Annotated in this window: 32 protein-coding genes (1 of these 32 running past the window's edge); 11 read left to right on the forward strand and 21 right to left on the reverse strand. The window is 62.5% G+C overall.

Annotation, left to right across the window (positions count from 1 at the left end):
• From ACLEJR_RS11570 to pssA, 6 genes are all read right to left on the reverse strand, one after another.
• Nucleotides 1-1,395 carry the 5' portion of an ArnT family glycosyltransferase gene (locus ACLEJR_RS11570; protein ID WP_440814034.1) on the reverse strand. It extends 171 nt beyond the left edge of the window, so the window shows 1,395 of its 1,566 coding nt (coding positions 1-1,395); the start codon lies at nt 1,393-1,395; the stop codon falls past the left edge of the window.
• On the reverse strand, nt 1,358-1,651 hold the full coding sequence (locus ACLEJR_RS11575) for a lipid-A-disaccharide synthase N-terminal domain-containing protein (RefSeq protein ID WP_440814035.1): 294 nt from the start codon (nt 1,649-1,651) through the stop codon (nt 1,358-1,360). Before ACLEJR_RS11575 ends, ACLEJR_RS11570 begins: the two co-directional genes overlap by 38 nt.
• Before the next feature lies 1 nt (nt 1,652).
• Nucleotides 1,653-2,396 carry a glycosyltransferase family 2 protein gene (locus ACLEJR_RS11580; protein WP_440814038.1) on the reverse strand — a complete coding sequence of 248 codons (744 nt, stop codon included), beginning with the start codon at nt 2,394-2,396 and terminating at the stop codon, nt 1,653-1,655.
• A 34-nt stretch (nt 2,397-2,430) separates the two neighbouring features.
• Nucleotides 2,431-3,402, reverse strand: a complete 972-nt coding sequence (locus ACLEJR_RS11585; RefSeq protein WP_440814039.1) for an NAD-dependent epimerase — start codon at nt 3,400-3,402, stop codon at nt 2,431-2,433.
• A 212-nt stretch (nt 3,403-3,614) separates the two neighbouring features.
• A complete protein-coding gene (locus ACLEJR_RS11590; protein WP_440792129.1) occupies nt 3,615-4,631 on the reverse strand; it encodes an AraC family transcriptional regulator in 1,017 nt (338 codons plus the stop codon).
• 11 nt (nt 4,632-4,642) lie between these two features.
• Complete coding sequence (gene pssA / locus ACLEJR_RS11595) at nt 4,643-5,986, reverse strand: CDP-diacylglycerol--serine O-phosphatidyltransferase (RefSeq protein ID WP_440792069.1); 1,344 nt, start codon at nt 5,984-5,986, stop codon at nt 4,643-4,645.
• A 220-nt stretch (nt 5,987-6,206) separates the two neighbouring features.
• On the opposite strand from pssA, the gene ACLEJR_RS11600 reads away from it, so the two are divergent.
• Complete coding sequence (locus tag ACLEJR_RS11600; protein WP_440814041.1) at nt 6,207-6,776, forward strand: TetR/AcrR family transcriptional regulator; 570 nt, start codon at nt 6,207-6,209, stop codon at nt 6,774-6,776.
• A gap of 169 nt (nt 6,777-6,945) precedes the next feature.
• Here ACLEJR_RS11600 and ACLEJR_RS11605 read toward each other — a convergent pair whose 3' ends face one another.
• Nucleotides 6,946-8,016, reverse strand: coding sequence for a M42 family peptidase (locus ACLEJR_RS11605; protein ID WP_440814044.1), 1,071 nt, complete (start codon nt 8,014-8,016; stop codon nt 6,946-6,948).
• Nucleotides 8,017-8,239: 223 nt separating this feature from the next.
• On the opposite strand from ACLEJR_RS11605, the gene ACLEJR_RS11610 reads away from it, so the two are divergent.
• Entirely contained in the window at nt 8,240-8,641 is a 402-nt protein-coding gene (locus tag ACLEJR_RS11610; protein ID WP_440814046.1) for a hypothetical protein, read from the forward strand.
• A gap of 35 nt (nt 8,642-8,676) precedes the next feature.
• Here ACLEJR_RS11610 and ACLEJR_RS11615 read toward each other — a convergent pair whose 3' ends face one another.
• From ACLEJR_RS11615 to ACLEJR_RS11645, 7 genes are all read right to left on the reverse strand, one after another.
• The gene (locus tag ACLEJR_RS11615) at nt 8,677-11,100 is read right to left on the reverse strand and encodes a TonB-dependent siderophore receptor (protein ID WP_440814047.1); all 2,424 of its coding nucleotides are present in this window, start codon (nt 11,098-11,100) and stop codon (nt 8,677-8,679) included.
• 67 nt (nt 11,101-11,167) lie between these two features.
• On the reverse strand, nt 11,168-12,115 hold the full coding sequence (locus ACLEJR_RS11620; RefSeq protein WP_440814050.1) for a FecR family protein: 948 nt from the start codon (nt 12,113-12,115) through the stop codon (nt 11,168-11,170).
• A complete protein-coding gene (locus ACLEJR_RS11625) occupies nt 12,112-12,621 on the reverse strand; it encodes a sigma-70 family RNA polymerase sigma factor (protein WP_440792079.1) in 510 nt (169 codons plus the stop codon). Before ACLEJR_RS11625 ends, ACLEJR_RS11620 begins: the two co-directional genes overlap by 4 nt.
• A 192-nt stretch (nt 12,622-12,813) precedes the next feature.
• A complete protein-coding gene (locus tag ACLEJR_RS11630; RefSeq protein ID WP_440814052.1) occupies nt 12,814-13,254 on the reverse strand; it encodes a CBS domain-containing protein in 441 nt (146 codons plus the stop codon).
• Nucleotides 13,255-13,431: 177 nt separating this feature from the next.
• A complete protein-coding gene (nirD, locus tag ACLEJR_RS11635; protein WP_440792083.1) occupies nt 13,432-13,818 on the reverse strand; it encodes a nitrite reductase small subunit NirD in 387 nt (128 codons plus the stop codon).
• The gene (nirB, locus tag ACLEJR_RS11640; RefSeq protein ID WP_440792084.1) at nt 13,818-16,379 is read right to left on the reverse strand and encodes a nitrite reductase large subunit NirB; all 2,562 of its coding nucleotides are present in this window, start codon (nt 16,377-16,379) and stop codon (nt 13,818-13,820) included. The genes nirD and nirB overlap by 1 nt, the downstream gene beginning before the upstream one ends.
• A gap of 536 nt (nt 16,380-16,915) precedes the next feature.
• On the reverse strand, nt 16,916-18,478 hold the full coding sequence (locus ACLEJR_RS11645; protein WP_440792085.1) for a L,D-transpeptidase family protein: 1,563 nt from the start codon (nt 18,476-18,478) through the stop codon (nt 16,916-16,918).
• 162 nt (nt 18,479-18,640) lie between these two features.
• On the opposite strand from ACLEJR_RS11645, the gene ACLEJR_RS11650 reads away from it, so the two are divergent.
• Nucleotides 18,641-19,318 carry a murein L,D-transpeptidase catalytic domain family protein gene (locus tag ACLEJR_RS11650; RefSeq protein ID WP_440792131.1) on the forward strand — a complete coding sequence of 226 codons (678 nt, stop codon included), beginning with the start codon at nt 18,641-18,643 and terminating at the stop codon, nt 19,316-19,318.
• A gap of 161 nt (nt 19,319-19,479) precedes the next feature.
• On the forward strand, nt 19,480-20,436 hold the full coding sequence (locus tag ACLEJR_RS11655; protein ID WP_440792087.1) for a class I SAM-dependent methyltransferase: 957 nt from the start codon (nt 19,480-19,482) through the stop codon (nt 20,434-20,436).
• On the opposite strand, the gene ACLEJR_RS11660 is transcribed toward ACLEJR_RS11655, so the two are convergent.
• The 5 genes from ACLEJR_RS11660 to ACLEJR_RS11680 all read right to left on the reverse strand — a co-directional run bounded on the left by ACLEJR_RS11660 (nt 20,405) and on the right by ACLEJR_RS11680 (nt 28,988).
• A complete protein-coding gene (locus ACLEJR_RS11660) occupies nt 20,405-25,522 on the reverse strand; it encodes a dermonecrotic toxin domain-containing protein (protein WP_440814055.1) in 5,118 nt (1,705 codons plus the stop codon). The genes ACLEJR_RS11655 and ACLEJR_RS11660 overlap by 32 nt on opposite strands.
• Nucleotides 25,523-25,660: 138 nt before the next feature.
• Entirely contained in the window at nt 25,661-26,263 is a 603-nt protein-coding gene (locus ACLEJR_RS11665; protein ID WP_440814056.1) for a LysE family translocator, read from the reverse strand.
• 54 nt (nt 26,264-26,317) lie between these two features.
• On the reverse strand, nt 26,318-27,154 hold the full coding sequence (locus ACLEJR_RS11670) for an AraC family ligand binding domain-containing protein (protein WP_440792093.1): 837 nt from the start codon (nt 27,152-27,154) through the stop codon (nt 26,318-26,320).
• Between the two features lie 209 nt (nt 27,155-27,363).
• Nucleotides 27,364-27,789 carry a GlcG/HbpS family heme-binding protein gene (locus tag ACLEJR_RS11675; protein WP_440792095.1) on the reverse strand — a complete coding sequence of 142 codons (426 nt, stop codon included), beginning with the start codon at nt 27,787-27,789 and terminating at the stop codon, nt 27,364-27,366.
• Between the two features lie 167 nt (nt 27,790-27,956).
• On the reverse strand, nt 27,957-28,988 hold the full coding sequence (locus ACLEJR_RS11680; RefSeq protein WP_440814059.1) for an Ldh family oxidoreductase: 1,032 nt from the start codon (nt 28,986-28,988) through the stop codon (nt 27,957-27,959).
• Between the two features lie 196 nt (nt 28,989-29,184).
• On the opposite strand from ACLEJR_RS11680, the gene ACLEJR_RS11685 reads away from it, so the two are divergent.
• Complete coding sequence (locus tag ACLEJR_RS11685) at nt 29,185-34,035, forward strand: dermonecrotic toxin domain-containing protein (RefSeq protein ID WP_440814062.1); 4,851 nt, start codon at nt 29,185-29,187, stop codon at nt 34,033-34,035.
• A 201-nt stretch (nt 34,036-34,236) separates the two neighbouring features.
• On the forward strand, nt 34,237-35,241 hold the full coding sequence (locus ACLEJR_RS11690; protein WP_440814065.1) for a FecR family protein: 1,005 nt from the start codon (nt 34,237-34,239) through the stop codon (nt 35,239-35,241).
• A gap of 52 nt (nt 35,242-35,293) precedes the next feature.
• Here the strand turns inward: ACLEJR_RS11690 and pvdQ are convergent, their stop codons facing one another.
• Nucleotides 35,294-37,648, reverse strand: a complete 2,355-nt coding sequence (gene pvdQ / locus ACLEJR_RS11695) for a bifunctional acylase PvdQ (protein WP_440814068.1) — start codon at nt 37,646-37,648, stop codon at nt 35,294-35,296.
• Between the two features lie 241 nt (nt 37,649-37,889).
• Here pvdQ and ACLEJR_RS11700 point away from each other — a divergent pair, with 241 nt between their 5' ends.
• On the forward strand, nt 37,890-38,270 hold the full coding sequence (locus tag ACLEJR_RS11700) for a fe2+ zn2+ uptake regulation protein (RefSeq protein WP_440792104.1): 381 nt from the start codon (nt 37,890-37,892) through the stop codon (nt 38,268-38,270).
• A 9-nt stretch (nt 38,271-38,279) separates the two neighbouring features.
• Here the strand turns inward: ACLEJR_RS11700 and ACLEJR_RS11705 are convergent, their stop codons facing one another.
• Nucleotides 38,280-38,468: a hypothetical protein gene (locus tag ACLEJR_RS11705; protein WP_245145494.1), complete on the reverse strand. Its 189-nt coding sequence runs from the start codon at nt 38,466-38,468 to the stop codon at nt 38,280-38,282.
• 276 nt (nt 38,469-38,744) lie between these two features.
• On the opposite strand from ACLEJR_RS11705, the gene ACLEJR_RS11710 reads away from it, so the two are divergent.
• The 4 genes from ACLEJR_RS11710 to ACLEJR_RS11725 all read left to right on the forward strand — a co-directional run bounded on the left by ACLEJR_RS11710 (nt 38,745) and on the right by ACLEJR_RS11725 (nt 43,567).
• Entirely contained in the window at nt 38,745-40,739 is a 1,995-nt protein-coding gene (locus ACLEJR_RS11710) for a methyl-accepting chemotaxis protein (RefSeq protein ID WP_440814070.1), read from the forward strand.
• 276 nt (nt 40,740-41,015) lie between these two features.
• A complete protein-coding gene (locus ACLEJR_RS11715) occupies nt 41,016-41,462 on the forward strand; it encodes a DUF411 domain-containing protein (protein ID WP_440814073.1) in 447 nt (148 codons plus the stop codon).
• A 99-nt stretch (nt 41,463-41,561) separates the two neighbouring features.
• Entirely contained in the window at nt 41,562-42,593 is a 1,032-nt protein-coding gene (locus ACLEJR_RS11720; RefSeq protein ID WP_440814075.1) for an alpha/beta fold hydrolase, read from the forward strand.
• An 11-nt stretch (nt 42,594-42,604) separates the two neighbouring features.
• The gene (locus ACLEJR_RS11725) at nt 42,605-43,567 is read left to right on the forward strand and encodes a D-2-hydroxyacid dehydrogenase family protein (RefSeq protein ID WP_440814077.1); all 963 of its coding nucleotides are present in this window, start codon (nt 42,605-42,607) and stop codon (nt 43,565-43,567) included.
• Nucleotides 43,568-43,838 lie beyond the last annotated feature (271 nt).

Raw genomic sequence — 43,838 nt, forward strand, 5'->3', positions numbered from 1 at the left:
CAGGGCATAGGCCTGCGGATGGCTGCGCAGCCAGCGGGCCGATTGTTCCAGCGATTGGCGGTTGTAAAAGCCGAAATGGACCAGGGGCTGCCGGGCGAACAACCAATGCCCCTCCCGCCAGCCCACCAGCACCAGTTGCGAATGCGTCGTCAGCCGGGCCACTTCACCCATCAGCGTTTCGTGGGGGTTGGTGCCCTCCTTGTGCGGCTCGGCGAAACCACGGACAAACCAGGCGCCCAACCACAGCACGGTCAGTATCGAGAATATCGCCCGGCCTCGCGCTCGCTGGCGGAACCAGCGGCGCAGCAACCAGGGCACCAGAGGCGCCGCGGCCAGCACCAGGGCGGGTAATGCCGGGAAGATGTACAACTTGCGCTTGCCGCTGCTCAGGCTGAAAAACAGCAGCACCAGCACCACCCAACCGAGCAGGACCAGTACGCGACCGTCGTGCTTGACCAATTGTTTGCGCCAGGCCGGTAGCAGCCACGGCAGCATGAACAGAATCGGCAACCAGTACTTGGGGATCACTTGGACGAAGAAATACCAGAAAGGCTCGCGGTGTTCCCAGGCATTGGCATAACGTCCGGCGGTCTGCTTGAACAGGATTTCCTGGATGTACGCCAGGCTGTCAGGACTGCCCTGCCCGACGACCGCCAGCAACGGCCCGAGCCAGAGCGCGATGGCGAGCAGCGCCACCCCCAGCCCCGACCACCAGGCACCGCCCTTGCCCGGCATGGCCACCACGCCCGTCCAGCCTTTGCGCACGGCATAGGCGTAGGGAATCAGCATCAGCACCGGTAAAAAACCCACGCCCTTGCTGATGACGCCCAACCCCATCGCACCACAGGCCAGGTAATACCAGCGCCAGTGCGGCCCCAGCAAAAGGTGTCGGCACAGGCCGTAGATTGCCAGGATGGTCCAGAGCGCGAGAAAGCCATCGATCTGTCCAGTCCGCAGGATGCTGTAGGTCTGGTAGGTCGCCAGGAACAACAGCGCCGCGATCACCCCGACGCGCCGGCCCCACAAGCGGCGCCCCAGGTCATACAGGCAACCAGTCGTCACTGCGCCGGCGATCAGGGCGGGCAAGTACAAGGCAATTTTTGGCAGCTGGGTCACTTGTACGAACAGCGCCACGGCCCACATGAACAGCGGTGGTTTGTCTGCATAGATTTCCCCGGCGCGATGGGGGATGAACCATGAGCCGTCTTGCAGCATTTCCAGGGCGACGCCAAGAAAACGCTCCTCATCGACGTTCATCGGCTGCCGCCAGCCAAGACCGGCTCCCACCAGGGCCAGCGCCAACAGCACCAGCGCCAGCAGTTCCAGACGCGAGCTGGACAGTCGTATCCGCACCGAATCAGTCCTTGCTATCCAGTTCACCGCCCGCGCGCTCATGCTGCTTGGCGATCAATTGCAGGTTGCGCAGGTAGACGATGAACCCGAAGGATTGACCGAGAATGAACACCGGGTCTTGACGGTAGATGGCATAGGCCAACAGCAACGCGCTGCCGATGATACTCAGGTACCAGAAGCCGACCGGGATCAAGCTGCGCTTCTTGTATTCGCTGTACAGCCATTGCAAGGCGAAACGTCCGGTAAAGGCCAACTGGCCGCCGAACCCAACTACCAGCCATAAGGATTCTCTGCCCATGTCAGACCTCGATTTCCTGTACGTTGACGTCCAGACGGGTGCGCTTGATCAACCACCACACCCCGAACAGATCGAGAATCCCAACCAGGGCCCGGTCGAGGTTGCCGTAGTTGGAAACCCCGGCGCCTCGCTCGCGGTGATTCACCGGTTGCACCAGCATCCGCCCGTTGTGTCGACGGATCAGCGCGGGGATAAAGCGATGCATATGGTCGAAGTACGGCAGACGCAGGAACGCTTCGCGCTCGATCAGCTTGATGCCGCAGCCGGTGTCAGGTGTCTGGTCTTTGAGTAGGCTGGCCCGCAGTCTGTTGGCGAATCGCGAGGCCCAACGCTTGCTCGCCGTGTCCCGCCGGTTGACACGATGCCCCGCCACCAGCTTGACGCCGTCAGGCTGGCCTTCGGAACCGCGGACCAATTCCAGCATTTTCGGTAAGTCGGCCGGATCGTTTTGACCGTCGCCGTCGAGCGTCGCCAGCCAGTGCCCCCGCGCCACCTTGGCGGCGTGGTAAATGGAAGTGCTTTGCCCCAGTGATCGAGCATGACTGAGCACGCGCAATTGTCCATAGCCGCTGTCTTGCAAGGCGCGCAGCTCAGCGGCGGTGGCGTCGGTGCTGCCATCATTGACCACGATGACTTCAAAGGCCTCGCCGGCTAGCGCGGCACGGACTTCTTCCAGTAGAGGGACGAGATTGCCGGCTTCGTTTTTTGCCGGAATCAGCACCGACACATAGAGGTTTTCGTGCATGAGGTTCCAATCAGGATCTGAACGATAAGGGAGGCTAGACGCCATAGTAGTTGCGGTACCAATCGACAAACGACTGCACGCCGACCGGCACCGAGACCTGCGGACGAAACCCCACCCGTTCTTCCAGCTCACGGGTGTCCGCCCAGGTATCGATCACGTCGCCCGATTGCAGCGGCAAGAAGTTTTTGACGGCGCGCCTGCCCAGTGCTTCTTCGAGGCATCCGACAAACTGCAGCAGCTTCACCGGCGCGCCGAAACCAATGTTGTAGAGTTTGTTTCGTACACCGCTTTCATCGGTGGGTGGCAGCGGTATCAAACGCACCAGGCCTTCGACAATGTCATCGATGTAGGTGAAGTCACGAGACATCGCACCGTCGTTATAGACGTCGATGGCTCGACCATTGAGGATCGCCTCGGTGAATTTGAACGGGGCCATATCCGGCCGTCCCCAGGGACCATAGACGGTAAAGAAACGCAGGCCGGTCGTGGGGATGCCGTAGAGGTGCGAGTAAGCGTGGGCCATCAGCTCGTTGGCGCGCTTGGTAGCGGCGTAGAGTGACACCGGCCGGTCGACCGGATCGGTGGTGGCATAGGGCATGCGCTCATTCAATTCATACACCGAACTGCTCGAGGCGAAAATCAGGTGCGCCGACCGATGGGCGCGACACGCTTCCAACAGATTGAGGAAGCCCACCAGATTACTCTGCGCATAGATATCAGGGTTGTCGATCGAATAACGCACGCCGGCCTGGGCGGCCAGGTGAACGACCTGGTCGAAAGGGTTATCGGCGAACACATCCATCAGCGCCTGCTTGTCGGCCATCTCCAGCAGCTTGAATTGGAAGTTCGGGCAAGGCGTCAATTGCGCGAGACGAGCCTTTTTCAACTCGACGCTGTAGTAGCTGTTGAGGTTGTCGATGCCGATAACGTCATGGCCGTCGCTGCACAGGCGTTTGGCCGTATGGAACCCGATGAAGCCGGCAGCGCCGGTGACCAGGACTCTCATACGCTCCGTCCATCCGTATCATGCCCGATAGCGCCGGGGGACAAACCTTTGAAACAGACACAGCCGCTGACCCAAACGACCCCATGCATAAATCACCCTGACCGACCATCCGGCTTTCGCCAGTTCTCCCAGACTTTTATCAAAGAAAAATGACGGTTTTATGAGCGTCTGGTGAGGCTCGCCGAGATGGAGCCAGCGAACCACTCGCGGGGTCAGTTCAGGTCGTTGAGAATCAGGCTGCGATAATGGCCCGGGTTGGACCCGGACCACTTGCGAAACGCCTTGTAGAACGAACTGGCATCGGCAAAGCCCAGGCGCGCGGCAATCTCGACGAAGCTGATGGTGGGTTCGGCCAGCCAGGCAATTGCCAGCTCCTTGCGCACGCTGTCCTTGAGGCCCTGGTAGGTCTGGCCCTCCTCCGCCAGGCGCCGGCGCAGAGTCGACGCGGAGACGCACAGCTGCTGCGCCAATGCTTCGGTTTCCGGCCATTGTTCGGCGGGCAGTTGTCGCAAATCGTGGCGGATACGGCTGGCAAGGCTCTGCGGATTGCGGTATTTGACCAGGATATTGGCCGGAGCCTGGGCCAGGAAGCGCTTGAGCTCGTCCGCATTGCGCCGGATGGGCAGATCCAGGAAGTCGGCTGCCAGGATCATCCGCGTCCGGGAGCGTCCAAAACGCAGATTCTGCGAAAACATCACCCGGTAGTCATCGCAGAAATCCGGCTCGGCACAGCGCAGTTCAACGGACAGGATCGGAATGCGCCGCCCGGCCAGCCAGCACGCCACGCCGTGCACGATCATCCAGTAGGTGAAATAGGTGAAGGCCCGACGCGGCGCCTGGTCATCTTCCAGCAAGACGATTTCAGCCAGGCTCTGCTGGCGAGTGCACTGGGCCGGCAGGTGTTCAAGCATCAGCGACAGGAAGCCCAGCCCGGCCTTCAATCCTGCCGCCAGTGTCGGCTGGGCCATGGCGCACTGGCAGAAAAACGCCAGGCTGCCGGACTTGAGCTTGCGCGGGTCCATGCCGAAGAACTCGTCATCGTTACGCCGGGCCAGCAAGCGCCACAGCCGCGCATAGGCATGGGCCGGAACCCGGGCCTGGGGATCGGCGAGCAATGCCGGGTCGATGCCGACCTTGCTCAGCACCTCATCGGTGGCCGCCCCGGCGGTGCAACTTTGCAGCAGTGCCTCGCGCACCAACTGCACAGAGATGGTGTCTTTTTTCGCCATCGCCTGAGTGTTCACAGGATCCGGTAAAGCAACCGCTCGATCCGGACCCGGCTGACCCGTTTGAGAAACTTGGCCACGGCCGCGGGATAGTCCGGCAGGGTTTCCAGGTCCAGGTACCGCTCGATCCGGCGCGTATGGCGATAGATCTGCTCAAGCTCGGTCCGACGCGGTTCCAGCAGCTCGCCCTTGGGATCGTCCAGCAACAGGGCGTTTTCCAGGTCGAGCCGGAAAGCTCGCGGATTGAGGTTGTTGCCGGTCAGCAAGGTGTAGCGCTCGTCGACCCACATGCCCTTGAGGTGATAGCTGTTGTCGCCGTCACGCCACAGGTGCAGGTTCAATTGGCCGTTGTCGATGTAGCGCTGATGCCGCTTGGCGAAGCGTCGCAGGCTGATCTCATACAGGTAGGGTAGCGCGGCGATGATCTTGAACGGCTCGCTCGGTGGAATGAAGAAATCGTTGGCGGTCTTGTCGCCGACAATGATGTCGATCTTCACCCCCCGCGCCAGGGCGCGGTTGAGCTCGCGGGTCACCGCCAACGGCAGGTTGAAATACGGCGTGCAGATGGTCAGTTGCTGGCGACTGCTGGCGATCAATTCGCCGATCACCCGGCTCAAAGGGTTGTTCTTGCCCACGCCCAGCAACGGGCTTACCGACAAGCCGCTCTTGTCGAGGCTACCGGCTGTGGTGTCGTAGGCCGCGTACTTGAGGCGACTGCGCAGGTCGCCGATGTCCTTGCGCAGGCTGCGCGTGGTCGGCAGGTTCGGCAGGTCCAGGCGATGCACGGCCTTGGACGCGACCAGGCCATGTTGCACCAGGTGCTGCATGGAATCGGCCAGCGCGGCATTTTGCAGCAGGTGGTAGCGGTCGTAGCGGTATTTCTCGAACTTGTGCAGGTAGACGTTATTCAGGCTGGCGCCGCTGTACAGCACGCAATCGTCGATCACGAAGCCTTTCAAATGCAGCACGCCAAACAGCTCGCGGGTCTGCACCGGCACACCGTAGATCGGCACTTCGCTGGCGTGCAGGCGCGTCTGCTCCTGGTACCAGGCCGAGTTGCCCGGCTGCTTCTTGGCACCAATCAGCCCGCGCTGGGCGCGCAGCCAGTCCACCACAACGACCACATCGAGCTCCGGACGCGCGGCTTTGGCGGCGTGCAGGGCGTCTAGAATTTCCTGGCCCGCTTCATCCTGTTGCAGGTACAGGGCGACGATGTAGATGCGTTGGGTGGCCTGGGCGATCTTCTCCAGCAGGCAACGACGAAATTCAGCAGCGCCATCGAGGATGGTCACCGCCTCGGGGGTCAGTGCAAAGCTGCGCAGCTTGGGCAGCAGGGAGCGTTTGAAAAGCGACGGCATAGGGCTCGCAGTAGGTCGATTCCGAAGAGCGAATGAGCTTACACCATGGCGGGCGGGTTTTGGACAACTTACACTTTTCTATTCTGTGAGCGCATGGCTTGCCCGCGATGGCGCCCCGAAGAGTCGGATCGCGGGCGAGCCATGCGCCCACAGGAACGCAACCGGGAATCAAGAGAAAATTGACTTGACCAAGAAGAATGATCGTTCTACTGTCCGCCCCATGAACGAAATCACTGGTAATGAAACCCGAGACATCATCCTCGATGTCGCCGAGAAACTGATCTATCGAAGTGGCATCGCCGCCACGGGCATGGATCTTCTGGTGAAGACCGCCGGCGTCTCCAGGAAAAGTGTCTATCGCTACTTCGCCAACAAGGACGAGTTGATCGTGGCCGCTCTCCAGCGGCGGGACGAACGCTGGATGCACTGGTTCAGCACCGAAGTCGACAAGGCGCCAACGCCCAGGGCTCGCTTGTTCAACCTGTTCACCGTGCTCAAGGGCTGGTTCGAGAGTGAAGGTTTTCGCGGCTGTGCGTTTATCAATACCAGCGGCGAGACGGGAGATCCCCAGGATCCGGTGCGCCAGCTGGCGAAGCTGCATAAACAGAAGCTGCTCGACTATGTGACCCGGCTGTGCCTCGAACAAAGTGTCCAGAACCCGCAGGCACTGGCCCGGCAACTGTTGGTCCTGATTGATGGCGCGATTACCGTTGCCTTGGTCATGGGTGACCACGGCGCAGCCGACGACGCCCGGGATGTACTTGAAAGACTGTTGCCGCCGGATAGGTAAGACACAAGACCGCCGAATCGCTGTGCCATGCCGGTCAAGCGAAGGGAACGCAAGTTCCACTGGTCCTGGACCGCCGGCCGGATAATCATCCTGGGATTCCGAGTTGGGCTTGTAAGCCCTTGTGGCCTGGGAACTTGCTCGCGATGACGGCCGGGAGCGATCCGCCCCCTCAGCCCCCGTCCCGATTGATCAGAAACTCCAGCAGTGTCTGGGCGCAGGCCTCGATGCTGCCTTCCAGGATCAGCTCATATCCATGGGTGTTCTCGGTCGGGATCGCAATGCATCCGCCTTGAGCCGATATTCCGCTGCCCATGACGGCGCTGGCGTCGCTGGCGAAGTCCACCAGCAAGGCGAATTGCGGTGACAGCCCGCAACGCTGGCCGGCGCGGTACAACTGGTCGACGATTTGGCGGCTGTAGCAACCGTCCTGGTCGCCGGTGTTGATGATCGGGTCGACGCACAGCCGGGTGCCGTATTCCTGGACGACCGGCCCGACCTCGACGGCGACGGTCACCTCGCCCGGCAGATGTCCCGCTGCGTACAGGGCGCCAGCATTGGATTCCTCTTCCTGGGTGGTAAAGACGAAATACACGTCACCCTCCAGTTCGGCCCGCCGTTCGGCCAACAATGCGGCGGCCTGCAAGGTGGCGACCATCGGTGCGCGATCATCCAGGAAGTGTGCGGCAATGGCATCGTTGACCCGAAACGGCCGGCGCCAGTGCTGGCTCAACACCACCCGCGTTCCAGGCCGCACGCCATGCTGGTGCAATTGTTCGGCTGAACAGCGGGTGATCACATGGACATCTTCCCAGTGCACATTCCCGGACAGCACGTCCGCGCCCTGGTGGGTTTCATCCGTGCTGTGCATGGAGCCGAACGACAGCACACCGGGGATGAAATCCCGATCTCCCAGGATGTCCACCGGGCACATGCCGAAATTCACCGGGTTGGCCCCGCCCAGCGCGACGATCCGCAATGTACCGTCAGGCTCGACGCGCTTGACCAGCATGGCGATTTCATCAAGGTGGGCCATGACCCTGACGGGGCCAGTGGATTTTCCGGCGGTGCCTGAGCCCTTGATCAGGCCAATGACGTTGCCGGCCGGATCGATCCAGGTCTGGTCACAGAGGGGTTCGAGTTCACGCAGGCAAAGCGTGCGCACTTCATCTTCCTGCCCGCCCGGCCCGCGGGCCATCAGCAGCTCTTCCAACAGTGGCAAGGTCGAGGGATTGACTGGCATTGGGGCTCCTCTTGTTTGTCGGGCACACGTCCCGCTTGCCTTATTGAATCGGTCTGCCAGCATAAATTTGATCGGATCGTCGGATCAGCGGACGAGCGGACCGCACCGGCGGCAGACCGCTGGCCGTCGGACGGGGTTGACCGACGTGCGGCCAGGCATCACATTGCCTGGGCCGGCGATCCGCTCAGCGCCGGTTTCGTTGTGTTGCAGACTTGTGGAGCCTATGACCGCATCGATCCCGATCCGTCCCCCCTGCCCGCCCGGTGTCTGCGACTGCCGGCGTGACGAGTTGCTGCAAACCCCAGGCAGCGACCTGCGCATCCTTTGCCTGAATCGTCAGGAAGAAAAACGCTTGCTCGAACGGCTGGAGAACATCCAGAGCCTGGATGAACTCCAACGGTTGCAGCAGCGCCTGTACGAAAACCTGGGTGTTCGCCTGAGCATCGAGCCCGGCTACAACGAAGTACGAACCATGCGCGGCATCGCCATCGAGTTCCAGGAGCAACCCGGCCTGTGCCGCAAAATCCGTCAGTCGATCCCCGGCGCTATCCGGCGCGGGCTGGAAAAACGTCCGCAAATCGCCTGGCGCCTGCTGGACGCCCACGACCTGTTCCGCGACACCTGAATTCAAGCAGCTCCGTCCTTGGAGCAGCCTCGCGACTAGAAGTCGACGGTGGCTGAAAGCAGGTAGGTGCACGGAGTCGACAATGTCAGGCCCGGCTCGCTGTCATCCGATGCGCCAGCTGAACTCCAGTAGCGCTTGTCCGCAACGTTCTCGACATTGGCCCGCAGGGTGACGGTCTTTTCGTCGACCTTGAAGGCGTAGCGTGCCCCCACATCCAGGCGCACCCAGGAATCGATTTCCTTGTCGTTGGATTGATCCAGGTATTGCGAGCTGGAATAAATGCCTCGGCTGGTCAGGGTTACACCTTGCAAGTTGGGTACGTCCCATTCGGCGCCGAGGTTGACGTTGTATTTCGGCGTGGCCGGCGCCCGGTTGCCATCGAAGGCGCCGCCGGTGGTGTCGGTCAGCTCACTGTCAATGAACATCACGCCGCCCAGCAGGCGCGTGCCCTTGAGCGGCTCGCCGAACACGCTCAGTTCCACGCCGGTGTTCTCGCGCTTGCCGTTCGGCCCGAAGACCCGAGTGGTCGCGTCGGTCGCATAGGCCGGCTGTTTGATCCGGAACACTGCGCCAGTCACTGCGAACGAACCGGCATCATACTTGGCCCCCACCTCCACCTGACGGCTGATGAACGGCGGGAAGATTTCATCTTCGTTCACCGAGGTCGATGGCGCGATCTTGCCCTGGCTCAGGCCTTCCGTGTAGTTGGCGTACAGCGACAGCTTGTCGGTGGCCTTGAACAGGATGCCGCCCGACGGCGAAACCTTTTCTTCATCGTAGGCCGTGTCGCCTTTGACATTGTTGGTCCAGTCATCGACCTTCACCCGCTGCCAGCGCGCGCCGAGGGTCAGCAACAGCCGGTCCTCGAACAGCCCCAGGTTGTCAGACAGCGCCACGCCGCTGAAGCGGTTCTCGGTGTAGACCTTGTCGTCCTGTCGCGTCGGGTTGCTTGGCGTCGGCGTCTGCACCGGGTCATACAGGTTGCTGCGACCGTTGGCATAACGGGCCCCGCCGTTCTCGAAATCCATGTAGAAATAACTGGCCGCCAGGTTCACCTCATGGCTCACCGGGCCGGTATGGAACCAGTTGCGCACGCCGGCCGTGGCCGTGCGGACATTTTCCTCGCGGGTGAAGTCACGGGGCTGCACGGTAAAATCACCGGCATTGTTGGTGACCGAAACGTTATGCCGCAGGAAATCGTGGTCGCTTTTGCGTGCCCCCACGCCACCGTAGAGCATGACCGAGTCACTGACGTCGAACTCCGCATTGAACGTGCCGAAGGTATCCTTGGTCCGGGCCTTGCTCCAGGCCTGGGCGTAGTTGCGGCGCACGTCGCTGGCGTGGGGCACTTGCGCGTTGGCCCCTACCTGCACCCGCTCCTGGGGCGCGTCGGTGTCGCGCTCGGTGTGGCCGATGTCGGTCGAAAGCCGCAGCCGTTCACCGCGAAAATCCAGGCCCAGCACCGCCATGTCACGGTCCACGCTCTGATGATCCCACTCGGTGTCTCCGGATTGCTTCACGCCGTTGAAACGGATACCAAATTGATCCCCTTCGCCAAAGCGCCGGCCCACATCCACCGCGCCACCCAGCTGGTTGTTCGAGGCATAGCTACCGGTGAACGACGTGATGGGCTTGTCGGTGGCGCGCTTGGGCACCACGTTGATCCCGCCGCCAACGCTGCCCCGTGGCGAGATGCCGTTGATGAGCTGGGTCGGTCCCTTGAGGATGTCGACGCGCTCGGCCATCTCCATGTCGATCGTATAGGTCGGCAGGATGCCGTAGAGACCGTTGTAGGCGACATCACTGTTGAACAGGCTGAAACCACGGATGGTGAACTGCTCATAACGCCCGCCCGCCGGGTTGGTGGCGCGCACCGAAGGATCGCTGGCAATCAGATCACCCAGGGTCCGCGCCTGTTGGTTCTTGACCGTTTCACGGGTGTAGGTGGTCATGCTGAACGGCGTTTCCATGAAATCCCGTGAGCCGAGCAGGCCTTGCGAACCACGACGGGCAACCTGGCCGCCGGCGTACGCTTCAGTGTCCGCCGAGTCGGTGGCGCCGACAATCGAGGTGGGTGCCAATTGCAGGCTGCCGCGCTCCGGTACCGGGGTCAGGATGTACGCCTGCTCCCCCACGGCTTGCAATTGCAGGCCGGAACCCTGCAACAACTGGGCAAAGCCCTCCTCTACGCCATACTCCCCCGACAATCCGGCGCTGTTGCGACCGCTCACCAGCGCCGGGTCCACCGACAGGTTGACGCCCGCCAGCCCGGCAAATCGGGTCAACGCCGCGCCAAGGTTCCCGGCCGGCACCTGATAGCTGCGCCGGGCGGACTCTTCGGCCTGGCTGGTGGGAATGAACAACAGGCTGGCACTCAGCCCCATTGCAAGACTCAGGTTCAACAGCGGACGCCAGCCGGCCAGGGCTGGGCGAAAACGCAAAGGTATTGCTGCGGACATTGAAAGGCGCTCTCGTTTTAGTGCAGTTGCCTTGAATGACCGGCGAGACGAAAAAAAGGGACAACACTCAGGCGACATTTTTGCGAAGAGTCAGGGTGACCCAGTACGGGGTGCGCATGTGCACCTCCACCGGCAGACTGGCCGACAGCAGCGCGAGGATGCGATCGGTGTTTGCCAGTCGAAAACTGCCTGTGACGCGCAAGGGCTCCAAGGCATCATCCCAGCGCAGCACGCCCCTGCGATAACGACCCAATTCCCGCAGGAAAGTCCCCAGCGGTTGGTCGTGCGCCACAAGCATGCCGTCCCGCCAGCCCAACTGCGCGACATCGAAGCGGGCAAGCGCACCCGCGCCCGTGGTCTGTACACTGACCTGTTGGCCCGCCTCGAGTCCCAGCAAGGGCCCGCGCAAGGGTTGCAGTTGCGCCGAGCCGCTGATCACCGATATTCGGCAACTCCGGTCACCCAGGCGCAGACAGACCTCGCCACGGCTGACCGTGACCAGCCCGTAAGGCATTTGAATGGACAGCGGCGCGGCGCCGTCGACGTTGAGGGCCATCTCTCCTTGCACCAGCACCAGACGCCGGGCCTTGAGGTCCAGGTTCAATGCACTGTCGGTGTTGAGTTGCACCGCACTGCCGTCGGGCAACGTCCACCGCCGTTGTTCACCGGTGGCGGTGTGCAGGTCGGCGCGCCAGACTTGCAACGGCAACTCTCGGCCCAGGAACCAGGCGGTCGGCACCAACGCGGCGGCGCCCAGGGCACGCTTGAGCACCGTACGCCGCGCCAGCGCCGGGCGATCCAGCGTCGCCATGCCCAACGAGGCGGGAATGCCGACGAATCGTTGGCGCAGCTGCTGGGCCTTTTGCCAGGCAGCCTCGTGGTGCGCATGACTGTCGCGCCAATGCTGTAAGGCCGCCGGGTCGAACTCATCGCCGCCGGACTCCATCAGGATCAACCAACGCGCCGCGGCCCTGGCCGTGTCGCGGGCTTCCGGGGTGGGTGCCGGGCGGCTCATAGGTCCACCAAGAGACAATGCTCGTAGGCCTGAGCCATGTAGCGCTTGATGGTGCGTTCGCTGAGCTGCATGCGCTCACCGATCTCGCGATACCCCAGGCCCTCGAGCTGACTCCACAAAAAGGCCCGCCGCACCAAGGGTGGCAGGCCGTCGAGAAGTTCGTCCAGTGCGTGCAGGGTTTCCAGCAACAACCAACGCTGCTCGGGCGACGGCATGCACGCCTCGGGCAGGCTCGCCAGGGCATCGAGATAGGCCTGCTCCAGGTTGCGCCGGGTGTAGAAGTTGCTCAGCAGGCGCTTGCCGATGGTCAGTAGGTAGGCCCGCGGTTCCTGCAAGTCGGCCAGGGTCTGGGAACTGGCGAGCACGCGCAGGAACGTATCCTGGCGCAGATCCGCGGCATCCCAGGCGTTACCCATGCGTCGACGCAACCAACCTTCCAGCCAACCACCGTGGTCACGGTACAACGCATCGAGGGAGTGCTCCGTTGGCGTCACTGCATCACTCATGTCTGGAAGCCTGCGCAAGGTCTTTAATGAGAGTGATTCTAATTAATACATGAGAGCAGTTCCAGGGTATTGGTGTGATGCGGTTCTTTACGGGTTGAAAGAAGATTGCGAGGGGTCTGCTTCGCAGCCCAGCGGGAGCAAGCTCCCTCGCCACAGGGGAAGCGGCACTCAGTATTGAGTGATCTGCACAGATCAATGTCCGCGAATGTAATGCTCAAGCTGACGAATCAGGTCGGCCTGTTCGACGATGGCCTGTTTCACCAGGTCGCCGATGGACAACAGTCCGATCAGTTGCCCGTTATCCAGCACCGGCAGATGCCGCAGGTGACTGTCGGTCATGACTGACATGCAGCGCTCGATACTCTGCTGGCTGTCGGCGGTGATCACCGGCGTGCTCATGATCGTGCGTACTGGCGTACCTATCGAAGAGCGTCCGTGCAAGACCATTTTGCGTGCGTAATCGCGCTCGCTGAACACCCCTACCACTTGGCCATCTTCGATCACCGGCAGCGCGCCGACATTTTTCTCGGCCATGATCTGCAAGGCTTCCAGCACCGTCTGCTGCGGACCGATGCTGTGGACCTGCTGGTTCTGCACACTTTTGAGTTTCACCAGTTGCGCGGCGGTTTTCATTGCTAATCCCCAGCTTCAGTTAACAGAACAACAGCACACACGTGATTCCTGTGGCGAGGGAGCTTGTCCCGCTCGGCCGAGTTGGCGCACCAGTGCGCAGCGCCCGCAGGGTTTTGGGGCCGCTTCGCAGCCCAGCGGGAGCAAGCTCCCTCGCCACAAAAGCCGGTCGCGCAAGCATCAGTCTTCGCCGATTTCAACCACATCCCCATTCAACCGCACCGGCCAGGTCCGCAGGCTCTGCTCCGGATATTCCAGGCAATGGCCGTCTTCGAGGCGAAAATGCTGCTTGTACATCGGCGAGGCAATTACCAGCTCACCCTTGATACTGCCCAACAGGCCACGCCCGATCACGTTCGCGCCGGACTTGGGGTCGCGGTTGTCGATGGCGTACAGCGGCTTGTCCTCTTGCTCGGGCAGATACAGCAGCGCGACCTGGCTGCCGTCGTGCCAGGCGACCACACCGGAGTTGGGAACCAGGTCCTCCCGACTGCACAGGGCACGCCACTGGATCGGCTGCCGGGCAGCATCGCGGATGGGCATGCGAACGACGTTTGACTGGCTCATCAGAGCACCTCCTCGGTAACGGGAATCAGGTGGAGTTCGCCGGCGTGTACCGGCCGACGCTGGCCGCGCTCACGGACGAAATAAACATCGGGATCGCCACGCCCGTCGTTGACGAAGGTACGGAAACGCTTGAGCTTTTCCGGATCCTTGAGGGCGTTGGCCCACTCACATTCGTAGCGATCGACCACCAGCTGCATCTGGGCTTCGAGTTCGGCTGCCAGGCCCAGGCTGTCGTCGATGATCACTTGCTTGAGGTAATCCAGGCCGCCTTCCAGGCTTTCGCGCCAGACCGAGGTACGCTGCAACTTGTCGGCGGTGCGGATGTAGAACATCAGGAAGCGGTCGATGTAGCGGATCAGGGTTTGGTCATCCAGGTCGGTGGCGAACAGCTCGGCGTGACGCGGACGCATGCCGCCGTTGCCGGCGATATAGAGGTTCCAACCCTTCTCGGTCGCGATCACGCCGACGTCCTTGCTCTGGGCCTCGGCGCATTCACGGGTGCAACCGGACACCGCGAACTTGAGCTTGTGCGGAGAACGCAGGCCCTTGTAGCGATCCTCGAGGGTCAGCGCCATTTGCACACTGTCCTGCACGCCATAACGGCACCAGGTGCTGCCCACGCAGGACTTCACGGTACGGGTGGACTTGCCATAGGCGTGCCCCGTTTCGAACCCGGCCTCGATCAGCTCGGACCAGATATCCGGCAACTGATGCAACTGGGCGCCGAACAGGTCGATGCGTTGGCCGCCGGTGATCTTGGTGTACAGGTCGTATTTCTTCGCGACCACGCCGATGGCGATCAGCTTTTCGGCAGTGATTTCCCCGCCAGCGATACGCGGCACCACCGAATAGGTGCCGTTTTTCTGCATGTTCGCCATGAACGTATCGTTGGTGTCCTGCAACGGCACCAGGGACGGGTCCATGATCGGCTGGTTCCAGCACGACGCCAGGATCGAGCCCACCGCCGGTTTGCACAAATCGCAGCCGGTGTGTCCGCGGCCGTGCTTGGCCAGCAGTTCCTCAAAACTGATGATGCCTTCCACTCGGACCAGGGCGTACAACTCCTGGCGGGTGTAGGCGAAGTGTTCGCACAGGCTTTTATCGACGGTGACGCCACGGGCACTCAATTCGTGCTCGAACACCTGCTTGACCAGCGCCGCACACCCGCCGCAACCGGTGCCGGCCTTGGTATCGCACTTGAGCTGGCCCAGATCGGTGCAGCCGCTATCGATGGCCGAGCAGATCGAGCCCTTGGTGACGTTGTGGCAGGAGCAGATGGTAGCGGCGGCCGGCAGCGCTGCCGGGCCCAGGGTCGGCGCACCTTCGGAGGACGGCAGGATCAGGCTGGCGGCGTCCTTGGGCAGGGCAATCGCATTCTGCATGTACTGCAACAAGGTGTCGTAGTAGCTGTTGTCGCCTACCAGCACGGCGCCGATCACACGTTTGCCGTCGGCGTCCACCACCAGGCGCCGGTAACTGGCGCTGGTTTCATCGATGAACTGGAAGCTGCGCGAGCCCGGCGTATTGCCGTGGGCGTCGCCGATGGAGCCGACGTCCACACCCAGCAACTTGAGCTTGGTGGACATGTCTGCGCCGGTAAACGCCTGGCCAGGCTCGCCACACAGGCGCGCCGCGACGTCGCGGGCCATCTGGTAACCCGGTGCAACCAGCCCGAAGACACTGCCGTTCCAGGCAGCGCACTCGCCGATGGCGTAGATGTCCGGATCGCTGGTCTGGCAATGGTCATCGATGACCACGCCACCACGCGGGCCGATCTGAAGATGACACTGGCGAGCCAGCGCATCCTGCGGGCGGATACCGGCGGAGAACACGATGAGGTCGGTTTCAAGAAAGTCGTCGTTACCGAAATTCATCCGGTAGCGGTACTCCTCGCCGGCGGTGATGGACTGGGTGCCCTTGGACAGGTGCACGCCGACGCCGAGCTGCTCGATGCGTGCCTTGAGCGCCAGGCCGCCCTGGACGTCCAATTGTACCGGCATCAGCCGCGGGGCAAATTCCACCACATGGGCTTCCAGGCCGAGGGACTTGAGGGCGTTGGCCGCCTCCAGGCCCAACAGGCCGCCGCCGACCACCACGCCACGGCTCGCATGGCAGGCGGCAGCACGGATAGCATCGAGGTCTTCAAGGGTGCGGTAGACCAGGCACGAATCACCCTCGGCGCCTTCGATCGGCGGCACGAAGGGATAGGATCCCGTGGCGAGCACCAATTTGTCGTAGCCGATGCGATCACCTTCGATGACCACCTGGCGAGCCTGCCGGTCAATTTCCAGCACTGGTACGCTCAGGTGCAAGGTGACGCCTGGGGTCTGGTACAACGACGCATCGCCCAGGGCCAGGGATTCGGCATCGCGTCCGGAGAAATACTCGGACAAATGCACGCGGTCATAGGCACGCATCGGCTCTTCGCTGAACACGTGCAAGCGGTAGTGATCAAGGGCGCCGCGCTCGATCAATTGTTCGACACAGTGATGGCCGACCATGCCATTGCCGATCACGATCAGCGTTTGCAGCTTGTTCAGAGAAGCAACGTTGGATTTCATAAAAGCACCCGACAAAAGCCCATCACGATTTTTGAAAGCAAAAAAAAGACGCCTGAAACCTTGCGGTTCCAGGCGTCTTTGCCTGTTCTGTGCGGTAACGATCCGGCGACTGCGCCCTGACCTACCGTTGTTCCCCGGCCTTCTGGCGCTCGATCTTCGTTGACCGACGGGGTGCCCACTCGACTGCGTTCACGGCGGGCCTGCACAGGCTCTTGCAGTGAGCGTGCCAAACCGGCACCACCCTCTTGTCGCCCGCCTCTTCAGTACCATCGAAACCCTGTGGGAGCGGGCCCGCTCGCGAAAACGTCGATCACAACAACGCCCGTGCCTGCGATCCCCAGGCACCGACAATTGCCTTCCTCTGGTGCGATCCCCTGCCCCTGGCTTCATAAAAGTGCAGCCGTGCGGGCCAGCGCAGAACCCGCTTCAACCAGAACCCATGTGGGAGCGAGCCTGCTCGCGATTGCGGTGGCCCAATTTGCAGGAGTGTCGAATGTACGAATGCTTTCGCGAGCAGGCGCGCTCCCACCCATCCCTCAAAGCGCCCGCCCGCGGGCAGCGGACAGTGCGCCATCGCGCCCATAGATGTCAGGGATATACACCGCCTGGCCCTGGTCATCCGCCTGCACGGTCCAGTAGCCGAGCAGGATCGGCACCGGCTTGGCCAGCCTGAATTCATGAGTCGATTCAGAGGCCAGCAAGGTGTCGGTGCGCGCACGCTCGGCCGGGCTCACCAGCAGGTCGCGCAAGTGCATGACCTGTTCGATCCGTACGCAGCCTGAGCTGAACGCCCGCGGGCCTTTGCTGAACAACGCCTGGCTCGGCGTATCGTGCAGGTACACCGAAAACGGGTTGGGGAAGCGGATCGCCATTTTGCCCAACGGGTTCTTCGGCCCTGGATCCTGGCGCAACATCAGGTCACCCGGATGCTCCCAATCGACATCCGCAGCGGTCAGCGGCAGGCCGTCACGGTCGAGGATCCTCAGGTTCTGCCGGGCGAGAAACTCCGGATCACGGCGGATCTCCGGCAGTTTGTCTTCACGCATGATGGTCGGAGGAATGGTCCACGTCGGGTTGAGAGTCAGCCGCGTGACCTGGGATTTGAGCAAGGGCGTCTGCCGCTGCGCGCGTCCCACCTGGGTTCGGGTTTGCCAGACCGGCGCACCGCCCTGGTAGACCGTGAGTTGGGCCGCAGCCACGTTGACCAGGACGCTGTCGGCTTCCAGGTCCTGGGCCAGCCAGCGCATGCGCTCCAGGTTGATGCGCAACTGCTCGCGGCGCGTGGCGGGGCTGACATTCAACTCTGTCACCGTCCACGGCCCCACCACACCATCGGCCTGTAGCGAATGCTGGAGCTGGAAGCTCTTCATCGCCTCCACCAGCACCGGGCTGTAATGTTCGTCGGTGTCCGTCGGCGCTGCGCTCAAGTAACCTTCGTCGAACAGGCGCCGGGCCAGCGCCGGCACGCGAGCGTCCTGTTTGTCCGGTTGTAGCAGCGGCCCGCCCGGCACCGGCTGCCAGTCGGATAGCGGTTGCTGCCGCAGGCTGGCATAGAGGCTGCGTAAGTTGCGATACAACGCCAGTTGCGGTCTGGCCTGCTCGAAGGCGGCCGCCAGGTCTTGCACACCCGGCCCGGCAATCGCCAGGACCTCGGCCTGACGGTCCCGAGGTTGTGGGTTGGCCTTCCATACCGGCTCCAGGCGGTCCTGGGGCAGGTACCCGAAACGCAGCTCGTACAACGCTTGCAGGTAGCGCTGGCTGATGGCGATGTCGATGCAGTGAGCGGATTGGCCGCCACCTCCGACCGGCAAGCGGTAGCGCCTCGGATCCAACCCGTCATCGGCCAGTTGCTGCAACTGGGCTGTTAATGCGGCGAGTCGTTCGTCGTCGGACCAGATGTCCTGGCCTGCGTTTTGCTCATAGAACGCCTGCAAGTTGATCATCGTCGGAAAGTCGACGCCCGCCGCGACTTCCGGGCATGCGACCGACAATTGCCCCAGCGTGGTTTGCACCAGCGCCGGGTCGCCATCCTCGGCTGTGGCGACCAATGGCGCAGTGAGCAATAAAAGGCTCAGGTAACATGCGGACTTTTTGAACAACTGCTTTACTCCAATCCATGGCCGTCTCGTTGACGGGCAATTTTGCGACAGGTACGACCCGCCATCATGCAAACGAACTACACCGGACGGGATGCCGCTAACCAACACCACCGTGGGAATTTTTCATCCGTACTGAGGGCTTTGCGCCAACTCTGCCTGGTCATGACCGGGCTGGGCGCGGTGTGCAGCCCGGCGTTGGCTGACAAGGCAAATTCTCAGCTCTACAACAGCCTCGCCCACGCGGCGCCGGAACTCAATCCCCAGGCGCTCAAAAGTGCCCTGAGCGCGATGCAATGCGCAGTCGCCAACGGCGCGGCCCAGGCCCGTCACCTCGCGGTCATCGACTACTCGCAACCGTCCACGGCCCGCCGGCTATGGATCTTCGACCTGCGCCAGAAGAAGCTGGTGTTGCGTGACCTGGTGGCCCACGGGCAGAAGTCCGGGGAAAATTTCGCCACCCAGTTCTCCAATCGCCTGGGCAGCTACCAGTCCAGCCTGGGCCTGTTCCGCACCCAGGAAAGCTATCAGGGCACCCACGGCTATTCGTTGCGCATGGACGGTCTGGAGCCGGGTTTCAATGACCAGGCCCGGGACCGCGCCATCGTGATCCATGCCGCTGACTACGTGAATCCGTTGTGGAGCGCGCGCCAGGGCCGGATCGGGCGCAGCCAGGGTTGCCCGGCCGTGCGTCCTCAGGTGGCACGCCAGGTCATCGACAGACTAAAGGGTGGCCAGTTCATGTTTTCCTGGTATCCAGACCCGGGCTGGCTCAAGCGCTCGGCCTATCTGAACTGCCGGCCGCAGCAGGTGGCGAGCATTTTGGCTAGCAGTGGTGGCTAGAGTTGGGGGGCAGAGTCGGTGCGTGGCTGCACTTCTCGGGGCCGCTATGCGGCCCAACGGGGATAAATCCCCTCGCCACAGGGATCGCGTCTGATCATCAGGATTGCACCTGATCGGGCAGTGGTTAAAATGCCGGCCTTTCGAATCGCCGGCCTTGCCTGATGAACCCTCAAGCGCTCCAGACCCTGCAGACTCATTTGCTCACAGCCCTGGCGTCCCCGCCGCAGGAGACTCGCCGCTTGTTTCACGGGCGTGGCCGCTGCTGGCCGGGGCTGGAGCAAATCACCGTCGACTGGCTGCAAGGCATCGTGCTGGTGTCGCTGTTCAAGGAACCGGAGCAGGCGCAATTGGATGATTTGCTCGCGACACTGCTCGCGCTCGGCGCTTCATCCGCCTGGAAAAACAGCGGCGCCCATGCCCTCGCCGTGCAACACCGCTACCTGCCCCAGAGCCTCACCCAATGGCTGGTGGGCGAGCCCATCGACGAATGGACCCTGACCGAAGGTGGCCTGCGCTACCGGATTGACCTGGGCAAGAAGCAGAACAACGGCCTGTTCCTGGATATGCGCTATGGCCGCGACTGGGTGCGCGCCAACGCCGAAGGCAAACGCGTGCTGAATCTGTTTGCCTACACCTGCGGTTTCTCGGTGGCTGCCATCGCCGGCGGTGCACGGCACGTGGTCAACCTGGACATGTCCCGCGCCGCCCTGAGCCGAGGCCGGGACAATCATCGGCTCAACGGCCACGACCTGAGCCAGGTGAGTTTCCTTGGGCACGATCTGTTCAAGTCCTGGGGCAAAGTGATCAACAGCGGTCCCTACGACCTGGTGATCATCGATCCGCCGACCTTCCAGAAAGGGAGTTTCCTGCTGACCAAGGATTACCAGCGGGTGCTGCGTCGGCTGCCGGAATTGCTGACGGCCCAGGGCATTCTCCTGGCCTGCAGCAATGACCCGGCGACCGGCCCGGACTTTCTCATCGATGGCGTGACCCGTGAGGCCCCGGGGCTGGCCTTCGTGGAACGCTTGGCCAACCCACCGGAATTCCCGGACATCGACAGTCAATGCGGTTTGAAAGCGCTGGTATTCAAAGCGGCAGCACCGGCCACCAGGCATTGACCAAGCCAGTGGTGACCCGACGCACCAGCGCCTCGACTTCCCGGCTCTTGACCGAACGATAGATGGCCATGGTCCGGCGCAGTTGGTCTTCGGTGAGGGTCACTGGCTGGCCCGAGGTCCAGTCCACATCCGCCACGGCTTCGAGCCTGACCCGACGCCAGACAGTTTGCCCGTCCTCCATGATCGATTCCCAGGCACTGGGCAAGTCGGCGTCCGGATGCGCCAGATTGTCCAGCATGACCTGGGGCCATCGCGACGGATTCACAGGACCACTGAAGGCATCCACCAGATCGTCATCGACCGTTTCCCAGCGCGCCAGTCCTTCGGACCAATCCCTGGACATCAATCCCAGGTAGGGTCGCCAGGTCATTTCGCCGATGCGCGGGTCCTGGTCGTTGCTATTGAAGCTGTCCTGGGCATCGCTGAGCCAGTCGGTGAACGCGTCGCGGGTCATGTACCCCTGACGTTGCACGACGTCGGGGTAGCGTCCCGTCAGCGCCTGGTCCCAAAGGGTGTGGTGAGCGCTCAGAAAAGTCGCGAACGGCGCGCCATGTCGGGCCAGGCGAGCGTGCATCACCGACTCGAACATCAGGAAATGCATTTCCAGCTCGACCAGGTCGGGCGGCTGCCTGTCGAGACTGCGAACATGCAGGCGTGCGCGCAGTTGCTGCAGTTGCTGGTCGAAGTCGCCCAACTGCGTCGGCAGCTGGGCGTAAACGTCGCGATAGTTGACGTACTGCCGCATCACGATCGCCGCTCTCTCACGGTCAGCGTACGTCAGCCCGGTCGGAGAACGGCCGTCCGCGGCCTGGATACCGGAGGAGAACCAGTCGATGAACCTGCGCATCGCGGGATCATCGCGGGCCACCTCAAGCGCCCTTTGCAAGGGAGGAGAAATGTACAGCCAGTCATCGACGCTGTAGCGGAAAGCGTCGGCCATCAAATCGCGAAGCGACATGATCTGCGCGCTGGGCAATGGATTGTCGTCGAGCCAGATCCCCAGCATGTCATCGGTCAAGCGACCCAGAGCAGGAAGCAGGTCGTCCTCGATCCGGGTGATCCGGTTTTCCCGCAGATCGACCACGAACATGTCGGAGAAGCTCTGCTCGGAATGCCTGGCCAGCACCGACAGGACCAGCGGCGGCACCCGATCCAGCCTGGACCTCGCCAGTTCCAACTCCAGCAGGTTCGCAAGCTCGGGCAACGCTGGCAAATCCCTGCAATTGTTTTCGCTCAGGCGCAGCTCCCGTAACTCCGTTGCCGTGCGCAGGAAGGCACTGCCCTCCTCATCCAGGCGCAGGCCACAACGCATCAGATTCAAGGTTCGCAAGCCCGGTACCGCAGTGGTCAGGGCTTGTAGCTGCTCGGCCGTGAAACTCAGGTTGTCGGTCCATACGACCTCACGCAGGGTCGGTAGCAAGGACAGACTGTTGATGGCCGCAAGCACCTCGGCTCTGGTCCCCGCCTCCGCGCCGCTGCTGATGCCTGACAGGTTCAGGGTCCATAAAGGACCGGGCGTTTCGCTGCCCGACAATGGCGCGAACACATTCGCGTTCAAATGCAGCGGATTGCGTCCCAATGACAGATCCACCAGTGCGGACAACTCAGCCACCGCTGCCGGGATGGCGGTGAGCTGATTGCCGTGCAGATTCAGTGCGTCGATCAGGGGAAACATTCGCAGGAAGTCCGAAGGATCTTCCATCAGGCCCGCGTTGCTCAGAATCACCGCTTCGATATGCTCGAAACGAACACTGATCGGCGGCAACCGGCCTATGGTGACGTTTTCTATTCGCAGCACCAGCTCGCTGCCTTCCCGACCCGGATCCGGTGCGCGCTGCCACGCACGACGAATTCTCCTGGCAATCAGTCGACGTTGTGCAACCAGCGTCTCGCGGTCCAGGGCCTGCTCGACCGGGTGATGGAAGCCTTCATCATCCGCCCACTGGCGCAGCTCTTCGTCCAGGGTGGCCCAGTCGCTTTCCAGGCGACCGACCAGTTCGCTGGCGCTGATGCCCAGGACTTCAGCCTGGTCGGCCAGACCTGACCTTAGTCGTTCGAGGCCATCCGCCGCGTGCGCGGGATAAAGCCGCTCAAGACGCTGATTCAAGCTGCCGATCCATTCCTGCAGCCCGAGCCGACCGCGGCCGCTGAGGGGATAGACCAGGCGTCCGTTTAACCACTGCGGTTCGGAACCAGCGCTGCCCAGGCGGCGCATCAACAGATAGGGGCGAAGGGCCTGGCGGTCGTCCAGTGCCTGAGCCAACAGCTGACTGCGGAGTCTGGCCGCCTCCCAGATGTTCAAGCCCAATGCGCGGCGGGCATCGTCCGGCATGGCTCTCAACAGGGCCTCCTCCAGGCTCAAGGCACTCGCCAGCTCTTCGCCGGTTTCGTCGAAGGGACGATACAGGTCGCCTTCCTGACGGATCACTTTCAACGGCCCGGAGTCCCCCAACTCGAGCGGGCCCGGCAGCTCGCGCAACCACAGGCGCAGATGCACGCGGCCCTTCAACCCAGGCGCCTTGGCGAGCAGGCTGATGACGATGCGATCCCGATCAAGCGTACTGTCGCCGCGCTCCAGCGCTCGCAAGGCCCGACTCAGGCGCAGCTCACGCAAGGCTTCGGCGCACTGGATGCCGAGGTTTTCAGGGACACGACCCTCCAGCAGGCGCAGTCGATCATTGCCGGCCACGTCGTGGACCAGCTCGTTGGCGATGGACTCCGGCAGGCCCGGGAACGCTCGGGCCAGGGGCACCGCCAAGGGATCGAGCTCGACAGACCTGACCATCGCCAGCGTCACCCGTCGGGCACTTCGCTCCAGACGCGCCGCCCAACGCCCGGCCAACAGGCGACTGCGCTCCAGCGGCGGTAACCCGAGACTGTTCTGTCCAAGCAGCGCGCTTTGTTCACTGACACTCAAGCCATCCAGGATCCGCGCGGCCCACGCGTCGCTGGCAAGGTCCATTTTGCTCAGCAGGATAAACCGTGTGTCGCTGATGCTGCCCACGGGGTAAAGCGTGACACCATCGTGATAACGCAGCGTCGTGTTACGCGGCCAGCCCGGCAGCTCCGCCAGTGTCTGGACGATGCGAAAATGCTTGCCCTGGGGTGCTTCACCCCGACGCAGGCGCTCGATGGTGTGGCGTACCCATTGCCAATTCCGCGCCTCATCCAGGGCGTCGGCCAATATCGCCGGCATCGGTCGCGCCTCGACTTGCAGGTAGCGCAGATGCGACTCGCTGACGCCGACCCGACGTTGCACCGCGAGGATTGTCGTATTGTCCAGATCGGCCGGCGTCTGGGTAAAGTTGCGCAGCAGCGTCAGGTTGTCGCGCTGCATCGGGTTGCGATGGGCCCACTGCCAGCCACGGCCGCGGCTCCACTCCAGCGGCGGTGTCACGCCCCGATGCGCGGACGGCAGGCGCAGGCTGAGGTTATCCTGGGTACCCTGCACCTCGAAGTAGCGATCGTCGATGCGCACCCAGGCCTCGTCCGGGGTGCGCCAGACGCCCCAGGCATCCTGCTCGGCCTCCAGCGGTGGCAAGCGCTGCGCTTCGAAGGGGCGCACGTCGCCATTCCACAGGCGGGTGGTGCCGTCAGCCACCCGCATCGGCTCGACGGCCCCGCCGATGAAGCCCAGGTAGGCACCCTGTGCGATCCCGAACAGCACGTTGAAAATATGCTCGATGCCTTCCTGCGCGTGGCCCTCGTTGAAGGCCTGGACGCCTTCGAAGATTTCGTACACCAGCCGCACGCCACCCACCGCCGCTGCGACCATTCCGATAGGTGCGCAGAATGGAAAAAAGGTTGCGGCGAGCATCAGCGACCGCTCAACGAGCCCCTCCCAGTATTCGAGACGAGCCAACAGCGCCCGCCAGTCCTGGTCCCGGGTCGGGACCATCAACGCCGAAGCGTTGCCCAGGGTGTGCCCGCGCCACTCGTGATAGGCGGCGTGCCAGTGGTTCTCGCGAACTTCATTCAGGCCCCAGGCCACTTTCGGCGTGGGGATCCGGATGCGCCGATGATTGTCGTCCTCGCCCCGCTCGCCTTCGCGCCACCCCGTGATGCGGGCATGAATCTCCTGAAACAGATTGAGGTTGTCGACGACCTTCCACTCCACTTGATCGTGCAGGGCCGGCCCGAGGCTCGCCTGCAAACGCAGTGGCAGGTAACGCATCAGGCTCTGGCGGTAACTGCGCTTGCGGACCCGCTCGGTCAACTCCGCCGACAGCGCTTGCAAACTCGGGAACTGTTTGAGCGGGGTAACGGCATCGTGGGGCATGTGCAGGACAATCGGACGAACGCCGTTGGCGTCCCCCGCCAGCCCCCAGTACACCCGAGCGCCAAACAATGGCGCACCCAGCAGCTCCAGAGCCTTGACCTCGCAGGCCAAGGGCGCCACCGGCTGCTCTTCGAGATGGACACCGGCGTAGGCCAGCAACCGTTCGCCCGTAGTGTCCAGGCGTCCTTCCAGCTTGGCCTCGTAGGCATCGTGGAGCAGTTGGCTGCGTGCGTAGGCGATGTAGGCCTTCGCCACCCCTGGCACTTCGCCGGTGATGCGCGGCAGCTTGCGTTCAAGTATCTGCCGGTAGGCGCCGCCGATGTCCAGCTGCCGGCAAAGGCTGGCGAAACTGGCCGGGGTCATGCCCAGTGGCGCGGTGTTCGATGGCGTATCCCCTTGCTGGAACTCGCCCCGCCGGCCCTGGATGAACAGCTCGCCCCGGCTGTCGAAATCCCCGCCGGCGACGGCATCGGCCGGAGGGTAATTGCGCATGGCCGCTTCGATCACCGACAGCGAAGGATCGGTGACGTACGGGCCGCGCCGGACCCTGGCGCGCTTTATCGCGTCCGCCACACTGCCGCCGCCGTTCACCTGGCTCCAGCCCTGCAATTGCGATTGCCCCTTGAGCCGGTCGAGGGTGAAGGCATAAGGCGCCGGCAGATCGCCTAGCAAGGCATTGAGGGCATCGCTGTCGCGCTGCAATTGCCGGGTCAGCACCTTGAAGCGTTCCTGGCGGGGCCGTGTGGCCCTTTTCAGCCAGGCTGGCAGCCTGGCCTGGATAAAATCTATATGGGTAACGGTTGACATGATGGACCTCCTTCCTTGGGGTCTATAGAGCATCTACAACGTGAAATACGCTGAGTTCTGGCGTGGGCGATGCTCCCCAAATCACTCGTTCTTTGAAACCCTGCGACTGTTGCAAGCGGTTGCCGCAGGGCATCACAGTCACACCACCAGCGTCAGCCACGCCGACACCAGCAACATCACCGCCATGACCCGATTGAAGCGTCCCATCGCCACGGCGGAGCGGCAGAATCGGGCCGCGCCACGGCCCAGATAAGCCCAGACGGTCATGCAAGGGATAGAGATCGCAAAGAATGCCAGTGACAGCCACAGCACCCGCACGGTGCGGTCGGCCTCGGCTCCGGCGAAGACACTGACCACTGCCAGGGCCATCATCCAGGTCTTGGGGTTTACCAGTTGCAAACCGGCAGCCCCGACCAGGCCGAGGGTCGGGCCTTCTACAGGCTGGTCGGGGTCGATGGCCTGGGCCGGGGCGCTGAAAATCTGCCAGGCCATCCAGCTCAGCCAGGCGATACCGGCCCAGGACAGTGCCGTTTGGAGGGTGGTGTGACGGGCCAGAAGGTCGCCGAGCCCGGTGCCCACCAACAACACCAGCAAGGCCGCTGCCGCGCAGGCGCCGAGGATGATCGGTACGGTGGTCGGCAGGCCGAAGCGCGAGCTATGGCTCAGCACCAGGATGTTGGTCGGGCCGGGCGTGATGGAGGCGACAAAGGCGAACAAGGCAAACGGCAGTAACTGGTCCATGGAGCGACTTCTCGGTAAAGGATCGTGAGCCGATCCTCCCCCGTGCAGCGGTGCTCAGTCTGGAACAATTGAGCAGCGTTTGCGGTAGTCCGCCGGGCTCAGACGATAAGCACGCTGGAACCAGCGGCCGAGGTGACTCTGGTCGGCAAAGCCGAGCAAGGCGGCCACTGCCACGGCGCTTTCACCGCTGGCAAGCAGGCGTCGCGCCCGGGCCAGTCGCAACTGGATCAGGTACGCGTGGGGCGCCAGGCCGAACGCGGCCTTGAACGCCCGGGTCAGGCGAAAGCGATCGACCCCGGTAGCCCGCGCCAGGTCGTCCAGGCCGACGTCTTCGCTCAGATGGCTGTGCAGGTAATCCCGGGCCTGCTGCGCGACCAATGGCAACCTGGGGTCCGGGTTGATCCGTGCACGCCAGTGCAGGTGTTGCGTGAGGTTGGCGAGCAAGTTGTCGAGGGCCGTCTGGCGCACAATGCGGATCTCCTGCTGATGCAAGCTCTGGAATGCAGCGGCGGTGGCACCGGCCAGCCGCGCATCATCGGTCAGGGTCGCGGCGAAGCCCAATTGGGCGTTGTCCGGCGCCACGTCGAACAAGGACCGCAGCTCACGTTCGAGCCAATGCGGCTCCAGGTACAACGTGCGATAGGTAAAGCCCTTTTCGTGGGGTGCATTGCCGTCATGCAGCTCACCGGGTTCAAGCAGGAATACCTTGCCCGGCGTGCTGTTGTGCTGCTGGCGACGACAATGAAATTGCTGCACCCCCTGCTCGGTCACGCCCACCAGATAAGTGTCGTGCCAGTGGGGATCGTAGGCATGCCCTTCGAAATGCGCGCGCACGGTCTCGATGCCGGACGTGGCGTCCTGCTTGAGATCGATCCAGTTGCGCGAGGTCATGGGCGGCCCTGTTCGGTGGATTGGCCTGGGCAGATTAACGGCTGTGGCCGGTGGTGTCTGGAAGATTTGTGCAAATCTGCCAAGGGAGTCGTCGCCCGGCCCGGCGCCATCGCGGGCAAGCTCGCTGCCACAGGTTATTTTGCCGTTCACAAACAGTCGGCCCGCCGCAGTTCCACTGTGGGAGCGAGCCTGCTCGCGATAGCGGTTTATCAAGCATCCGGTGTAAGGATCGGCAGCACCGTTTCCACCGCCAGCCGAGCCAGTTCGGCATCCTGCTCCGACTTGACGCCCGAAACGCCGATCGCGCCGATGCACTGCCCGTCATGGCGGATGGCAACCCCGCCTTCAAGCATGCCATGCAGGTGCGGTGCGCTGAGAAAGGCGTGGCGGCCGTCATTGATCATGTCTTCGAAGAACTTGCTGTCGCGCCGTCCCATGGCGGCAGTACGGGCTTTTTCAGTGGCGATGTAGGCCGACAGTGGCGTGGCATCGTCCAGGCGCAACAGCCCAAGCGGATGGCCGCCATCGTCGACCACGCAAACCGATACCGCCCACTGGCGTTGATGGGCCAGTTCCTTGGCTGCCACCAGCAATTGTGCGACGTCTTGTTCCGTGAGTACCGCTTTGGTTTTCATGAATGACTCCGGGCAGAGCGACAGGTAGGCTGTGGCGACTATTGTCCTTTGAGGAAGGTCGAGCCAATTAATTCCGATGCGTTTGCCTTGGGATCCTGAGGGCCGAGCCGACATCACAGGATGTGTACCCCGTCATCGCGAGCAGGCGTACTGGCACGACGCGGCTTTCAGATCCGCGCCAGTTCACGCAGTTGCGCCAGCGTCTGTTCATCCAAAGCAATGCCTTGCTCATTGGATTTGCTGCGTTCTCGGTGCCGACGGTCCCCCGGCAAGCGTCGCAGGCCCACGCCGTGCATCTGCCGGACCAGTTCCTGGCTGCGTTCGGCGAAGCTCTGCCCGGCAGCCTTGCTCGGGTCGATCACGATCAGCAACTGGCCGGTCCAGGGGGTCTTGGCCCCAGGGTGATTATGCCAGTCGAACTCGAACGAGAAGTTGCCCCCCGTCAGCGCGGCTGCCAGCAACTCGACCATCATCGACAACGCCGAGCCTTTGTGCCCGCCAAACGGCAACAGTGCCCCGCCTTCGAGAATCGCCTTCGGGTCGCGGGTCGGCTGGCCAAGGCTGTCCACGCCCATGCCGGGAGGCAGCAACTCGCCCTTGCGCGCGGCAATCTGCACGTCGCCATGGGCGATGGCGCTGGTGGCAAGGTCGAAGACAATCGGCTCACCGTCGGCCCGAGGCGCAGCGAAGGCAATCGGATTGGTACCGAACAACGGACGGTCCGCGCCGTGCGGCACCACGCACGTCATGCTATTGACCACGCTCAAAGCCACCAGACCCTCGTAGGCAAACGGCTCGACATCCGGCCAGAGCGCGGCAAAGTGATGAGAGTTACGGATAGCCAGCACGGCTATTCCGGCGCTGCGCGCCTTTTCGACCAGCAACGCACGGGCCGCCGCCAGCGCCGGCTGGGCGAAACCGTTAGCGGCGTCCACCCGCACGAAACCGGAGGCGACGTCTTCGACCACCGGCACCGCCTGCCCATCGACCCAGCCGCTCTTGAGCGTCGAGACATAGCCGGGGATGCGAAACACCCCGTGGCTGTGGGCGCCGTCGCGTTGGGCGCAGGCGCAGTTCTGCGCCAGGGTCCGGGCGACCTCGGCGGACGTGCCATGGCGCAGGAAAATCCGCTCCAGCAGGCCCACCAGTTCATCAAGGGACAGGGTGCAAGAATCAGCGTGATCGGATAGCGCAGACATCTGAAGCTCCAGAATGATTGTTGGAGGTAGCGACAGCGTTGGGACAACCAGTGCGCCGATTAACACTGCTTCGCCTGCACTGTGTCAATCCTTGTCCGGCGCGGTAACTATGTACCGCCCTTGCCCGCTGCCGGGTCACTAGTGTGGCGGCTTCATCCACGGGCTCGCCGTCTCGCGGCGCCCTGATAGAGAAGCCATGATGACCATTGAGACCTCGCCCCTGTTATTTCCCCAAGTGCTGGGCACCCAGCATTTGGACCCCTTGACCCGCGCCCATGACCTGACGCAGGCCGATCTCGATTGGCTGCACCATGTCGCCCTGCCCAGCCACGCCCAGCGCCGTTCACAGACGCGACCGATGTGGGCCGAAACGATCACACTGCAAGCCGGCGACAACCCGCCGATCCCACTGGCCGGCTGTTTTACCCTCAGCGCCTTGCCCTACACCGGCCAGGCAGACACTGACGAGGCGGACCTGCGGCCCGCGTTCCTCTATACGCCGCATGGTGGCCTGAAAAAGTTCGCCAACCTGCAAGCGCTGGACAATCGAATGGACGAGCTGTTGGACGACTCGACAGCGCGTGCCGACCTGTTCCGGTTCCTGGCGATTTCCCAGCGTGCCGAACTGAACGCCGCCAGCTCGCTCGAAAAAAGCCGCCGGACCATCACCAACGATGTCTTCAGGTGCGCGATCGACTCCATTGAGCACGCGCAGAACCTCAATGCCCTGGTCATGGTGGATGAACTGCTCAAGTTGCCTTCGCTGCGCGTCATGCTCGAAGAGATGTTGAGCGAGGCCGTGGTGAATTTCGATCATCAGCAGACCCGCGTAGCCTTGAGCACCGGAGCCAACCCGGCGGATCCGCAATCGGGCCAGGTGACCCGCCACCTGTCGCTGGCCGAAGCGGTGCTTGTCTATTTCCACCATCAGGGGCGACCTGTCGGGCATGACGTGGATTTCATCCATCCCCAGATCACCGCTTCATCCGAGAACACCCGGCAGTGGGAAAGCGTCTTGAAGGGTACCGCCAGGAACCTGATCCCCAGCCTCATACGCTGCATCGACCGCTACTGGGACGCCAGCGGACCTTTCCACGCCTCACGTCGACTGTTGCTGTCGCAGGTGATCGAAAGCGCATTACAGGCGAGCATCCTGCACCAAAGGGACAGCAAGCAACTGACCGACGAACAGAATCAGGAACTGCTGCGATTGTTCAGGCCGTCCCGACGGGAAGAGCCACTGCTGTTCATCGAATCCGTGCGCCTTTGGGAGTACGAACCGCTTTACGTTGAACTCGCCGGCGCCTTGATGATCAGCGGCAAGGGTCACTACCTCTACACGCCCAACCGCGGCGTGCAGAAAGTCGACAATTACCTGGGGTTCAAGGATGTGCTCCTGAACAAACCAACCCCCGCCGCTGGCAAAGAAGCGCTGTACAGCCTGCTGAGCCTGGATGAACGTAACCGTTTCCTGCGCTTCGACACACCGCAGGTGTCAGGCAAGGCCGTGGATCTGCCGGTTTCCGAGTCGCTGGCCGGCGCCATCATCGGCAAGCAACTGAACAACCTCAGCTACGCATTGCAGATGTCCCGTCAGAATGAGATGGACATTCACGCGCTCATCGACAAGGCACTCGACATACGCTCGTTGATCGGCCCCAGCCTGATGCGCATGGAAACCGACGGACACTGGGGTACGCAGCCGGCTTTTTACGGCGACTTGCGCCCCTCCAACTACTTGGCCGACACCCTGGAACGAAAGATCAAGAGCTATGCCACGGTCGAGGACGCCCTCAATAGCCAACTGACACGCCTGCCAGCCACCCACTCGGCTTCGCTGCGCACCCAACTGCGCGGATTGCTACCCAACCTGGCCCACGTGTTTTCCCTGGGCTTACGCGCAGAGGCCGAACTGCGGGAGCTCAACGAGACATTGCCCGCGGCTGCGCACGATCTCATCAGCAGCGTTTTCGCCGCCGATTCCCAATACCCGGACCGCAAGCAACGGATCGGGGTCAAAGGTTTCCGGCCCGATGTCTACTCGCTGAGAGTGGCGTACCACGCAGAGGGCGAAATGGCTTCCATGCCCCTGGCCAGCTGTTTTTTCCTGACCGAGCGCGGGGGGCTCGATACCCCGCTTTCAGGCATGGGCATCCTCTGGACGCCCGCCGACGGCTTACAAGCGTTCAGCTGCGTGGAACGTGCAACGAAGCACCTGAATCGGCAATTGCTTGATCCACAACGGCGCTTCGCCCTGCTCGCCAACCTCACCCCTTCCCAGCGCAAGCCTCACGGCCGCTACCAGTTCGAAACCTTTGAACTGATTGAAGACAATGCGCCGCTCAACCGGATGCAGTCATTCATCGAACACTTCGAGGCCGAGCACAGTTACTTGAACGCCTTGAAATCCGGTGACTGGCGGCTGACCGGCACGGCGTTGCGAAATAGCCTGCAAGCCCGGCTCAACGCAGGCGCCCCGACCAACCTGCCTCGGGCGGTACGTATCGCCGAGGCCATCCGCTGGCAACAGAAACTGCCCGCCTGGCTCGGCACCGCCTCGGTTGAAGACCAGCGCCTGCACATCGACCTGCTTGAGCAATACAAGAACAGCGCGAGCGACGGCAAGGATTACCTCGACGGTATCGAACCGCTGCACAGCTACGTCAATCGGACGTTGAAGCGGCTGCTGAACACACGCTTCGCCGCCAGCAACCTCGACCCTGCCACGCTCCTGATCACCCCGAACCTTGCCGTGGCGGGGCCGGCCAGCCTGTTGACCGATTTCGCGCTGAACCATAACGACGTCATCCAGATGACCGGCTTCAAGGTGTCATCGACCACCCGGCAAAAGTTGCCGGACGGCCTGAACGAGGCGGCGATCAGGCAGTTGCTGCTGTCCCTGGACATTCCCACGGTGTATCAACGAACCGTCGTGGACACGCTTTCCGGCTCCGGCGTCGAAGCCCGGCAGAGCAAACAGCGCTTTGGCCGACAGTTGCCCTGGCAACTGTTGCAATACGCCCACGCGCTGCATTTGCAGCAGCATCTTTCACCGACGGCCTTCGACCTGATTCGCCAGGTGTTGGACATGCCGGATGCCATTGCGCGCCAGACCGTGGCGGGCGCCAGCGCATTGATTCGACCTTTGGAGCTGATCAAGACCGAAGGCACTCGCGCAATCAAGACACTTGGGTTGTACCTGATCGGCTCCAGCAGCGATGCAACGGCGCCTCAGGTGCTGTATTCGCCCTACCATACGGGCCATCAGTTTTCCGAATTCAAGGATGAAGCCAGCGTGTTGGCGGCATTCAATGTGCCGGGTGCGCTCCAGGACCTGTTGATCCGCCGGCTTCCAGAAAGCCAGCAGGCCACCTTCGCAAATCTGTTCGCCTCGACGGTGGGGGCCTCGTCGGAGATCGCCCTGGCCTCGAACCCCATAGCGACGAACCTGCTCGACACGCTGTTCGACGACAATGTCAGGTTGCTGGCCGACATGCTGACGACGCAAACCGACACAAGGCGTCATTTCGATTGGGACACCGTCAAACACTTGTTCAAGGCCGGGGTCAAGCTGGCGGGCAAACAGTTGCAGGGCAAACTGACGTTCATCGAGACGCTTTGGGAAAGCTACCAGGACTTCAAGGCCTCTGCCGAGTCACTGCAACAGCACGATTGGAAAGCCGGCCTGCACGATTTCATCGCCGGGGCGGCGGAGATGGTCTCCCTGGGCGCCCTTAACCCGGATGATACCTTCGGCCTGCTCGCCCCGATCGGTCCAGGCGCGCCCGGCACTCCTGGCCCGTCAGCACCCTCGTGGAAGGACATTGCGTCCACCGTTGCGACGCGCACCAACCTGCACCCCTTCGAAGCCAACGGAGTCAGCCTCGACACGCTACACAAACACGCCACACACGGCACCTACAAAGACATGGCGACCGGCAAGCTCTACGTGCCCGTCGCCGGTAAGGTGTTCCAGGTGGCGAAGGTGGAACAGGCCTGGCGCGTGATCCATGCGAATGCCGAAGGGCCGATCCTTCACAGCTCGCCTGACGGTCAGCATTGGACCATCGACCCACGACGCCAGACGATTCGCTACGGCAAAGTGATGTCGACGTTGGCCAACGCCTACAGCGACCACACGGCTGCCGGCTCCATGAACATCGAGGCCCGGGGCATGGCGCAGATACGCCGCAAGTATCCCCACTATGCGACCGCGATTGTGCAGGCCTTGGAAACGGCGCGGCATTATTGCGGCAATGCCCTGCACAACCTTGATCAAATCAAGCGTCAAGTGCCGCCAGGGTCAAGGCTGGAGGTATTCCTGAAGGCGTTTTTCGGTGTCCATGAGGTCGATGCCAGCCTGGTCAAAAAAATCCACACGGCCGTTGCACCGATCTGCCAGGCCCTGGCGGACCCGTCCTGGGAATTGCAGAACGGCAAACGCATCGTCATTGGCAATCTCAAGGACGCCAACGATGCGGCGACCGCCTTCGTGCTCGAACCCAATGCCGTCGGCAGAATTTATCTGACCCAGTTTTTCTTCCACGTAGGGCTGGATGAATACAAGGAACTGGTGCCGCCATTCTTCAATATCGACGCCCACGCCCAAGCGGCGACGCTGATCCACGAAATTTCCCATCAGCTCTTCAATACCTACGATATCGCTTACCTGGATGCGGCACTGCCTTTCCTCGACCTGATCTCCAGAGCGACGCCACTGGGCAAGGAAAAATACAACTCGCAGAAAAAACAGCAGTCCAGCGCGCTTTCGTTGAGCACCCCGAGACACAAGCTGTTCATGGCCTGGGATGGCACAGCTGGTGCACTCAGGAGCCTGGAACGGGTGCCTGAACTTCAGGACGTGGCCAGGGAAATCCTCAAGGTTACCGGTGCCGAGTCCATGGACGAGGCTCGTGATGTGTTCTTGTATCCGCATCTGCCGGATAAACGCATTGATCTCATACTGCGCAACGCCGATTCGCTGGCACGGCTGATCTGTGAACTGGGCCGCCAACTCGATGCGCCCTCTTCGTTGCCGATGCGCTAGCCCTGCAAGCTGGGCATTTGGCTTGAAGCGCACGAGCCTTGATCTTTTTTTCACGATGTTTATGAGAGGCTACACCCGCCAGATGCCGATGCTTGAGCCTTCCGGGCGGCAAAACCCGGAAAATTTGATAGTTAAACGCCATGACGGCAGTTCTCGGCGGCGGACGCCGAAGGTTAGAATGCGGCAAACCAGGAAGAGTCCATGACCGAACGTACCCTCTCGGAAGCCGAATACGACGCCATCACCGATGCGGCCGCCCATTGGTGCATGCGCCTGCATGCGGCCGATTGCACCGATGCCGAGCGGCAGGCATTCAAGCAGTGGCACGACGCGGATCCGCTGCACGCGTTCGAATATGAGGCCATGCTGGAGATCTGGGAGGTCGCCGATCAATTGCCCCGGGTCGAGTCGACGGCTCGGGCGGCTCAAACATACCGTCCACGCTCGCGCTGGAACCGCTTGGCGGTCGCTGCTGCCATGCTTGCGCTGGGCTTGCCCCTGGCGGCGTTCTCCGGCTGGAACCTGGGCTGGCTGCCTGACAGCTACCAACGCTATGAAGCCGGCGCAACCGTGCGCCATGTCACCCTGAGTGACGGCAGCCAGGTGGAGCTGAACCTGAACAGCGAGCTGGTGTTTGCCAACTATAAGGACGAGCGTCGCGTCACGCTGGAAAAAGGCGAGGCCTTCTTCGACGTCAGCCATGACCGCCAGCACCCGTTCATCGTTCGGGCGGACCAGGGCCAGGTGCGCGTGACCGGCACCCGCTTCAATGTCTGGATGTACCAGGATCAAGTGCGGGTCACGCTGGTCGAAGGCTCCGTACAGGTGACCAGCAACCCGGCGCCCAACGGCGGTAGCTCGCAGCTTTCCCCTGGCATGCAGGCGAGCTACAAGGCCGGCGACTACCTGCCACAGGTGCGTGAAATCGACGGCAATGACAACTCACTGGCCTGGCGCAACGGTAAGCTGGTGCTGGACAACCTGGCCCTCAGCGAGGCGCTGCCGCTGATCAACCGCTACCTGGATCGCCCGGTCATGCTGGCCGATAACAGCACCGGCGCCCTGCGTATCGGTGGCGTCTACGACCTCGATGAAGTGAAGAATCTGGTGCCTTCGCTGCCCAAAGTCCTGCCGGTCTACCTGACCCGGAACCAGGACGGAAACCCGGTGCTCAATCCCATCGGGCCACGCCCCACCCATAACTGAAAAAAGCCGCGACCCTTTCGGGACGCGGCTTTTTTCGCGCAGGACAGCGGCGCTATTGCGTAGCCACTCTGGCCGCCTCATCTCCCTCACGGATAATCAGCGCCTGATAGTGCGGATCGGCCTTGATCTGCTGTTCGGTGAAGGGCAACACGCTCCACTGCTTCCGGGAAAACGCCTGGGTCTGGTCTGCCGAGTACGGCGACGCAGGATCGCTGGAAATGGAGAACGCCAGCAAACCCTCGGCTTTCGGGCCATGGCCGTCGAACGTCACCACTTGCAGATAACTGGTGCCACTGACCACTTCGCGCTTGCCATTTGCCCCCGGCACACTCTGGATCGCGTTGTAGATGCCCAGCTCTCCTGGCCCGCCGTGAATCGGCGTCTGCCGGCCTCCGCTGCTGGCAACCTGAATGTCCTGCCACTGGAGGTCCTTCGACACACCGGTGGCCCTGGCCTCTTCTACCGAGGCCGCCATGGCTTCGCGCACGGCCTTGAGCACTGGCGCTCGCTCGATTGCCAGGCCCCTAGGCGTATGTTGCGGGTCTTTCGGATCGAACGCGACGCGCCACGAATCGGGCATCGCTTGCAACCGCGCCATGATCTGCTGGAAGTGCACCAAGCCCGGTCCACTGCTCAGGCTGGCGGTGCGATCCCAGGCCTTGAGCGCCACGCAGGCTTCGGCCACTGCCTCGGCCTCCGGCCCCGATTCAGCGGCACAGGCCTCCAAAAGGTCCGGCATCACCTGGTCGGCCAGGTAGACCCGGTCGTCCATGACCATACGTTGAAGATCCTTCACCTCCACCGGACCGTCTTTCGCCAGCCGGCCGAGCTGGTCCAGCGCAAACCGTGCCCGCAGCCCCAGCGGCAGGCCTTGCTGGCTGATCAGAGGTGAGTAGCCGGACAGGGGCTGCGCCGGGTTGATCATCCAGGCCGAGTCGTTGGAGTTCTGCACAAAGTCACGGCGCAGCAGTTGAGGGAGCTGGTCAGCGGCATAGATGCCTTTTTGCGCGGCCTTGGGGTCTACGTCCCAGGTGCATTCACTGCGCGAGCCATCCAGAACGATCAATTGCAGGCCGGCCCGAGGATCACTGCAACGTGCCAGTTTATCGACCCCGACGTTCGGCACCACCGACATGTTCATGTAGAGGCTCTGCCCCTGGTCGTCCACCGCCAGGGTATTGACCCACGGAATGCCCTGGATCCGATGGACCGCATCCTGGAAGTCCTTGAGGCTGACGGCCCGGTTCATTGCGTACCACTGGGCCAGGACGCGGTCGTTTTCCAGGTTCGCATCCCGCAGGCTATAGGCGAACCGGTTATCCCAGTCCAGCCGTCCCGGCCACTGCACGATCGGTCCGAACTGCGAGCCATAGACCACGCGGGAAACCGTACCAACCCGCCCATCGGCTTGCTTGACCTCGACCGAGACCGTCTGCCGGCTCATCGGCACGGACTTGCCATCGAGCAGATAGCGGGTCGGGTCTTTCGGGTCGAGTTGCAGGCGGTACAACGTGAAATGCTTGGAGGTGTCGACGGTGTGGGTCCAGGCCAGGTGCTGGCTGAAACCGATGTTGATCAGCGGCAGGCCTGGCAGGGCCGCGCCCATGACATCCAACTGGCCTGGGATGGTCAGGTGCATCTGGTAGAAACGCATGCCGCCGACCCATGGAAAATGCGGGTTCGCCAGCAACATCCCACGGCCGTTGAATGAACGCTCGCTGCCGATGGCCAGGGCATTGCTGCCGCGTTCCAGGGCGAAGCGCTGTTGCCGGTCCGCCGCGCCGGCAAAGGTCGACGCCGGGCCGGCGTTCTGTGCGGTGGCCCGAGGCGGCTGGGCGCCGGCCAGGGCTTCGGCGAACTGGCCAACGCCGCCTTCCACCAACAGACGGCGAGTCAGCTTGACCAGGTCGAACGCGGTGAGCGGCCGCACCCAGTCGCCGGGGCATTGCTCGGGCAGGCCCTTGGCCTGGCGCTCGGCCAGGGCGCGGTTGTAGCCCGCCACGTAGCCTTCGACCAACTGTTGCACTGGCGGCGTCTGGGCCTGCCAGAATCCGGAGACCGCCTGCGGCGTGTTGAGCCAGCTGAAAAACAGGTCGCTGGCGCGGTTCTCGCGCTGTTCCACCGTGCGCTGCTCCGGGCCGAAATAACGCGAGCGCTGGGCGTTGACCGTGACCACTTCGTTGGCCAGCAGACAGAGGTTGTCCTGAGCGTAGGCGTAGCCGATGCCATAACCCAGCCCACGCTCGTTCTCGGCACGGATATGCGGCACGCCGAACTGGGTGCGGCGGATCTCGGCACTGGCCTGTTCCACATTGCCTTGCGCGTGGACCGTCGCGCTGAGCCCCAGCGCTGCCCCCAACAGTGCGCCTGCGAGGCCAATCCTCGATAACTGCCCGGATATCGTCACGTTCACTCCTGGTGCAAATTTTTAGGAAGTTCACATGCCGCATGCTCACGGAATGTGCCTTGCCATGAAAACGAACCGGATGAAAAAAAATTAATCGCCCGAGGACCGTTTGGCTACAAGGGTTTGACGGAGCCTGGGCATTTTTTTCACATCCGCGCCTTCATGATTGCCCGCCCTCGTTCGTCCTATTGCAGGAGAGTATTCGTGATCTTTTCTGAACAGGCTGTTAAGGAGTTCTTGCATGCGTAACGCGCTACTGCCCACGGACGGCAAGCCACGACTGACCGGCGTATCGCTGGCAGCTACCCACTCGGCGTTCGGCAATCCGCTGGAACGAGGCGGCAATGAGCAGATCCGGCGTCTGCTCAAGAGCTTTGGCTTGCGGACCAGCCTGATCCGCCTGAAGGTCATCGATGCGTTGCTCAAGGCCGGCGACGACAACCGCCGCCTGGGCGTGCGGGGCGTCCACAGTGAGCTGCTGGAACTGGACATTCCCTTGTCCTTCCTGAGCGTGCGCGAGGTGTTGAAGCGCCTGTACGCCGAGGGGGTCGTCAGCCTCCATCCGGACAAAAGCTACAGCCTGCATCCCAACGCCCTGGCGGCGCTCCAGTGCGCAGAATGAAACCGGCGCTCAGGGCTTGACCTTGCGCCGCATCACGCCGTTGATCACGACAACGGCGACCGCCACGGCAATGGCGATGTACTGAAAGAGCTGCTCGCTGATCATGCCCCTGCCCTGCATCCAGGACAGCCCCAGCATGATCGCCAGGACGACGAGCACGATCAGAATCGAATATTTCAAACGTTGCGAATGAGTCATTGCCAATTTCCTGAATGTTTCAGTTCAATACCCGCACGCGGCGCTTTTTTGAATCCCCGCCAGCGAGCGAAGTCCCATGTTACAGCGCTAGCTGCTTTTTGGCGCGAGGGAGCAAAGCCTGCCCCCACACATTGGCGATGATCCATTTGCTGAAGCCGGTGCTATCACCGCCGATGTACGGCATTAAAGCTCTACAGGGAAAGGTCGATACAAATTGGTACGCCCATGCCAACTTTATCTGCCTTCGAACGTCGCCTTCGTGCAAGGACCTGCCATATGCCCGCATTTCGCACCATTCAGGCTCGCTACACACTGTTCCTGATTCTCTTCATCCTGGTGCTCTCGATCCTGACGGTCGTGGGCATCAGTTACCTGGTCGCGCCCAAACTGCGCCATACCGAGGAGCAAGTGGCCCTCAACCGCATCGGCGAAGTCGCCGAACAGATCCAGGGCGAACTGAACAAGGTGCAGGCGCAGCAGCGCAGCATTACCCAGACCATTCCCCTGCTCGACAGCGATGCCATCGATAAAGTCCTGCCGGGCCTGGTAGACCAATATGGCGAACTGAAGGTGTTCGGCGGCGGGATCTGGCCGCTGCCCAACCAGCGAGCCGAAGGCCGCAGCAAGTTCAGCACTTTCTGGCACCGCGACGCTTCGGGCAAACTGGTGGTCAACACCTTCTGGAACAGCGATGCGGCACCGAATTACTTCGATCAGCCCTGGCACAAGGGCGGCATGGCCACCCCGGCCGGCAAATGCGCCTGGGCCGCCGCCTATAAAGATGACGCCAGCGCCGAACCGCGCACCAACTGCGCCATGGCCATCCAGAAGAACGGCGTGCCTTATGGCGTTTCCACCATCGACGTGACTCTGGGCTTTTTCAACGACCTGATCGCCCGCAAAGAGGCTGACCTGAGCGCCGAAATGCTGATCGTCGAAGGCGACGGCAAGATCATCAGCAACAGCTCGCGCATCAGCGGGCCGATCGTGCTGAAGAACATCAGTGATCTGGCGGGCACCTCGCCGTTCGCAGCCCAGGTCAAGGCGGGCCTGGCCAAGCGTGACCAGCCGCTGCAACGGGTCGAATTCGACAACAATGGCGAAGCCAGTACGTTCTTCATGCGCCCCATCGAAGGTTCGCCGTGGTTCCTGGCGACAGCGTTACCCACGCGCCTGATCACCGCCCAGCGTGACGATGTGCTCAGCACCTTGAGCCTGCTGCAGATCCCGATGGTGATCCTGCTGGTGCTGATGCAGCTGTACGCGATCCGTCAGTTGACCAATCGCATGAAAATCCTGAAGGGCAACATCGACGCCCTGTCCACTGGCGACGCCGACCTGACCCGACGCATTACCATCCGCGCCGAGGATGAACTGGGCGCTATTGGCCATTCGGTCAACGGTTTCATCGCCTACCTGCAAGGCATGATCGGTGAAGTGACCCAAGCCACCGGTGCTATGGCCTCGAGCCTGGACAGCCTGCAACGGACCTCGGCCCATGCCAGTGAAATCCTGATGCGCCACGCTTCGGAAACCGATCAGACCGTGACCGCGATCACCGAAATGAGCTCCACGGCTGAAAGCGTGGCGCAGAATGCCGCTGAAACGGCGGCGTTCACCCAGCGCGCCAACGAGCATGCCGATCGTTCCCGCGTGGTGGTCGGCGAGGCTTCCAACAGTGTGGTGGCGCTGATCGATGAAGTGTCCAGCGCTACCCGCAAGGTCGAGAGCATGCAGCAGGACGCCCAGCGCATCACTGAGATTCTCGGCGTCATCGGCGCCATCGCCGGACAGACCAACCTGCTGGCCCTCAACGCCGCCATCGAAGCCGCCCGGGCCGGTGAGCAGGGCCGAGGCTTCGCGGTGGTGGCCGACGAGGTCCGCGCCCTCGCCGCCCGGACCCAGGCCAGTACTTCGGAAATCAATGAAATGCTGACTCGCCTGACCCAGGGTGTGAGCTCGTCGGTCGCGGCCATGGAAAATACCCAGGCCAGTTGCCAATCGGCGGCCGACGCCACCGCCCGCGTCAACTCGGGCCTGGATGAAATGGCCGGCTCCGTCAGTCAGATCAATAGCCTGAGCACCCAGATCGCCACCGCGGCCGAGCAACAGAGCGCCGTGACCGAGGAAATCAACCGCAGCATGGTGCAGATCCGCCACATGGTGGAAGAGCTGGTGGAAAGTGGCCTGGCCAGCGAAAACAATACGCGGCAACTGCTGGAAGCCAACAGCCGGGTGAACGCGATCATGGGGCGGTTCAAGGTTCGCTGATCCACGGTATGCCCCCGCCGCTCTCTTGTGGCGAGGGAGCTTGCTCCCGCTGGGGCGCAAAGCGGCCCCAAAAGCTGGCACCCCAGGAGTATCAGACCGATCCCAAAGGGCTGCTTCGCAGCCCAGCGGGAGCAAGCTCCCTCGCCACAGAGGAGTCCAACTGGGTGTGAAAGCTAACCTGACAACTGTGTAATCCTCCCCTCAGCCTCCTGTCAGCTTCCCTGGCGACCTTGTCTGGTATCCTGGCTTCCATTTGTTCGACATGAGACCGCTTCCATGGCAAAGCCCCTGCACCTGCTCGCCCTGAGCGCACTGTTCATCTCCACCCTGGCCCAGGCCGTCGAGCCTGTCACCATTGACGTGCACCGCGATGCCAATTGCGGCTGCTGCAAGAAGTGGATCTCGCACTTGCAACAGAACGGCTTCAAGGTGAACGACCATGTCGAGGCCGACATGAGTTCGGTCAAGCAACGCCTGGGGGTCGCGCCGAACCTGCGCTCGTGTCACACCGCCGAGATCAACGGCAAGTTCGTCGAAGGCCACGTCCCGGCCGAACAAGTGCTGGCTCTGAGCAAGCGCGATGACTTGCTGGGCGTGGCCGCGCCCGGCATGCCCATGGGCTCGCCCGGCATGGAAATGGACGGCATGAGCGACGCCTATCAAGTCATCGGCCTGAAAAAGGACGGGACGCAGACCGTGGTGGCCGATTACCCGGCCCACTGAGGCAATCGGTGGAACGTTCGGGCCGTGCGGTTGCCTGTGGTTAATGTCGCCATAATCGGGTCGCCCCAGGATCGGCGGTTGCCCAAAAGGAGATTGACCATGTCGCGTTCCACCGCCCGCTGGCTGCCCGGCCTGTTCCTGACTGCCGCCCTGCCCCTGCTAGCCCACGCTGCCAATCCGCCTGAAGGCCCGGCCTACGGTGCGCAGCTCGAGGGTTTTGAGTACCCCTACACGCTCAAGCACTACGCCCTCCAGTCCCAGGGCCAGTCGTTGCAGATGGGCTATATGGACGTACCGGCCCAGGACAAGGTCAACGGCCGCACCGTGGTGCTGATGCACGGCAAGAACTTCTGCGCCGCGACCTGGGGCGATTCGATCAAGGCCCTCAGTGAAGCCGGGTACCGGGTAATCGCCGTGGACCAGATCGGTTTCTGTACATCGAGCAAACCCGAGCACTACCAATACAGTTTTCAGCAGCTGGCGAGCAACACCCAGGCGCTGCTCAAGGCCCTCGGCGTGCAGAAATCCATCATCCTCGGCCACTCCACCGGCGGCATGCTCGCCACCCGTTATGCGTTGCAGTATCCCGACCAGGTCGAGCGCCTGGCGATGGTCAACCCCATTGGCCTGGAAGACTGGAAAGCCCTGGGCGTGCCCTATCGCTCTGTGGACCAGTGGTACGAGCGTGAGCTGAAGCTCAACGCCGATGGGATCCGCAACTACGAACGCAACACCTACTATGCGGGTCGCTGGAAGCCTGAGTTCGAGCGTTGGGTGGACATGCTGGCCGGCTTGAACAAGGGTCCGGGCCATACGCAAGTGGCGTGGAACTCGGCGCTGATCTACGACATGATCTTCACCCAGCCGGTCTATTACGAGTTCAAGAATCTGAGCATGCCCACCCTGCTGCTGATCGGCAATGCCGACACCACGGCCATCGGCAGCGACATTGCGCCACCCGCCCTGAAAGCCAGGCTGGGCCGTTATGAAGTGCTGGGCAAGCAGGTCGCGGGACTGATTCCCCGCTCGACCCTGGTGGAGTTCCCCAATCTGGGGCACGCACCACAAATGGAAGAGCCGGACCGTTTCCACAAGGCGCTGCTGGACTGGCTGGACAAACCCATTCCCTGACGAGGTGCTCCATGGCGGTGCAAATAGCGGTCATCGACGATTGGCAAGACGTGGCGCGAGACGTAGTGGATTGGTCGGCGCTCGACAGTGTCGGCCAGGTGACCTTCCTGCACGACTACCCCGCCGACCACGACACCCTTGCCAAGCGTTTACAGCGCTTCGAGGTCATCTGCGTGATGCGTGAGCGCACCGCCTTCGACGCCGCCCTGCTGCGGCGCCTGCCCAATCTCAGACTGCTGCTCACCGGCGGCATGCGCAACGCCGCCCTGGACCTCAAGGCCGCCGCCGAACTGGGTATCCAGGTTTGCGGCACCGAGAGCTACAAGCATGCGGCCCCGGAGCTGACCTGGGCGCTGATCATGGCCTTGAGCCGCAATCTGGTGCAGGAAGCCAATGCCCTGCGCGCCGGATCGTGGCAGCAAGGCCTGGGGGGCGACCTGCACGGCAAGACACTGGCGGTGCTTGGCCTGGGCAGCATCGGCACCCGCGTGGCGCAGTTCGGCCAGGTGTTCGGCATGCGGGTGATTGCCTGGAGCGAAAACCTCACGGCCGAGCGCGCAGCCCAATCCGGCGTGACCTACGTGAGCAAACAGGCACTGTTCGAGGAGGCTGACATCCTTTCGGTCCACCTGGTGCTCAGCGAGCGCAGCCGTGGGTTGGTGAACGCCCAGGCGCTGGGCTGGATGAAACCTACCGCGCGACTAGTCAATACCGCTCGCGGCCCGATCGTCGACGAAGCAGCGCTGATCGACGCCCTGCGTCACAAACGCCTGGCCGGCGCCGCCCTGGACGTCTTCGCCCAGGAGCCGCTGCCCACCGACCACCCGTTCCGCACCCTGGACAACGTCCTGGCCACCCCCCATATCGGCTACGTCAGCCAACAGAACTACCAACAGTTCTACGCGCAGATGATCGAAGACCTCCTGGCCTGGGCGGCCGGCAAGCCGATCCGGCTGATGACGGCGGCGGGTTGAGCTAAGACAACCTTCCGCACCACCGCACCATCTCCATGGGAGCGAGCTTGCTCGCGATAGCCGTCACGTCAGCAGCATCGATGCTAACTGATCCACCGCCATCGCGAGCAGACTCGCTCCCACAATGGGATCACGGTACAACCGGGAGAGATGGGATGGCTGTCAGGCCCTCTTCGCGAGCAAGCTCGCTCCCACAGTTGGGGCAGTACAGTTGCGGGAGTCAGGACGGCTCGCTTTTGCCTTGGCATTTGCTCTGGCTTTTGATCTTGGG

The organism is Pseudomonas sp. SMN5 (genome assembly GCF_052041925.1).
Classification (GTDB): Bacteria; Pseudomonadota; Gammaproteobacteria; order Pseudomonadales; family Pseudomonadaceae; genus Aquipseudomonas.

Bases quoted from the DNA above. Each gene is read 5' to 3' on its own strand.
- ACLEJR_RS11575 (WP_440814035.1), bottom strand. From the start codon at position 1,651: ATGGGCAGAGAATCCTTATGGCTGGTAGTTGGGTTCGGCGGCCAGTTG.
- ACLEJR_RS11580 (WP_440814038.1), bottom strand. From the start codon at position 2,396: ATGCACGAAAACCTCTATGTGTCGGTGCTGATTCCGGCAAAAAACGAA.
- ACLEJR_RS11585 (WP_440814039.1), bottom strand. From the start codon at position 3,402: ATGAGAGTCCTGGTCACCGGCGCTGCCGGCTTCATCGGGTTCCATACG.
- ACLEJR_RS11590 (WP_440792129.1), bottom strand. From the start codon at position 4,631: ATGGCGAAAAAAGACACCATCTCTGTGCAGTTGGTGCGCGAGGCACTG.
- pssA (WP_440792069.1), bottom strand. From the start codon at position 5,986: ATGCCGTCGCTTTTCAAACGCTCCCTGCTGCCCAAGCTGCGCAGCTTT.
- ACLEJR_RS11600 (WP_440814041.1), top strand. From the start codon at position 6,207: ATGAACGAAATCACTGGTAATGAAACCCGAGACATCATCCTCGATGTC.
- ACLEJR_RS11605 (WP_440814044.1), bottom strand. From the start codon at position 8,016: ATGCCAGTCAATCCCTCGACCTTGCCACTGTTGGAAGAGCTGCTGATG.
- ACLEJR_RS11610 (WP_440814046.1), top strand. From the start codon at position 8,240: ATGACCGCATCGATCCCGATCCGTCCCCCCTGCCCGCCCGGTGTCTGC.
- ACLEJR_RS11615 (WP_440814047.1), bottom strand. From the start codon at position 11,100: ATGTCCGCAGCAATACCTTTGCGTTTTCGCCCAGCCCTGGCCGGCTGG.
- ACLEJR_RS11620 (WP_440814050.1), bottom strand. From the start codon at position 12,115: ATGAGCCGCCCGGCACCCACCCCGGAAGCCCGCGACACGGCCAGGGCC.
- ACLEJR_RS11625 (WP_440792079.1), bottom strand. From the start codon at position 12,621: ATGAGTGATGCAGTGACGCCAACGGAGCACTCCCTCGATGCGTTGTAC.
- ACLEJR_RS11630 (WP_440814052.1), bottom strand. From the start codon at position 13,254: ATGAAAACCGCCGCGCAACTGGTGAAACTCAAAAGTGTGCAGAACCAG.
- nirD (WP_440792083.1), bottom strand. From the start codon at position 13,818: ATGAGCCAGTCAAACGTCGTTCGCATGCCCATCCGCGATGCTGCCCGG.
- nirB (WP_440792084.1), bottom strand. From the start codon at position 16,379: ATGAAATCCAACGTTGCTTCTCTGAACAAGCTGCAAACGCTGATCGTG.
- ACLEJR_RS11650 (WP_440792131.1), top strand. From the start codon at position 18,641: ATGACCGGGCTGGGCGCGGTGTGCAGCCCGGCGTTGGCTGACAAGGCA.
- ACLEJR_RS11655 (WP_440792087.1), top strand. From the start codon at position 19,480: ATGAACCCTCAAGCGCTCCAGACCCTGCAGACTCATTTGCTCACAGCC.
- ACLEJR_RS11660 (WP_440814055.1), bottom strand. From the start codon at position 25,522: ATGTCAACCGTTACCCATATAGATTTTATCCAGGCCAGGCTGCCAGCC.
- ACLEJR_RS11665 (WP_440814056.1), bottom strand. From the start codon at position 26,263: ATGGACCAGTTACTGCCGTTTGCCTTGTTCGCCTTTGTCGCCTCCATC.
- ACLEJR_RS11670 (WP_440792093.1), bottom strand. From the start codon at position 27,154: ATGACCTCGCGCAACTGGATCGATCTCAAGCAGGACGCCACGTCCGGC.
- ACLEJR_RS11675 (WP_440792095.1), bottom strand. From the start codon at position 27,789: ATGAAAACCAAAGCGGTACTCACGGAACAAGACGTCGCACAATTGCTG.
- ACLEJR_RS11680 (WP_440814059.1), bottom strand. From the start codon at position 28,988: ATGTCTGCGCTATCCGATCACGCTGATTCTTGCACCCTGTCCCTTGAT.
- ACLEJR_RS11685 (WP_440814062.1), top strand. From the start codon at position 29,185: ATGATGACCATTGAGACCTCGCCCCTGTTATTTCCCCAAGTGCTGGGC.
- ACLEJR_RS11690 (WP_440814065.1), top strand. From the start codon at position 34,237: ATGACCGAACGTACCCTCTCGGAAGCCGAATACGACGCCATCACCGAT.
- ACLEJR_RS11700 (WP_440792104.1), top strand. From the start codon at position 37,890: ATGCGTAACGCGCTACTGCCCACGGACGGCAAGCCACGACTGACCGGC.
- ACLEJR_RS11705 (WP_245145494.1), bottom strand. From the start codon at position 38,468: ATGACTCATTCGCAACGTTTGAAATATTCGATTCTGATCGTGCTCGTC.
- ACLEJR_RS11710 (WP_440814070.1), top strand. From the start codon at position 38,745: ATGCCCGCATTTCGCACCATTCAGGCTCGCTACACACTGTTCCTGATT.
- ACLEJR_RS11715 (WP_440814073.1), top strand. From the start codon at position 41,016: ATGGCAAAGCCCCTGCACCTGCTCGCCCTGAGCGCACTGTTCATCTCC.
- ACLEJR_RS11720 (WP_440814075.1), top strand. From the start codon at position 41,562: ATGTCGCGTTCCACCGCCCGCTGGCTGCCCGGCCTGTTCCTGACTGCC.
- ACLEJR_RS11725 (WP_440814077.1), top strand. From the start codon at position 42,605: ATGGCGGTGCAAATAGCGGTCATCGACGATTGGCAAGACGTGGCGCGA.